A 57,671-nucleotide genomic window follows, 5' to 3' on the forward strand; every position below is an offset into this window, starting at 1 on the left:
GAAGCCTTCGCGCATGTAGTCCGAGATTTCCCACAGGCGCCGGACGCGCCACGGCTCGGCCTCCAGGATGTCGAGGCATTTGAGCACGGTGGCCACGTTGGCCGGCGGCATCGAAGCGCTGAAGATATGGGCCGAGCTGTTGTGACGGATGTATTCGATTACTTCGCGGTCTCCGGTGACGAAGCCGCCGAGGGAGGCGAAGCTCTTCGAGAAGGTGCCGGTGGTCAGGTGGACCTCCTGTTCGAGGCCGAAGTGGGCGGCGCTGCCGCGTCCGCCGGGGCCGACCACGCCGACGGCGTGGGCATCGTCGAGCATGAGGGCCGCACCGAACTCTTCGGCCAGCGCCAGCAACTCCGGCACCCGGGCCAGCGTGCCGCTCATCGAGAAGACGCCGTCGGTGACGATGAGTTTACCGGCCTCGGGCCGCTGGCGCTGCGCCTTTTCGAGGAGCATGCGCAGGTGCTTGAGGTCGTTGTGGCGGTAGCGCCAGGTCTCGGCCAGGCTCACCTGGGTGCCGGCGACGATGCAGGCATGGTTGTCCTTGTCCGAGAAGATGATGTCTCCCTTGCCGGCGATGGCCTGGATGACGCCCTGGTTCGTCATGTAGCCGGTGGAGAAGAGCACGGCGGCTTCGCGCCCCATGAACCGGGCCAGACGCGCTTCGAGCTCGAGGTGCAGGTCGAGCGTGCCGTTGAGAAAGCGGCTGCCGGTACACCCGGTCCCGTATTGCTCGATGGCCCGCTGGGCCGCCTCCTTCACGCGCGGGTCGGAGAGCAGGCCCAGGTAGTTGTTCGAGCCGGCCATGATGACTTCCCGCCCGTTGATGATGGCGCGCGTGCCGTCGTTCCGCTCGATGGCGCGGAAGTAGGGATACAGGTCCGCCGCCTTGACCTGGGCGTACAGCTCGGTCGGCTCGAAGAAGCGATAGCACTTGTCGAACAGGGACGGGGCGGGCTTGACGGGAGGCGAGACTTCCTCCGCAGCGGTGTCTGGCTTGCGATAGCCTTCAGGCGTCATCGGCTTGCCTCACGAAAATGGGACGAAACGGTAAACCAGGACAACGACCACAGGAGCCGGGGTAACGAAAAGGTTAACCCGCTGAATATACGGCTTCTCCGGATATTATATGTGCAGACCCGGCAAATCACGTCAAAAAAAACAGTTTGCGATGGACAGGTGTTAAAAAAAGAATCATGTTGGCGCTTATTGTGCTAAAATAATTAGTTTCTGTGTCGTCAATGCAATAATTTGGCAATGAAACCGCGCCTGTCCGGGGGAAGGGGCGGGCAGGCGCGGCGGCGTAAGGCAGCGTGAAATGCGGGCTGCAAAATGTTTGTTCCCCGGTGTTTGGGGGAGAAGCTTTTCGCGCAGAAGGTTCACGATAAAAGGGTTCAGAAGGTTACGCGCAGGGTGGCGGTCATGCCGGCGGGTTGCACGGCGGGGTGCAGGCGAAGCGTCAGGTCTTCGCCGACGTCGAAGTCGAAGAGGTGGGCGCTGACGTAGGCGTCGAGGATCTGCAGGCCGTAGGCCAGGCCGAGGGCCAGGATGGTCAGATCCCGGTTGCGGCGCAGGTTGTCCCGCCGTGCCCGCAGGGGGGCCGAAGAGATGGGCCCGAAGCGGGCGGCGAGCCGGTTGTAGGCGTCCTCGAACTCGGCCCGGGGGTTTTCGTCGAGCTGGCCGCTTTCGACCAGTTCCTGAAAGGCCTTGTACTGAAAGGCCTGCCGGTAGAGGATATATTCGTCGTGCAGGTTGAGGGCGGTCCAGGTGAGGAAGCCGAGGCCGCCGTAGACGATGGGGAGCTTGTAGTATTGCCGGTTATAGATCTGGCCCCAGCCCGGCAGGACGGCGGCGCGCCAGAGGGCCCCGCGCGGCGAGTGGGATTCCGGGGTGGCGCTCGTGTCTGCGAGGGCCTGGGCGCGGGCGGGCCGGGCGGTGAGCGCCGGCACCAGCAGCATCACGGCGGCGAGGATTGCCCACGCCGGAGACCGCCGGGGCGCACGCCGGTTCGTACGCCGGCTTTCCTCGGAGCAGCCCGCCGGCATCGAAGCACGGCACATCATGCGGGGGGTTGATGACCGGAAGGCCCGGACGCTGCGGGTTGGACAGGCCTCCGGGCGGCTAGGGGAGGAGCAGCTCGACCAGGCGTTCCAGGTCTTCGTCCGAGTAGAAGGCGATCTCGATGCGGCCGCCCTTGCTGCCCCGTTTGATTTGCACCTGGGTGCTGAGGTGTTTGCGCAGCCGGTCGGTGAGGGCCTGCAGCTGCAGGGCGTCGCGGTCCGGCGGTGCCGGTTCGGGCGGCCTGGGCGGGCTGCCGCCGGCCTCCCGTGCCTGCGACTGGTGCCAGGCCCGCACGCGCTCTTCGACCTCGCGCACCGACAGGCCCTGTTCGAGCACGGCGTTGAGCAGGCGCCGCTGCACCGCCTCGTCTTCGACATTGACGAGGGCGCGGGCATGGCCCACCGTGATCGAGTTGTCGCGCAGGGCGGCCTGCACCGGGGGGGGCAGCTTCAGCAGGCGCAGGAAGTTGGCCACCGTCGAGCGGTTCTTCGACACCTTCTGCGCCACCTGTTCCTGCGTCAGGTTGCACTCTTCGATCAGGCGCTGGTAGCCCAGGGCGACCTCGATGGGGTTGAGTTCCTCCCGCTGGACGTTTTCCACCAGGGCCATCTCCAGCATGGCTTCGGTGTCCGCCTCGCGGACGTAGGCCGGGATGCGCTTGAGCCCGGCGCGGCGGGCGGCCCGCAGGCGGCGTTCCCCGGAGATGACTTCGAACCGTCCGTTGCCCATCGCCCGCACGGTGATCGGCTGGATGATGCCCAGCTGTGCGATCGAATCGGCCAGCTCGTTGAGCGCGGTTTCGTCGAAATCCTTTCGCGGCTGGTAGGGGTTGGGGCGGATGTGGTCGATCTCGATGTCGGCCACCCGGCCCAGGTAGCGATACCGGTCCTCGAAATTGTAGAGACGGCTTTTGGGCAGTTCCCCCCCTTCCTGCACGTTGGGCGCCTCTTCGGCCTGTGTAGAAGGCAGCAGGGCGTTCAGGCCTCTACCGAGCGCAGCTTTTCTGGAACCCATAGACGATGTTTTGTCGAGACGATGAAAAAAATGGGGCGACGTCGGTCCTCACGGTGAGGCACTACAGCGCGAACCCGTTGGCCGGGGTGGACGATGCGTACGACCCGTCGCGGCCGTTGTGGCGCACGCCCTGCCCGGAGGCTTCTTCCTTGATTTCCTCGTAATGTTGAAGGTAGCGCTGGTTGTTCTTCAGAATCTCGCGGGCGAGCGCGATGTAGTTGCGCGCGCCGATGGAGGTGGCGTCGTAGAGCAACACGGGTTTGCCGAAGCTGGGAGCCTCCGAGAGCCGGACGTTGCGTTGTACGATGGTCTTGAACACCTTGTCGCCGAAGTAGCGACGCACCTCGCTGGCGACCTGGTTCGAAAGCCGCAGCCGCGTGTCGAACATGGTCAGCAGCACGCCTTCGAGTTCCAGTTCGGGGTTCAGGTGCTGCCGGACGATTTTGATGGTGTTGAGCAACTGTCCCAGTCCCTCCAGCGCGAAGTATTCGGCCTGCACCGGAATCAGGACCGAGTTGGCGGCTGTCAGTGCGTTGAGCGTCAACAGGCCGAGCGACGGCGGGCAGTCGATCACGACGAAGTCGTACTTCCGCCGGGTGCGGACCAGCGCGTTCTTGAGGATCCGCTCGCGTTCGAGCACGTCGATCATCTCGATCTCGGCACCGACCAGGTTGATGTGGCTGGGCACCACATCCAGGAACGGCATCTCGGTGGGGCGGATGGCGTCCTCGATGGTCGTGTCGCCGATGAGCACCTCGTAGGTGGAAGCCGTTACGGTGCGGGGATCGATGCCAATGCCCGAGGTACAGTTGGCCTGGGGGTCGAAGTCGAGCAGGAGGGTCGGATGCTCGGTGGCCGCCAGCGAGGAGGCCAGGTTTACCGACGTCGTGGTCTTTCCGACACCGCCTTTCTGATTCGCAACTGCTATGACCTTTCCCATTCGATCGTCCGGGGTTCGATGTGTGGGCTGGGCTTCGAAGGAAGCGCGGCGCTTGGAGGAGGGTTTCGCAGTGTAGCTCCGACGCAGGCTGCACAAATACCGCAATGTATAAAGAAACCGGCGGCCAAGCCAGTATGATCCGGTGAAAATCCGGAAAGCGACACGAGCCGCTCCGTCCGGAGCGGCTCGTGGGGAGACGGGCCTTCGGCGAGCGGCGCCGGCGAGACGTCCCTGTCTGATGTGCGTTATCGCGCGGGAAAGGGCTGGCCCGGGCAGGTCACCCGCTCTCGGCCGCGTGCAACGGATCCCTGACGCGGACGGCCCGGTCGCCGTGCGGCTGGTTTACATCGACGAGGGCGGCACGATCCCGTTGAGGCGCATATAGGTGACCAGGTTGCCGTAGTGCTCGTAGTTGTGCGCGGCGTTGAAGGCCAGGATGGCCGAGGCCGCCATCTTGCGCCCGAACAGGTCCCGCATCTGGCTGCCCTCGGCGTCGGTCAGCCTGGCGTAGACGCCCGTGCAGTAGTCGAAGCCATCCTTCAGCGCGGCGAGGATCGCGTCGCGGGTGGTGGCCGTCTCCTCGTAGTTCCGGGTGTTGGGGTTGGCTTCCCCGGCTGCCGTGGCGCAGAAAAAGAACTGGGCGTTGGCCACGTGGGCCAGGATCTGTCCGGCGGTCCGCACTTCGTCGGTGGGCCGGTAGGCGTACATCTTCTCGTCGAGCATCTCGGCCGTCTTCAGGAGGTTGGTGACGGTGATGTCGTGCAGGCCCTTGAGGGAGGTGATGACGGGGTTTTCCGGAGGGGTGGCTTCCTGGGCATGGAGGCGGGCTGGCGGCAGGAGCACCAGCAGCAGGGTCAGCAGCGCGAGCGGTTTCATGGGAGGCAGGGGATTGGTGTGAGGAACGGTGCCTTCGAGCGCACAAGGTAACCGATGGGCCGCCGGGATCAAAGCCGGCTGTCGTTATTGGCCCAACCTGGCTTTTTCCGGGCAGGGCATTTCAGATTCCACTTGTATGACATGTTACTTATTTTTATATTGCACGTGAAAGCCCTTTTCCCGGATTCCCATCGTCGCATCACCATCATGAAGTGGCCCGTCTTGCTGCTCTTGCTGCTCCTTGGAGCGGTTGCGCCTGTCCATGCCCAAACGGGTAAGATCGCCGGATACGTGCGTGACGCCGACACGGGAGATCCCCTGCCCGGTGTCAACGTCGTCCTGGAGGGTACCCTCAGGGGAAGTGCGACAGACATAGATGGCTACTATGTCATCTTGAACGTGCCACCGGGCGAGTATGCGGTCACGGCTTCTTTTCTGGGGTATCAACCGGTAACCAAGACCGGGGTGGAGGTCAACACGGGGCGGACGACGGAACTGGATTTCACCCTTGCCGTGGCGACCGTGGAGCTGGGCGAGGAGGTCATCGTGAGTGCAGAGCGGCCCGTCATCGACCCCGAGCGCATCGCCTCGAGCGAGATCATACAGCTCGACGAAGTGACCGTCTCGCCGGGGGTCTACGACCTTGCCGACGTCCTCGACCTTACCGTGGACGTCACCGACGGGCACTTCCGGGGTGGCCGGACGGGCGAGGAGATCTATCTGCTCAACGGGATCAACATCATCAATCCCATTAACAACAGCCGGGCTTTTCAGCCGTCGGCTATGGGGATCGAAGAGGTTGAAGTGATCACGGGCGGATTTCCGGCCGAGTACGGCAATGCGCAGAGCGGCGTCGTCAACATCGCGCTGCGCGAGGGGAACGCCCACCGGTGGGAAGGGGAAGCGTCGGTCCGCCTCCGCGCCCCGGGCCGGAAGCATTTCGGGCCGGGCGTCTTTGATGCCGATGCCCACGCCTACATACAGGCCTTTGACAGCGTTGAAGAATGGGCGGGCGACAGCGGCGAAGGCGAGTACTACAATTTCATCGGATACGGCTTCGGCAACATTTACGGGGCGGACTCCGTGCAGGCTGCCCGGATTGCCTACGAACTCTGGCGTCAGGCGCGGGAGGAACTCAACAGCACCTACGGTCAGGGGATCGACAGCGACGTGCAGGTGGCGCTCGGAGGTCCGCTCACCTCCTGGGCCAGGACGTTTCTCGCCACCCGGTTCGAAAGCACCTGGCCGGTGTTTCCGTACGACCGCCCGCTCGAGTCGCAACAACTGCTGGGCAACGTCACCTTCGGCCTGGGAGGGGGGACGAGCCTGCGCCTGGCCGGGGCCTACAGCTATGCCGAGGAGCTTCAGGCGAGCAGCAGCTTCTGGAACTGGCTCTGGGACCGGGCCATCGGCCTGGCTCCGGTACAGGAAAGGACCTTCGCTCTCGGCACCCGTTTCTCTTATGCCGTCTCCGACCGCACGTTTTACGAGGCGAATCTGACCGCCCTGCGAACCCACACCAGGCAGGGCGCGACCGTCCTCGACCCGAACCGCTATCGGGAAGACGCGGCCGATGCGGGGGTCTGGCGCTACTTCAACCCGCCCGACCAGTTCCGGGTGGGGTATATGGAGAATGACTTCCTCAACGAAAGGACGTGGACGTGGGCCCTGGACGCCGCCTATAACAGCCAGGTCACGAATAACCACCTGGTCAAAGCCGGCCTGCAGGCCCGCCTGTATGACATCAACGTCCGAAACCGCCGGAACCTCTCCAGCCCGTCGGACGCCCAGGACGAGCGCTTCCACGTCAATCCCGTGGATCTCTCGCTCTTCGTACAGGACAAGCTCGAGTACAGCGGGATCATCGCGAGCATCGGGTTGCGCCTCGATGCCTACAACCAGAACACCGAGTATTACACGAACCAGTTTGCCCCCTACCTCAACCCGAACTTCGACCCGAAGAAGCCCCCGGTCGGGGACAACGCCTACCTGAGTCCCGACCTGGCTGCCAGAGACCGGACACCGTGGGTCGTGCGGTTGCAGCCGCGTTTCGGTGCCTCCTTTCCGGTGTTCGTCGGCACCGTTTTCCATCTCAACTACGGGGCCTTCCTGCAACGTCCCTCGTTCGAGCGGACGCTGGCCTCCCGCATCCAGCGCTCCAATTCGAACGCCATCATTCGTTTCGGCAATCCCCGGCTCAAGCCCGAGGAAACGAAGATGTACGAAGTGGGCGTGGCACAGGCCCTGCCTGCGGGCTTCACGCTGGACGTCTCGGGCTATTACAAGGACGTGAAAAACCTCGTTCAGCTTGCTTTTTTCCGTCTGAGGGAAGGGCTCCCGTATGAGACGTTCGTCAACCGGGACTATGCCGATATCCGCGGGTTCCGGGTTTCCCTCGTGCGGCGCTCGGGTCCGGTGCGCGGTTTCGTCCGCTACCACTACAGCATTGCTACCGGCAAGACGTCCTCGGCCTTCGATGCCCCGCCGACGTTCACGCTCCTCGAAAGCGGTGAGGTTGACGTCTCCGGGGGGGCGCTCAACCTCAACGACGTGCTGCTCGATTTCGACCGGACCCACAACCTGCTCGTCCAGCTTACCCTGAGCACGCCCTCGAACTTCGGTTTCGAGATCGCAGGCTTCAACCCGCTCGGAGGGCTCAACCTCAGTGTGAAAAGCCGCATGCTGAGCGGGCGTCCCTACACGTATGCCGGCGAAGGTACGGGGCTGGAAGGGGTGCTTCTGGCCAACCGCCGCAGCCCGGCCGAATACCAGACAGACCTCAAGATCAACCGGCGGTTCGAGGGACTCGTCGGGGGGGCAGACCTCGTCCTCTTTGCAGAAGTGATCAACCTCTTCAACAACCGCCACTACGACTACAACTACGTCTTCGGCGATCCGCTCCTGATTCGTTCCTACGAAGGCGATGCCGACGAACCGATCGAGTTGATCATCCCGCCCAACGGCAGCTTCACCGCCAATCAGGAGTGGCGGATCTATGACAACCTGCCCCGTTCCTTCTACGTCGGTGTCAATCTCGACTTCTGAAGGTGCTAACCTGTTCAGCCCGGTACAACGATGCGGCTTGTTCTCTTCTTTTCTCTCGGCGTGATCCTGCTCGGGGCTGCCCCCGAGGCAACGGCCCAGCTCCGCCAGTACGAGGTGCACCGGCGGGGGATGCTTCACGAGACCATCTACAATACCGGCGAGATCGGCCGGGCCTATCACCAGGGACAGGCGGGCAACGATACGAACGTCCCGCTCATGGAATGGCCCGGCTATTCGGCCACCGTCGTCGATGACATCTCCTTCGACGGGAAACACTACATCATCGGCGGGGGGATGAACATCTCGGGCGAAGCCGCCGACACCACCCAGCGCATGTTCGCCTTCGCCGGGGGGGTGGGCTCCAGCACGCCGGAGCAGGTCGCCGGCCGGTGGGTCTTTCCCTACGGCGTCTTTCGCACCGAAAACTATCCCGTGCTGGACAACGGCGAACTGAATCCGGACTACAACCCCGACGAAGCCGAGGAAATCATCGTCTCGACCTGGGGCACCTCCCTGGGCGTCCTCGTCACCCGGACCACACGGGCCTGGAGCTACCCGGACTACGACGACTTCATCATCTACGAGTACGAGCTCGAGTACACCGGCGACCGCGACGGCGACCTCATCCCGGACACGGAGGCACCGCTCACCGATGTCCTCGTCAGCTTTGTGTATGGCTTTGCCGGCAACATGTTCGGTTACCAGCGGGAGTACAACCGCTGGCTGTATACGGACTACGAGCGAAACGACCAGCGCGCGCGTTTCGACCCCACGCGCTGGCTTGCTTACAACCTTCACATGAACGGCCTGCCCGATCCGGTCTACCGCGACGCGTGGGGTGCGAGCGGGGAGAACGGCGGCGGCCTCAACGCCCCCGGTGCGCCCGGCTTCATGATGCTCTACTACGACATGGAGCATCTCGCCACCCCGGACGAGACGCACGCCGACGTGGCCGTTGAGGACTCGGCCATCGTGTGGACGACGCAGTACGGCGGCGGGCCCAAAATCATCCAGCCGTGGATGGTCCGGCTGGAGACGAGCAACCTCCGGCAGTCGAAGATAGAACAGCAGCTCGTCGTCGATCCCCGGAAGAACCCGCCCTACCGTGGCGGTTCGGTCGAGCCTCCGGCCGGGGATACCACCTCCGCCATATACCGGTGGTACCAGGAGTACTGGGTCGGGCGAGGCCGGTTCAACCACCGCCAGACACGTAAAGCCGTGGGTCGCTTCTTCACGTTCGGTCCCTACACCCTCCGCATCGGTGACAGGCTCCGCTTCGCCTATGCCGAGGTCATCGGGTACGGCGCCGCCACCCGGGAGGAAACGGAGGCGGGACTGGTGGATTTCGGGGGCTCGTGCGGCGAGGATTGCGGCGAGGCGAGCGAGCGCGCCTTCTATCCCGTTCCGAACTACGCCGAGGTCATTCGCTACGGCGGCACGGCTTTTCCCCCGACGTATCCCTACGGCTTCCAGTATGAATACGGTAACACGTATCTCTCCGAATACGGCCTCCCGGATTACGTCAACTCCGACGTGGTGACGGTCCGTGACGTGGCCGACAAGGCAAAAGAGGCCTACACCGGCAGCGCCGAGGGACCACCCTATGCCATCGAATCCTTCCCTCCGACGGGGGTCTACCGGCTTCCGATCCCCGTGCCGGCGCCCGCCATCGAGGTGGCCAGCGACGAGCGCGCCCAGAACGTGATCTTCTGGGGGCCCCAGGTGGAGAGCTTCGAGCACGAGCGGCTGCAGGGCCGGCTCGATCACTATGCCGTCTATCGGGCCCGGCACCCCGTCGGTCCCTGGCAACTGCTGGCCAGGGTGACGCCGGGTGATCCGGACTTCATCAACAACGGGGACATCTCCTTCGTGCCCGAGGGGTACTACTTCGTTCGCGACCCGGAGCCGCGTGTGGGCGAGACGTACTACTACTCCGTGCTCAGCGTCGACGAGGCAGGGCGTACGAGCGGGCGGACCAACCTCACGCGGTACGAGACGCAACTCGGCCCGGCCGATGAATTGCGCGAGGTCTACGTCGTCCCCAACCCGTTCGTGGTTCGCTCGGGTTTCGGCGGGGCGGTGGAAAGCCAGCTCCGGCTCGGCTTCTACGGCCTGCCGGCACGGGCCACGATCAAGATCTATTCCTTCGCGGGGCAGCTCGTGGAGACCATCGAGCACGACGACCCCACGTACTCGACGGCTTATCTCCAGGTCACGCGCAACAACCAGCGCCTCGCCTCGGGGGTCTATTTCTACGTCGTCACGACCCCTTCGGGCGAGATGGCGCGTGGCAAATTCGCCATCATCCGTTAATCAGGGCAGGGTCAGGTTATGTTGCATCGCATGCGCACGGAAGCGTCCTGCCGGCTCCTCGGAGTCGTGGCAGCGCTCCTGATCGGATGGGTTGCCCCGTCGGCGGCAGCCCAGAAAGTGGGGACGACCTCCTTCCAGTTTTTGAAAGTGATGCCGGTTGCCCGGGCTACGGCCATGGGGGACGCGTATGCGGCCCTCGCCCGGGGGGCCGAGGCGCTCTTCTGGAACCCGGCCGGCCTGGCTCTCACCGACGGGATCGAGGTGACGGGCACGCACATTCCCTACCTCGTCGACACCCGCATCTCCTCGGCCGGCCTGGCCTTCGCACTGGGGGACTTCGGCCGCCTGGGGCTTCAGATCCAGTATGTCGACTACGGGGACCTCGTCGAGACGCGGACGGACCTGCTGGGGTTCAACGCGGACGGAACCTTCAACCCCGGCCTTACGGGCAACACCTTCAGCCCACAGGCCTGGGCGTTCGGGCTCTCCTACGGGCGCGCCCTCAACGATCAGTTCCGCATCGGGCTCACCGGCAAGTACGTCTATGAGTCGCTCTACAACGGGAATACTACCTTCACCGACCCTCAAAGCGGGGCGGTATACAACACCGGCGCCGGTGTCCTGCTTTTCGACTTCGGGCTTCAGTATGACACCGGGTTCCGCTCGCTTCAGCTGGGTGCCGCCGTGCAGAACTTCGGGGCGGAGGTGGCCTTTGTCGAGGAGAGTTTCGCAGCCCCGCTGACGTTCCGGCTCGGTGTTGCGGCCAACCTGATCGGGCCGGGGGCGCTGCTCCAGCCCCATGCGGGCCAGCGCCTCACCGTGGTCTACGACCTCCATCAACCCAACGACTACGACCAGCAGATGCATCTCGGGCTGGAGTATGCCTTTGCGGAGGTGCTCACCCTCCGGGCCGGCCGGAAACTCAACTACGACACCGAGAACTGGACGTTCGGAGGGGGTATCCGTCTTGCCCTCGGTTCCTCGGACTTCTCGTTTGACTACTCCTATTCCGGGATGAGTGTTGATCTCGGCGTGGCCCATCGCCTTACCCTGAGTGCCCGGTTGAAGTAACACACGTCCAGCATCTTTTCCTGCGATGACTTTCCCCTTCTTTGCTTGCAGACTCGTCGGTGCCGCGGCGATCGTAGCCCTTTTCGCCGTCTCGGCCGTTGCACAGGACGTAGCGAACCCCCTCTCGTTTCAGGGACTGGATCAGGCAGCCACGCCGGGAGCTCGTGCCCGCGCCATGGGCGGTTTTCTCGTCGGCGACGCCCGCGACGCCACGGCGCTCTTCGCTGACCCGGCCGCCCTCGGCCGGCTCGCCGGCCCCGAAATCCGGCTCGGCGGCGGCTTCACCGCGACGCACCGGGAGCAGCGGCAGCGGTGGATTCCCAACCGGGTCTATGCCGAACTCAGCCTCCTCTTCGAGAACGATCCGGAGGCCGTGCACCCCACCCGGGCCTTCGACACGATCCGGCCGGACTGGGCGTATGACCGGAGCGCGGTGCGGCCGGTGCTCGGGGCCGTCGCGTTGCCGCTTCCGGGCCGGGTGGCCGGCTTCACGTTTACGGCCGGGCTGGGCTTCGCGCAGGTCGCCTCGCTCGATCACTACTACCAGAACAACAATGCCCTCGACCCGAACATCGGGCAGCTCCGGCCGGCTCCGATCCCGCGCGTGCAGGATGGCGATTCCCTCCTCGTCGACTGGTTCCAGTTCAGCCGGGAACGGGAAGGGGCGCTCTACGGCATCACGCCGGCCCTGGCGGCGCGCCGGGGCCCGTTCTTGCTCGGCGTGGCCGTCACCATCCTGACGGGCACGTCCGACGACCGGGAGCACCGGCTCGGCCGCGGCCTGCTCACGCTCCGCTACAACAATGACTTCTCCCTGGTCCCTTCCCCCATCGGGGAAGAAATCACCACCGGCTCATCGGACTACAGCGGCGTGCGGGCGGTGCTCTCCGGCCGGCTCGACATGGATCAGTTCGCCGTCGGCATCGCCCTCCGGCCCGGCTTTACGCTGAAACGGACGTGGACGCAGGCGGGAGCCCGGAGCGGAAGCGGCACCGACGAGCTGCGCATGCCCACGCAGGTCACCTTCGGTTTTGCCCTCTATCCTTCCGCCCGCTGGCGACTCGTCGCCGGGTACGACCTTCGCCGCACCGGTGCCGCCGAGTACGTCCCGGAGGGCGGCAGCCCGTTCTCCCCGTGGGTCGACGGTTCGGCGCTCCACCTCGGCGCCGAGTTTCAGGCGCGGGAGGGGCTGGCCCTCCGGGGTGGCTACCACAGCGAACCGCGGGGCTTCGCTCCGGCCGGCGCCGCCTTCCTCGACGATCCGGCGAAGGCCTCCGTCTATGCCGCCGGGCTCGGGCTGTCGCTGGGCCGTATCGGGCTCGACCTCACCTACGAATTCTCGCGTCTCCGCTACGAGGATCTCTGGATCTCAAACGAGAACGACAACCGTCGGACGACTCACACCGTTCTCTTCGAAACCTCGTACCGCTTCTGATCAGGTTCCGTTGATGGCTTCTCCGCTTCGTTTCAGCCCGCTCGCCCTGCTCCTGATCCTGACGACTGGAACGGCATGGGCACAGACCGACCATTACGTCACGACGCCGGCCGCGCTGGAGGCGGCCATCCGGAGCGCCCGCCCGGGTGACTTCATCACCCTGGCCAACGGTACCTGGACCGACCTCGTGATCACCTTCGACACGGATGGCGCGCCGGGGGATACCATCACGCTGCGGGCCGAAACCCCCGGCGAGGTGCTCCTCACCGGCACTTCCCGCCTTCAGATTGCCGGCGACTACCTCAAGGTGGACGGCCTCCGCTTCGAGGGGGGCGCGCTCCCTGACGGCGTTCCGGTCATCGAGTTCCGCCGCTCGTCGGGCGACCTGGCCAACCACAGCCGGCTGACCAACTGCACCGTCGTCGATTACAACCCGCCGAGCACGCGCACCGAGTACAAATGGGTATCCGTGTACGGCCGCTTCAACCGGGTGGATCATTGCTACTTTGCCGGCAAGACCAACGAAGGCGCCCTCCTCGTGGTCTGGCTCCGCGACCCGCCCGACGACGCGCCGCCGGAGCACCGGATCGACCACAACCACTTCGGCCCCCGGCCCGAGTTCGGCGACAACGGGGCCGAGACGATCCGGATCGGCACGAGCGCCCGCTCGATGCAGAAGGCCAACGTCGTCGTCGAGCGCAATCTGTTCACCGAGACGAACGGCGAGATCGAGATCATATCGAACAAATCGGGCGGCAACGTCTACCGGGGCAATACCTTCCGCCGGGCGCGGGGCACGCTCACGCTGCGCCACGGGAACGGCTGCCTGGTCGAGGGCAACTTCTTCTTCGGTGAGGGCATCGCGGGCACGGGCGGGGTGCGCATCATCGGAGAGGACCACCGCGTCGTCAACAACTATTTCCAGGACCTGCGGGGCACGGGCTACTATGCTGCCCTCTCGATGGTGCAGGGCGTGCCCGATTCCCCGCTGAACCGCTACTTCCAGGTCAAGCGGGCCGTCGTGGCGCACAACACGTTCGTCAACACCGAGAAGACGTTCGTGATCGGCGTGGGCGCCAGCGCCGATCAGTCGTTGCCGCCCGAGGACATCACGGTCGTCAACAACGTAGTGCAGACCTACCCCACCGCGTCCGTCCTCGAGATTGAGCTGGCACCCGTCGGAGAGACGACGTGGGCGGGGAACATCGTCTACGGCCGCCCGGACGCGCTGCCGCAGGGGTTCACGTTCGCCGATCCCGGGCTGGAGCAGGGAGCCGACGGGCTGTATCGCCCCGGGCCTGCGAGTCCGGTGCTGGATGCCGCCGACCCGGCGTTCGCGCCGGAAGCCGACATGGACGGCCAGCCCCGCGACGCCCGGGCACCGGATGCCGGGGCCGACGAGCACGCGGACGCCCCGGTGCTCTACACGCCCCTGACCCCCGCCGACGTCGGGCCGGCGTGGCGGGTGGCCGTCGCCGTCGAGGCGCCGTGGGAGCCCCGCCCGTCCCGGCTGGCTCCCAGCTTCCCCAACCCGTTCGACAGCACGACGACGGTGTCCTTCACCCTGGAGCAGGCCGCGCACGCCCGCCTGCGCCTCTACGACATCGCCGGGCGCGAGGTGCTTCGCCTGCTCGACCAGGCGCTGGCGCCGGGCCTCCATGAAGTCGCGCTGGACGGCCGGCAGCTGCCGACGGGCACCTACGTGCTGGTGCTGGAAACCAACGGTCGGGCTGACTACCGCCTCATCACGATCCTGCGAACGTCCCGGTAATGAGATACGCTGTCTGGCTGATCGCCCTGTTCGTCACCCTGGCCGGGTGTCGGTATCCGGCCGCCCCTGCGAGGGTGCTGGTTTCCAGCGCCGGGGAGCTGAACCGGGCCATCGCGGAGGCCACACCGGGGACGGAGATCGTCATGGCGAATGGCGCGTGGCGCGACGTTCGGATCCGCTTCGTCGGATACGGCACGGAAGACCGGCCCATCATCCTGCGTGCCGAAACGCCCGGCCAGGTGGTCATCCAGGGACAGTCGGATCTGAAACTGGGGGGCGAATACCTGGTGGTGGACGGCCTGTATTTTACCAGCGGTGCCTCACCGTCCGGCGCCGTCATCCAGTTTTTCATCAACGAGGATACGCTGGCCAACCACAGCCGGGTGACCAACTGCGTCATCAAGGATTTCAACAAACCACAGCGCAACCTGCAGGATCTCTGGGTCCTGTTCAAGGGGCGGCACAATCAGCTCGATCATTGCTATCTGGCCGGCAAATCCAACCGTGGGCCGACGATCCGGGTGGACCTGGATGGAAACCCGAGCATCTACAATTATCACCGGATCAACAACAACCATTTCGGGCCAAGACCGCCCCGGGGAGGACCGAGTGCGGAAACCATCCAGATCGGGGATAGCGGTACCTCCATGACGCCGAGCCATACCCTGGTGGAGAACAACCTGTTCGAACGGTGCAATGGAGAAGTGGAGGTTATTTCGAGCAAATCCAACTTCAACGAATTCCGAAACAATGTTTTCTATTTGAGTGAAGGCTCGCTGGTCACCCGGCATGGAAACTATGCCGTCGTGGCGGGCAACTACTTCATCGGAGATGGCGCGTCGCCGCACATCGGGGGCATCCGGCTCATCGGAACGGGCCACTGGGTGTTCAACAACTACTTCTACGGCCTGCGCGGCAAAGAATTCAGAGCGCCCCTGGCCGTGATGAACGGGATCCCGCGCTCGGCCGTAAACCGGTATTTTCAGGTGACGGACGTCGTGGTGGCCCACAACACCTGGGTCAATACCATCTCGCCCTGGCAGTTCGGCGTCGGGTCGAACGTGGATCAGCGGGACGTGCTGCCGCCCTCCGAGATCCGATCGGAGACGCCCATCCGCACGCTGTTCGCCAACAACCTCATCTACAATGCGGAAGGGGACCCGATGCCCATCGTCCGCTACGATTCGATCGACGGCATCACGTTCCGGAACAACCTCATCAACAACCAGGGCGTGCCCTTCCGGGGGGTGGATGGACTTCCAGAACATGATTTCTCGATGGTCGAGCTGGAAAAAAACATCTGGGTGCCTGCTTCCGATCTGAGCGACGTCGAGGTGTACCACGGCTTCGAGTTCGAACGGATCGATCGGGATCTGTTTGGCAACCCCCGGGGCGAAAAAAACGCTGTGGGCGCCACCAACGGGACGATGCCCGAGCCGCCGAACATCCTGGACCCGGCCCGGTATGGTCCCGCGTGGTATGATCCTGCGCCGGCCGGTACGCAGGAGCCCGGGGTTCACCGGGTGAGCCAGCCCGCAGACCTGGTGCAGGCCGTGGTCCGTGCCGCCGACGGCGACGTGATCGAACTCGCGTCCGGGCGCTACGAGATCGACACGCCCATCCGGATCGACAGAACGATCGTCATCCAGTCCGCGGATTCTTCGGCCCGAGCACGCATCGTATATCGCGGGGCGGCCGGCACCCCGGCCTTTGAGCTGCATCCCGGCGGGCATCTCGTCCTGCGCGGGGTGGTGTTGCAGGGGCATGGCGAGAATTACGCCTTTGCCCCCCTTAAAGAAGGCATGTCCAGGCTGTATAACCTGAGGGTAGAGGATTCAGAGATATCCGGCTTCGATTATGTGCTCAAAGCCTACAAGCACTCCTTCGCCGAGTTCATAACGTTCGAATCCACGGTGATCCGGGATTGCACCAATGGGCTGGATCTTTCCGCCGAGGATGATGACCGAGGGGAGTACAACGCGGAGAACGTCTACCTCCTCGATAGCCGCTTCGAGCGGGTCGGCAGGAACGTGGTGAACTATTATCGCGGTGGCTACGACGAGTCTACCGTGGGAGGAAATCTGATCGTAAAGGGCAGCACGTTTACCCGTAGTGGCAGCCGGGATGAAAGCGGCATATTGATCAATACGTATGGCATTATAAACGTTCGCATCGAGGACAACGTGTTTCGGGACAATCCCGTCCGGATCGTGACGCGCCTGTGGGGGGCGAAGAACAACACGCACGCCGGCAATGTGCTCGAGAACTCGGGCGCCATCGTGGTAGAGCAGAATCTGCCCCTGAAATTGATGTACTAGGATGATGGTCAGGAGCGACCTTTTCGTGACGAGCTGGACCATGCGTGCTGTAAAGCAACCGGCCTCGTCTCCGGCCCTCGACGCCGCCTGCGCGGGTCCCGTCCGAACCCGACTGCAGGCCTAGCTGTGCGATCAGCCCGGCGCGGGAGCCGGTGAGTATGCGCCGGAGGCCCCCGGGTGTGGGAAGAAAATGAAGTGGGTGCCCGACTGTACTTGTATGACATGTTACAAATTTCCTATATTGTCGCCGTCAGCGCTTTTTCCAGGTCTATGCCGGTCTCCGTTGCCATGACCGTCCTTTTCTCCGCCCGGATGTGGGGTGTCGTGCTGTTGCTGGTGCTGGTGATGCCGGTACGCGCGCAGGAGCAACACCCGAAGGTGTTCATTACGGCCTCGGAGGCCGCCGCCATCCGGGAGGCACGCGGGCATTATACGCTCCTCGATGCGACGCTCGAGGCGGCGACGGAGATGGTGGAGGCGGCCCTGGCGGCGCCCATCGAGACGCCCCCGCCCGGTGAGGCCGGCGGCTACGCGCACGAGCGGCACAAGCAGAACTACCGCGAGATGTACCACGCCGGCCTGCTGTACCAGATCACCGGCGACCGGCGGTATGCCGCCTTCGTGCGGGACATGCTCCTCCAGTACGCCGAGATGTACCCGGCCCTCGAGCCGCACCCGCTGAGCGAGAACCAGGTGCCCGGCAAACTTTTCCATCAGCTCCTCAACGAGAACGTCTGGCTCGTTCACACTATCATCGGGTATGACTGCGTCTACGACGCGCTCACGCCCGACGAACGGGCCACGATCGAGGCCAACGTGTTCTACCCGATGGTGTCGTGGTTCATGAACGAAGGGGCGTACTCGATGAACCGGATCCACAACCACGGCACCTGGACGGTCGCCGCCGTCGGGATGGCCGGTTACGTCCTCGGGGAGCCGGAATGGGTCGAGCAGGCGCTCTACGGGACGGACAAGCGTGGCGAGGCCGGCTTCATGCGCCAGCTCGACCTGCTCTTCTCGCCCGACGGCTACTACATGGAGGGCCCCTACTACGCCCGCTATGCCATCTGGCCGTTCTTCTATTTCGCCGAGGCCATCCAGCGCTACGAGCCGGAACGCAACATCTACGGCTACCGCGACGGCATCCTTCGCAAGGCGCTCTATGCGACGGTTCAGACGGCCCTGCCCGATGGTACCTTCCCGGCCCTCAACGACGCCAGCCTGAGCATGAACGTCGCCGCGCCGGGTGTCGTGCTGGCCACCGACCTCGTCTTCGAACGCTACGGTCCCGACCCCGTTTTGCTCGGGGTGGCCGGGTTCCAGAACGCCGTCGTGCTCAACGGGGCCGGCCTGGCGGTGGCCCGGGCCTACGAGGCGGCCGACGAGGTCCCCGAGATGACGTGGCCGAGCGTCGAGTTTCGGGATGGGGCCGATGGCGAAGGCGGTGGCCTCGGGATCCTCCGCGTCGGGCGGGGAAAGGACCAGACCGTGGCGCTCATGAAATACGGCGTTCACGGCCTGGGGCACGGCCACTTCGACAAGCTCTCGATCCTCTTCTACGATCAGCGCCGCGACGTGCTCGACGACTATGGCTTTGCCCGGTTCGTCAACGTCGAACCCAAGTACGGCGGACGCTACCTTCCCGAGAATGACACCTGGGCCAAGCAGACGATCGCCCACAACACGGTCGTCGTGGATGGCCGCTCGCAGAACGACGGCGACCGCAAGGCGGCCGATGCGATGCACGCCGACCGCCACTTCTTCGACGGAGATCCTTCCGACGGCGTGCAGAGCATGAGTGCCTATGCGCGGGGGTACTACACTGGCGTGGACATGCAGCGGACGGTGCTGCTCGTCGAGGACGAAGCATTCGACTACCCGCTGCTGATCGACCTCTTCCGCCTCGAAAGCGACGCCGAGCACCAGTACGACTACCCGATCCACTACGACGGCATCCCGATGGCCACGTCGTTCGACCTGGCCGGCCATACGGACGTGCTCCGGCCCCTGGGCGAGGACGCGGGCTACCAGCACATCTGGGAAACCGCCCGGGCGCGCCCCGATGCGGTCGTCCAGTTCTCCTGGCTCGACGGCCAGCGTTACTACACCCTCACCACGGCCGCGGCCCCCGGAACCGAGGTGTTGATGGGCCGGACGGGGGCCCACGACCCCCATTTCAACCTGCGAAGCGAGCCGCTCCTGCTCCTGCGCCGCCGTGCCGCCGATCACCTCTTTGCCAGCGTCATCGAGCCGCACGGTTACTTCAGCGAGGCCAGCGAGCAGAGTAGCAACGCCCGGCCCTACATCGCGGCCGTGCGCGTGCTCGGCTTCGACGCGACGGCGAGCGTCGTCGAGATCGAGGCACAGGACGGGCGTCGCTGGCAGGTTTTCGTCAACAACGGGCCGGCGGGCGATGGCCCGCACACGGCCCACTTCGGTGGAAAAACCTACACCTGGACGGGCAACGCCGAGATGCGCCCCGTCCGCGACGGTACGGAATAACCCCGGTGTGTGAATCCAGCCCCCGGCGGGTGCCGTGACGGGCTGGACGCGCACGCCACGACCTTTCCGTTCAACCAGACCTTTCTTGTCCATGACCATCGACCTTACCGGAAAAATCGCTCTTGTAACCGGTGGCGGCCGGGATATCGGCAAAGCCATCTGCCAGTGTTTTGCCGAGGCGGGAGCCGCCGTGGCCGTCAACTACCGCGCCAGCCGCGAGGAGGCGGAGGCCACCGTGGCGGAAATCACCAGCCGGGGCGGCAAGGCCATCGCCGTGCAGGCCGACGTCACCCGGCCCGGGGACGTCGAACGCCTCATCGCCGAGACGTGTGAGCGCCTGGGCGGCTCCATCGACGTGCTCGTCAACAATGCCGGCGGCTTGCTCGAACGCAAACCCATCGCCGAGATGCCCGAGGAGCTGTGGGATCGGGTGATGGCCGTCAACCTCAAGAGTGTTTACCTCGTCACGAAAGCGGCCCTGCCCAGGATGAACGACGGCGGGGCGATCGTCAACCTGTCTTCGCTGGCCGCCCGGAACGGTGGGGGCGGCGGGGCCGTCGCGTATGCCGCCTCGAAGGGGGCGGTGCTCACCCTGACACGCGGCCTGGCCAAGGAACTCGCCGGGCGTAAGATCCGCGTCAACTGCGTCTCGCCGGGGTTGATCGACACCACCTTCCACGACACGTTCACCCCGGACGAGGCCCGGAAACGCACCGCCGCCATGACGGCCGCCGGGCGCGAGGGTACCCCCGGGGATGTGGCCCGGGCCGTCCTCTTTCTCGCCTCGGACGCCGCGTCGTACATCAACGGCGAGTCCCTGGAAATCAACGGGGGGCTGTACTTCGTGTAGCCGGCCCGGCCGGGATTCGCCGGTGATCTCCGAACCGCTTTTTTCCCCATCCACGATCTTCGAAGGTCCATGCCATACGATGAATCGACCCCGGCCCACAATGGGCTCAACGGATCCGGCGTCTTCGCCAGAAGTGGGGATATCGCCTGGGAACAACCCGAGGAAGGCATCCGCCGCCAGATTCTCGGCTATGACGATCAGTTGATGCTCGTCCGGGTGCTCTTCGAGGCCGGCGCCGTAGGCCGGCTCCACCGCCATCCTCACCGCCAGACGACCTACGTCGAGTCCGGTGTCTTCGAGGTCGAAATCGGCGGGGAGAAGGCCGTACTCCGCGCCGGCGACGGGTTCTTCGTGCCGCCCGACGTAATGCACGGGGCCGTGGCGCTCGAAGCCGGCAGCCTCATCGATGTCTTCACGCCCGCCCGGGGCTCTTTTCTGGGCATGGAGGATGATTTCGCTTTCGGCAAGGAAGGGCAACCTCATCAAGCCGAAAACCGTTCGACGGACGGCTCCCCGGCGGCGTCATCTACCCCCCCCGCGTCCTGACCGTTGTACCTGCCTACATGCGTGTTCTTTGTATTCTCGTCGGGTTTGCCTTTGCCGTCGTGCCTTCCATCCGGGCGCAGAGCGAGTACGAAACCTATACGGGCTTTTCGGTGCCGACCGAGGCCGTGCTTCCCGGTGCGGAGGTGCATCCGTCGCTGTGGTTCACGGCCGACGAGATCGCGGTCGTGAAGGCCCGGTGGAACCATCCGGCCTATGCCGACCTGGTCGCGGAGATCACGAGCGACATTAGCAGCTTCAAAAGCCGGAATCCCGCCAGCACCGATCCCAGCGACCGGCCCCGGATGGCCAAGACCCTCGCGTTTGCCTGGATCGTCAACGGCGACCTCATCGCCCTGGTCAAGGCGATGGAAACGCTCGGGCTGGCCTACGAGAACGTGCCCCAGGAAGTGGGTTCGGATACGTTCGACGGCGAATATGATGAGATCTACCGGGCCACGTGGCTGCAGAATTACTGCGCCGCCTATGACTGGCTCTACGACCGGCTCACGCCGGAGATGGAGGCGAAGGTCCGGGCACGGCTCGTCGCCGAGGCCGAGTTGCTCTACGCCCACATGAACAGTTACGCCCCGCGCCCGCACAACCACCGCTCGAAGCCGGCCTATGCCCTCGGCACCGCCGCGCTAACGCTTTCCGACCACCCGGACGCGGCGGCCTGGCTGTCGTTCGCGCTCGATCGCCAGAACACGGTCACGCGCTACATGTTCAGCGAAGACGGGGTCTACCGCGAGGGATCGCACTATTACGTGTTCACCCTCGTCAATGCGATCCCGTTCCTCTGGCACTACCGCAACGTGGCGGGCGTGGATCTTTTCCCCTATTACCAGCCGGCCTTCGAGTGGCCCCTGCGCATCCGGAACGGGCGCGGCTGGATGCCCAACCTGGAGGACGGTTTCATGAAGCCTGCGCCCACCCATACCGTGGCCGCTGCCTACCGGGACGCGCCCACCGCGCTGCACGGCACGGCACCGCTGGGCGAACTGCTCCAGTGGAACTGGGCGACGACGTCTTTCTTCACGCAGAACTACACCGGCGCCACGAACGACGTGACCTGGGAGATCGACGTCCTGCTGACCTGGGATGCCGACCTCCCGGCGACGGCGCCGGATGCTTCGCCCACCCAGATCGTCGGCAGCGGGCAGGTGGCCTTCCGCAGCGGCTGGGCGGGCGATGACGTCCGGTATCTCCTCTTTCACGGCGTCGCCTCGGCCGATAACCACGATCACCCGGACCACCTTTCCTACGTCCTCGATGCCGAAGGCACCCCGCTCGCCGTCGATGCCGGCTACGGCCCCGCCGGCTTCAGCGATGATCGGCGCTCCTGGTATACCTCGGCGCAGGCGCACAACACCGTTACGGTCAATGGTTTTCCGCTGATCGACTACGACAACACGCAGAACGAGGGGCCGCACCTCCTGCACGCGCTCGACACGCCCGGCTACGACTTTGCCGAGATGGAGGCGCCGAGCAACGGGGTGGCGGGAGGGGCCGAGGTCCGGCGCGGCATCGCCTTCCCGAACGAGCGCTTCTGGGTGGTCTACGACATCGGCACCTCGGCGAACACGGCCAGCTATCAGGTGCATCTGCACGGGCGGGGCGCGCTCACCCGCGACGGCACGCGCATGACGTGGACGGCCCCGGCCGACACCTACGGCCGGGGCGGCCGCCTCCATGCCGCCTTCGTAGGCAATGGTCCCCTCATTGTGGATGAGACGAGCCGGTGGACGAGCCTGTACTGGGGCCACGAGGAAGCACAGACCTACGTCTCCGTCCGGCAGTCCGGCACGGCGCCGGTGTTTCTGCACGTGCTCTACCCCACCCCGGTGGAGGCCCCGGCGCCGCAGGTCACCGACCTCAGCGCCGACGGGATCGTCAGCGCGGAGATCGTGGAAGACGACGGGGCCACCACGAACGTGGCCGTCCAGCGTGATCCCGCGTTCCGCACGGCCGGACCGCTCGGGACCGACGCCGCGTTTGCCTGGGTGGGGCACATGGACGGCGCGGTCCGCCGGTTTGCCGTCACCGAAGGGCACCGGGTGAACTGGGAAGGCCAGGATCTGCTGCAGGCAACGCTTGCGCTGACGGCGGCGGTGGACCGCTCGGATGCAGCACACCAGAGGCTGTATCTGGAGCCCTTTGAGGGGGAAGCCGGCATCACCCTGCAGGTAGGAGCAGACCCGATCGTCGGTGTGACCCTGAACGGCGAGCCGATTCCGTATGACGAACTGGGTGACGGGCGTGTGCACTTCAGCGTCAACGGTAGTGTCTTCCAGGAGACCGGTGTAGTCCTCATTGAAACCGGGACCGACACGGGCGTGGAGACTCCCGCCGGAGCAGGGCAGGCCCTCCGTATCGAGGGGCCTTTTCCCAACCCGTCGCGGGGGGCCACGCACCTGCGTCTGTTCCTGCCGGAGCCGGGGCACGTGCGCGTCACGGCGTACGATCTGCTGGGGCGGCGCCTGGCTGTACTGGCGGACGGATACCGACCCCGTGGTGTGTCGGTGATCTCGTGGGAGGCCGGGGTGTCGGGCGGTGGTTTGCCGGCGGGGCCGTATTTCATCGAAGTCTTGACGAAACGGGCGCGGGTCTACGTCCGGGGGGTGATGCTCTGATGCGGATGCTTCATCTGAGCGCGGTGCTGCTCGTCGTCATGCTGGCCGGCTGCACGGTGCGGGAGGAGGTCGTCGTCCTGCGCCTGGCGCACGTGCTGGCGACCGATCACCCCGTCCATCTCGGCATGGCTCGCTTCGGTGAACGCCTGGAAGCGCTCTCGGGCGGGACCATGCGGGTCGAGATCTATCCCAACGGCCAGCTCGGCTCCGAGCGCGAGACCATCGAGCTGCTGCAACTGGGCACGCTCGACCTCGCCAAAGTCTCCGCCGCCGTCGTCGAAAACTTCGTCCCCGAGATGGGGGTCTTCAGCCTGCCCTATCTGTTCGACGATGCCGATCATCTGTGGCGGGTGCTGAACGGCCCCATCGGCAAGGAAATCCTGCTGGCCGGGGAGCCCTACCGCATCCGGGGGCTGTGCTACTACGATGCCGGCTTTCGTTCCTTCTACGTGAGGGACCGTGCCGTGCAGGCGCCCGAAGACCTTCAGGGGCTGAAGATCCGGGTGATGCGCAGCAACCTGTCTATCCGGACGATCAACCTGCTCGGGGGCAATGCCACGCCGCTCGCCTACGGGGAGATTTACACGGCGCTTCAGCAGGGCGTCGTCGATGGGGCTGAGAACAACCCGCCCAACTTCTACGGCTCCAAGCACTACGAGGTCAGCCGGTATTACATCCTCGATGAGCACTCTGCACCACCCGACGTCCTGCTCATTTCGACCTGGCGGTGGAACCAGCTGTCGGCGCAGCAGCGCGCCTGGATCGAGGAGGCCATCGAAGAATCCGTCGCCTACCAGCGGGAGCTCTGGGAAGAGGCGACGGCGGCGGCGCTGGCTGCCGTCGAGGAGGCCGGCATCACGGTGATCCAACCGGACAAGACGCCGTTCCGGCAGGCCGTCGCCCCGCTGTACGAGGACCTGAAGGGCACCGAACTCGGCCGGTGGGCAGAACGGATCCGTGCGCTGGCGACCGCACCCGCCGGCAAAGCCGCCGCGCGCGATACCCTTTCCACCAACGGCTCTGATTCCTGATGAAGAAGCTCGCCGCAATCGTAGACCGGATCGTGGAGGTCCTGCTGGTCCTGCTCATGGCCGTGATGGTGGTCGTGGTGTCGTGGCAGGTGGCCACGCGCTACCTGCTCAACGATCCCAGTTCCATCACGGAAGAGCTGGCGACCTACCTGCTCATCTGGATTTCCCTGATCGGGGCGGCTTATGCCCTGCGCCGGCGGGCCCACCTCGGCATCGATATTCTGGTGCGGTCCATGTCGCCGAAGAAACGCCGGATAGCAGCCTATGCCGGGCTCGCGGCGGTGGCACTCTTTGCGCTGCTCGTCCTCGTGGGAGGCGGTATCCGGATCGTGTACGTGACGCTGGCGCTGAAACAGATCTCGGCGGCCCTTCGCGTGCCCATCGGATACGTGTACCTCGTGCTCCCGCTCAGCGGTCTGCTCATGACGTTCTATGCCCTCGTGGCGGCGACCGAGATCCGCCGCGGCGAAGTGCCGCCCTCCGGGGAGGAGGACCGTGTCCCGGTTCCTCCCATCGACTGATCCTTCCTCCTTCGCACTGTATTGCCGGTTTTGTATGGCTCTCGCTGTCGTCATTCTCCTCGTTACGTTCCTCGTCCTGCTCGCGCTCGACGTGCCGGTGGCGTTCTGCATCGGGCTGGCGACCCTCTTCTCGATGTTTGCCATGGTGGATTTCATCCCGGCCATCAGCACCGTGGCGCAGCGCGTGGCGACGGGACTCGACTCGTTCACGTTGCTGGCCATTCCCTTCTTCATTCTGGCCGGCAACATCATGGGGCGGGGCGGCATTGCACATCGTCTCATTGCCCTGGCCCGGGCCCTCGTGGGGAGCCTGCCCGGCGGGCTCGCTTTCGTCAACGTCATCGCGAACATGCTCTTCGGTGCCATCAGCGGAAGTGCCATCGCCTCGGCCGTGGCTATCGGGGGTGTGATGCATCCGCGGATGGTCAGGAGCGGGTACGGCGCCGGCTACAGCGCGGCCGTGAACGTCACGAGCGCCACGACGGGCCTGGTGATCCCGCCCAGCAACGTGCTGATCATCTATTCGCTGGCCTCGGGCGGCGTCTCCGTGGCCGCCCTGTTCGTGGCGGGGTACCTCCCTGGCCTGCTCATGGGGATGGCGCTCATGATCGTGGCCGGCGTCGTGGCCTACCGGCGCGGCTTCCGTACCGATGAGCGCGTCCCCCTCACCGAGGTGGCGCGCCGGCTGCTGGATGCGCTCCCGAGCCTCGGTCTCATCATCGTCGTCATCGGAGGGATCGTCGCGGGCATCTTTACCGCCACCGAGGCGGCTGCCATCGCGGTGCTGTACGCTCTTGTGCTTTCGGTGGGCATTTATCGAGAGATCCGTCTCCGCGAGCTGTTCGACGTGTTGTTGCACTCGGTCGTGACGACCGCCGTCGTCATGCTCCTCATTGCCACGAGCATGGCGCTTTCGTGGGCGCTCTCCTTCGAGCGGATTCCGCAGGAGGTGGGGGAAGCGCTGGTTTCCGTGAGTGAGAACCCGGTCGTGTTGCTCCTGCTCGTCAACGTGATGCTCCTGTTGGTCGGGACGTTCATGGACATGACGCCGGCCATTCTCATCTTCACGCCCATTTTCTTGCCGGTAGCTGTGCAGATGGGCGTGGATCCCGTGCATTTCGGCATTCTCATGGTGGTGAACCTGTGCATCGGGCTGTGCACGCCCCCGGTAGGGACGGTTCTCTTTGCCGGGTGCAGCGTGGCCGGTGTGCCCGTGAGCGGGATCGTCCGGCCCCTGCTACCTCTGTACATAGCGCTCCTGCTCGCCCTCCTGATTGTGACCTTCGTACCGGCGCTGACGCTCTGGCTCCCCGGCGTATTCGGGCTATGAGCGGGCCTGTTCGCCCGGCGTGTGATGGGATCAAATGATCCGAGTGTGTGTTAACTGACGTCATACACTTCACCAGCTTTTGAGGGCGATATGTTCAAGGCCGTTGGGAAACGCCAGTTGCTCAGCCATGCCGTCGAGGAAGAAATCGAGGCCGCCATCCGGGACGGTCGCCTCGCCGTAGGCGACCGGCTTCCCTCCGAGATGGAGCTCTGCGAGCAGTTCGGGGTCAGCCGGACGGTGATGCGCGAGGCGCTCCGCATGCTGTCGGCCCGCCGGCTCGTTCGCATCGAGAAAGGGCGGGGTATCTTTGTAGATACGCCTTCGGTCGCCTCCGTGTCCGCTCCGCTGGAGCTCTACCTGCACCTGAACCGGGGGACCGGTCAGGCGCTGGACGTGGTACGGGCGCGTCAGATCATCGAACCCCCTATCGCGGCCGAGGCGGCGCGGCGGCACACCGCGGAGGACGCGGAGCGGATCCTGGCCAATCTCGATATGCTCAAGGCCTGCGAGCGTCCCTTCGAGAAGCTCTCGAAGCTGGACATGGAGTTCCACGTGCTCATTGCCGAGGCCACGCACAATCCGTTGATGCCCCTCCTGATCCATCCCATCCAGCAACTCATGCCCAAGATCAAGACGGGCGTATACTATGCCGTGAGCGATGCCCACGAAGCCGCCGTGACGTGGCATTCCGCGATCGTCGAGGCAATTTTGAACCGCGACCCTGAAGCGGCCCACGAGCGGATGGCCAGGCACCTGGAGATCGCGGAACATCATGTCCGGCAACTGATGGCGGTGGAAGCGGAGAGCGAAGTGGGAGGATAACGGGCGATCGCCGGAAAGCCATCCCGCGTCTGAATAAAAATCACATCTCATCTTGTATGACATGTTACAAATCGCTATACTATAACACGGGATGATGGTCCACGGGTGGCCTTCGTCGCGAAGCGCTTTTTTTCCCTTCCAAAACGCACAATGCCATGGTCTACCGATACTGCCTCTGGAGCCTCGCGGTCGCATTTACTCTCCTGACGGCCGGTACCGCACAGGCTCAGATCACCGTCGCCAACGACGGCGGCAACTGGGACGATCCGAACACCTGGTCCACCGGGACGGTCCCGACGGCAAACGACGACGTCGTCATCGATAGCACGGTTTCGATCAACATCGCCAACGCCGAAGCACGCAACGTCACGGTTACGGGCGAAGCGGGGGAACTCCGCTACGAGCGCGATCCCTCCCTGGCCGGGTTCGGCCTGACCGTCTATGGTAATCTGGTCATCGAAGGGCCGGACGCCGAACTCCGGCCGCTTTCCCAGGAAGACCCGGATACCGGCGTGGGGTACGGTATCGTATACCATCGCCTGACCGTCTACGGAAACATTGACAACAGCACCGGCGGCACGTTCGACATGCGGCGCGGGGCCACGAGCACGGACCCGCCCACGGCCGCCTTCGTCGATCTCATTTTCGAAGGCTCCGATGATTCGGTGGTCACGCTGGGCGAATACGACAACAATACCAACCAGCTCTTCCAGGTGTTTATCCGGAAGACGGACGGGGGGCGCGTGGTGCTGGGCAGCGACGTCACACAGGACAACAACAGCCTGGCCAAGCTGCACCTCGAAAGCGGTAACATCGTTACGAACGAGTACCGCTGGCGGGTGTGGACCAACAGCTCCAGCGGCGTCGTGGGGGGATCGCCGAACTCCTATGTGATCGGGGCCCTCTCGCGCGGCATCCCCAGGAGCGGCGACGCCTACGAACGCGTCTATCCCGTCGGCGATGAGAGCGCCTACCGGCCGGTGACGATCTATTCCTCCGACCTGGTGCCGGACGATCAGGACTTCGAGGTGCGCGTCATCGCTGGCGATGCCGATCCCGGTTCGGCCACCCTCGAAAACGGCCTCATGGACATCTCGCCCGTCCGGTACTATGCCTTCACGATGTTCGAGCGGGATACCGGCGACCCGTATACGGTGGACCGCATTGCGATCAGTTACGGTCCGGACGACGGCGTGCCGGAGGGGAGTTCGGAGTTCGTCGTTGCGACCTCCGTGGCAGAAGACCGCTCCGTGTGGCGCAACAGCGGCGGCTTCGATCCCGACACCGGCAGCCCGCACGTCACGACGCTGGCCGCCCCGCCGACGCTGGTGCAGTCGGGTGACCTTGCGGATTTCACCTTCGAGATCACCCTGGAGGGCGATCCGCCGACGTTCGTTCAGGACACCTATTATGCTGCCATCGGGACCACCGAGGCGTTCGTGACGTCCACCGAAGAAACGACGCTGCCCGATGGGTTCATCCTCAGCGCCATCTATCCGAACCCCTTCCGCGGCACCGCTGCCCTTTCGCTCGAAGTGCCGCGGCCGGTGGAGGTGCGCGTGCGGGTCTTTGACCTGCTCGGGCGCGAGGTGGCCTCCCTGGCAGACGGCTATCTGACGCCCGGCAGCCACACCTTCCGGTGGGAAGGGGGGCAGGCCCCGGCCGGCCTGTACTTCATCCGGGTAGAGACCGACACCTTCACGGCGACCCGAAAGGTCACCCTGCTTCGCTAGTCGGGTGTACGAGGGCGCCAGGTCTTGTGAAAGGACCTGGCGCCCTTATCTTTTGGCCCAAGGTCGCCCCGGCAGGGGTTCGTTATTTCTATGCTCACACCCCCGTGTCGTATGAACGTCCGGAAGGAGATCCTGCAGCGCATCATCGAGAGCGGTGCCGTGGCGGTGGTGCGAATGGCGGATGCGCAGCGTCTGCTTCGTGTGGCCGAGGCTCTTCATGAAGGAGGCATCACGGCCATCGAAATCACGATGACCACCCCCGACGCGCTGGCGGTCATCGAAGAAGTCGCCGGGGCAATGGGTGACGAGGTGCAGGTCGGCGTGGGGTCGGTGCTCTCGGCCGAGGTGGCCCGCCAGGCCATCGACGCCGGCGCCCGCTACGTCGTCAGCCCCGTCTTCAAGCCCGAGGTCGTGGCCGAGGCGCACCGCCACGACGTGCCCGCCATGCCGGGCTGCTTCACCCCCACGGAGATTCTGGCCGCCACCGAGGCCGGCGCCGACCTCGTCAAGGTGTTCCCGGCCGACGTGGTGGGCATGCCGTTCTTCAAGGCGGTGCTGGCCCCGATGCCGCACCTGAAGCTGATGCCCACCGGCGGCGTCACGCTCGAGAACGCGGGCGACTGGATCCGCGCCGGCGCCGTGGCCGTCGGCGTTGGCAGCGCCCTGCTGGACAAGGCCGCCATTGCCGCGGGCGACTATGCCGTCCTCATCGAGAACGCCCGGAAGCTGCGCCGCAGTGTCGAGGCCGCACGGGCTGAATGATCCGTTTCACCTGTTCCCTCTGCCAGTATGAAAGTCATCACCCTCGGCGAGATCATGCTCAGGCTCTCGACGCCGGGCTTCCAGCGGTTCGTGCAGGCTTCGTCGTTCGACGTCACCTTCGGAGGCGGTGAGGCCAACGTGGCCGTGTCGCTGGCGAACTACGGCTTCGAGAGCTACTTCGTCACGAAGCTGCCCCGCCACGAGATCGGGCAGGCGGCCGTCAACCACCTGCGCCGCTTCGGCGTGTCGGATCGCTTCATCGTCCGCGGTGGCGAGCGGGTCGGCATCTATTTCCTGGAGACGGGTGCCAGCCAGCGGGCCTCCAAGGTCATCTACGACCGTGCTCACGCAGCCGTGACGACCCTCGCACCGGAGGAACTCGATCTGGACGCCGTCTTCGAAGGCGCCCGCTGGTTTCACTGGACGGGCATTACGGCCGCCCTCGGCGAGACCGTCCGCCGAACGCTCGTGGCGGCCTGCGAGGCGGCCAGGGCGGCCGGAGCCACGATCTCGTGTGACCTCAACTACCGCAAAAAGCTGTGGACGGTGGAGGAGGCCCGGGCCACCATGCGTCCCCTCATGGCATACGTCGACGTTTGCATCGCCAACGAAGAGGATGCCGATCGTAGCCTGGGAATGAAGGCGGAGCAGACCGACATCGAAGGGGCACGGCTGGATGAAGCCGGTTATTTCCGGCTGGCCCGCCGGCTCAAGGAAACCTTTGGTTTCGAGGTTGTTGCCATCACGTTGCGGGAGTCGTTCAGTGCCAGCCTCAACGGATGGAGTGCCGTCCTGCACGACGACCGGGACTGCAAGGAGCCGGTGCGATCGCAGCGCTACGAGATCCAGATCGTAGACCGCGTCGGTGGTGGCGATGCGTTTGCTTCCGGTCTCATCGCCGGGCTTCTGCAAAAGGCCAACTCGAAGGAAGCGCTGGAATTCGCCGTCGCCGCGTCCTGCCTGAAACAGACGATTCCCGGTGACTTCAACCTGGTCAGTCGCGAAGAGGTCGAGAAACTCGCCGGCGGTAGCGGGTCCGGCCGAGTCGAACGCTGACACCGGTGGGCCCGGGTTTGTGCCGGCAGTGTGCGCCTTCCGGCCTCCGGCTCAGGAGGCGCCGTCGCCTTCGGGGCGGGCGGGTTTGGCGGGTACCGCCGCCGGTTCGTCGTCGGCTGCGGCGCGGCCGAGCATGCCGGCGATGTCGATGCCGGTGGTGGCCTTGAGGCTTTCGAGCAGGGCGGGCGTGGCCCCGGCGATCTGGTTGAAGACGGCCGGTACCCCGGCCCGGCCGGTGCCGCTGTCGACGACCGTGATCCGGTCGATCTTGAGGTGGTCCACAGTCTTGATGACCTCACGGAGGATATCCGGCAGCATCTGGATGAGGAAGAGGCGTTCGGCGTCGGGGCCGGCCTGTTGCCACAGTTCGAGCTTGCGCCGGAGCACCTCCACTTCGGCATGGCCGTCTTCCAGGATGCGGGCGGCGTTTCCCTTGGCGATCTCCTCTTTGGCCTTGCGTTCCGCTTCCGCAGCGACCACCACCTCGGCCCGGCGGCGTTTCTCAGCCAGGAGGATTTCCTGTTCGGCCAGCTCCTGTTCGGCCCGGGCACGGGCCACCTGGGCCGCCACGGCCACCTTGGCCTCTTCGGCCTCGGCCTGGGCGGCGAGCCGGGCTTTCAGGAGGCGCACCTCGTTCTGTGCCTGCACGATGGCGCGCTCCGCCTCGGCTTCGGCCAGCTTGGCCTGTTCGCGCTTGCTGGCCTCGACCACCTCGGCCGCCGCGATGATGTTCGCCGTGCTCTGCCGCCCGATGGCGTCCAGGTAGCCGGCGTCGTCTTCGACGCTCTGGATCTTGAGCGTGTCCAGTTGCAGGCCCAGGGCGCTCAGGTCGTTATCGGCTTCTTCGAGGAGTTCCTTGGCGAACTTGAGGCGGTCTTCGTTGACCTCCTCGGGGGTCAGCGAAGCCAGCACGCCCCGCAGGTTGCCTTCCAGCGTTTCCTTGGCGATGACTTGGATCTCGTCCAGCGTCTTGCCCAGGAGGCGTTCGACGGCATTGTTGAGCTCGGGCTCGTTCGAGGCGATCTTGACGTTGGCGATGGCGCGGACCGTCAGCGGGATGCCGCCCTTCGAGTAGGCGTTCTTGACGGTCAGGTCGATGGGAATCGTGTTGAGCGGGAGGCGGTCCACCTTCTCGATGATGGGAATGCGGAAGCCGCGCCCGCCCCGGATGATCCGGTAGCCCACGACGGCGCCGTCGGGCAGCTTGCGCTTGCGCCCGCTGAAGATGAGCACCTCGTTCGGCTGGCAGATCTTCAGGTTGGCACGGACGATGCCCAGCACGGCCAGAAAGCCGAGGATCAGGATGGCGGGAATGACGAAGAGTTCCATGGTTAACCCTCAGTTCGGCTTGACGACCTCGGCCACGTTGTCGCGCAGGCGTACCACGACCACCTCGTCGCCGGGCCGGAATGTCTCGGCCGTCTCGTTATCGAGGGCCCGGGCCACCAGTTGCAACCGGTGTCCCCGGGCCACCAGTGCGATCTTGCCTTTCTCTGCGCCCTGAAAGGGCAGCAGCACCCGGGCCGTCTTGCCCTGCAGGTCTTGCAGCGTGATCTCACTGGAGACGTGCTCATAGGCGAGCCGCTTGATGACGTAGTTGCCCCCCAGCCCGACCGCCAGCCCGGTGAGCACAGACAGCAGGAGGGTCATCGGTTCGCCGGAATTCAGCCACGTCAGCACCGTTCCGGTGAGGCCGAAGAAGGCGGCAAAGAGGAACAGGGCCCGCAGGGAGAGGAGGTCGACGAGCCCCGGGCCGGTGTCGAAATCCGTGTCGGCGTCGAAATCCGTGTCCATGTCGGCTTCCACGTCGGTGTCCGACTCGCCGCCGCCGAAGATCGAGAGCAGCACGAAGAAGCCGCCGACGATCAGGCTGATGAGATAGACGGTGTCCATGGTTGCCGCATTGCGTCATGCCCGGAGGGTACGCCGGCCCACGGGCAGGGTTACACCTTTCAAACATGATACGTTCGAAAGTGCTGGCCGTCAAACGAGCGCGAGGAAAAAGATCGGGGTCGTCTCCCGGGAGAGACGACCCCGAAAAGCCGCGGCGGCCGGGCGCGCGAAGCGCCCCGGGAAACCGTCACGCCGGCACCACGGGCGTGACGGCCGCCGTGTCTTCCTCGCCGGTCCGGATGCGGTATATCTTTTCGACCGGCAGGACGAAGATTTTGCCGTCGCCGACCTCGCCGGTGCGGGCCGCCGACAGGATGGCCTCGATGGTCGGTTCGACGAAGGGGTCGGAGACGCCGATGTCGAGCATCACCTTGTCGGTCAGTTCCATCCGGACGGTCGTGCCCCGGTAGGTTTCTTCGGTTTCACGTTCGCCACCGTGACCGCGCACGCGGGTGACGGTGAGGCCGCGCACTTCGGCGCGGAAGAGCGCCTTGAGCACGTCGTTGAGGCGCTCGGGGCGGATGATGGCTTTGATGAGTTTCATGGCTTTCGCAGGCGGGTTGGGTTCAGGCCATCGACGGGCTGACGGCGGGTGCGGGCACGCGCACGGGCCGGGTTTCTTCGTCCAGGAGCAGGAGGGCACCCTCGCCGTCCGTGTAGGCTTCCTCGCCGTGGTGGACGATGTCGAGGCCGAGCCGCTCCGCCTGGTCGTCGGTCCGGACGGCCATGACCAGGCTCAGGCCCTTGAGGATGGCAAAGGTCAGCGCACCGCTGTAGGCGAAGACGGCCACGACCGAGAGGGCCTGGATGCCGAACTGGGCGACGTTGCCGAAGAGCAGGCCGTCGGTGGCCCCGTTCCAGGCGGCGCTGGCGAAGACGCCGGTGAGCAATGCGCCGGTGATACCGCCGAGGCCGTGGGCGGCAAAGACGTCGAGCGAGTCGTCGAAGCGGGTGCGGGCGCGCCACTGGATGGCGAAGTAGCTGGGGAGGGCGGCCAGAGCCCCGAGCGCCAGCGCCGAAAGCGGCGAGACGAACCCGGCGGCCGGGGTCACGGCCACGAGCCCCACCACGATGGCCGTCGCCACGCCGACCGCCGTGATCTTGCCCGTGCGGAGGTGGTCCAGGGCCGTCCACACCACCAGCGTTGCCGCCGGAGCCAGCAACGTGTTGACGAAGGCCAGGCCGGCGGTGCCGTTCGAGGCCAGGGCACTGCCGCCGTTGAAGCCGAACCAGCCGAACCAGAGCAACCCGGCGCCCAGCAGCACGAACGGAACGTGGTGCGGCAGGAGCGCCTGCCGGCCGTAGTCCTTGCGCGGGCCCAGGAAGAGCGCCGCCGCCACGGCCGCTGCGCCCGCGTTGATGTGCACGACGGCCCCGCCGGCGAAGTCCAGCGCACCGAGCTCGCCCAGCCAGCCGCCGCCCCACACCCAGTGACATACCGGTGCATAAACGAACAGCACCCAGAGCCCGACGAAGGCCACATAGGCCGGGAACCGCATCCGTTCCACGACGGCCCCCGAGATCAGTGCCACGGTGATGATGGCAAAGGTGCCCTGGAACGCCATGAACAGCAGGTGGGGGATCGACCCGCTGGCCTCCAGGCCCACCCCGCTCAGCAACGCCATCGACAGGTCGCCGAGCCAGGCCGTACCCGATCCGAAGGCCAGCGAGTAGCCGAGCAGGGCCCACAGGACCCCCGCCACGCCGAGGGCGATGAAGCTCATCATCATCGTGTTCAGGGCGTTCTTGGCCCGCACCAGCCCGCCGTAGAAAAAGGCCAGCGCCGGGGTCATCAGCAACACCAGCGCCGTCGAAACCAGCAGCCAGGCCGTGTCCGGGGCCGAAATTGCAGCAGCGGCTTCCTGGGCCCGGGCGACCGGAACGCCCAGGAAGAACAGGGCGGGAAGGCAGATGAACCGTCGTCTCATGTTACCTGGGGTTAAAAGATTGAGGACGATGTTGATTCGGGTTGATCATTTTAAGATAGATTCGCTTGTTTGTCAAATTAATTAATGGAAAACGATTATTTTTGATGTGAAGAAAAGCGCTTTCAGGTGTTTCGTTTAAAAAAATAAGGCAGGATTTGGCATCGTCCGGGGTGACACACAGGTGTCATCGCCGCGCGATAATTTCCCGCCACGTATCCCCTTCAACCATGGAGAAGCCCATGCCCGGTCCCATCGACCTGCATCGACTGCAAGCCTTTTTTGACCCGGAAGACATCGGGTGGAAACCCATCGCCGTCTCGAAGAAGACCGGCAAGGCCCTGGTGGCCGCCTATGTGACGAACCGCGCCATCATGGACCGGCTCGATAGCGTATGCGGCCCCGAAAACTGGCGCAACGAGTTCGTCTCGGGACCGGAGGGCGGGGTCCTGTGCGGCCTCTCGATCCGTATCGTGCGGGAAGACGGCACGGCGGAGTGGGTGACGAAATGGGACGGCGCCGAGAATACGGACGTGGAGCCGGTCAAGGGCGGCCTCTCGTCGAGTATGCGCCGGGCGGCCGTGCAGTGGGGCATCGGGCGGTATCTCTACGACCTGCCCTCGCAGTGGGTATCCGTGGACGAGCGGGGGCGCATCACGCAGACGCCGCCTATCCCCCCGGAATTCCGGCCCCGATCCTCCGGCGACGACCCGGCTCCCGGCGTGCGGTCGGAGGCTTCGCCTTCGGACGGGGACGCCTCCACTCCCCGGCGTGTCCGGCCCCGGGACCCCGAAGCGGCCCGCTATTTCATGCCCCGGCAGGTCAAATCCTGAGGCGGGCCGCGGCGTACCCGGCGTGCCAACGGGCGCCGGGCGTGATGCAGGCCCCGGCCGCCCGGGTTGCCCCGGAGGCCGTAATGTCGTACTTTGTACGCCGGTTCTCGAAGAAGCCGGTACAAGCGGACGTGTAGGGGCGTTCGGCCGGAGGGTCGCGTCACAGGCGGCGCGGCGTGGCCGTTGCGTCCGGCGTCCGACGTGTCCCCGCGCCGATGGCGAGGGATCTGTGGCCCATCGGATAGCACGTCTTCCTCCCCGATTTTCTTTCGGCAACCCGCCCTTTCTCCCTTCGCCCGGCATGCCGAAGAGAGGAAAGCACCCTGCTTTTGAAGCGTCGGGACGACTTGAAAACGGACGGCCGGGTGGAGACGATGGGCTTTTTCAGAAGACTCTTCGGAAGCATGCGGATGAACGGAGAGCCGTCCGGACCTGCCCTGCCGCTGCAGCACACGGCCGGACAAGCGACGACACACCCCCAACCACCCCGGGAGGAGCGACTGATGGCTGAGGATCTCATTACGTCGGACAACCTGTCCGTCGATACGTTGCGGGCCACCTTCGAAGCCGCCTACATGGACGTTTCCCTGTCCGAAAGCGGGCATCTGCGTATCCGGGATGCCTGCATTGTGCTGGTCATTCCGGACATGGAGCGGAGAAACCGGATTCGCCTTATGAGTGTTTTCGGCTTCAAGGACGGTACCAGCCCGATCGACCGGCTGCAATGTGTCAACCGCATCAACGACGAATACATCATGGTCTGTGCCAGCACCACGAACGACGGGCTTCTGCTCTTTCGCTACGACCTGATGCTGGACGGGGGGCTGCCCAGGAAGGCCCTGGTGCTGGCCGTCAAACGGTTTGCCTCCATCCCGCATGGCGCCATCCAGGAACACGGCGCCGGCATCGTCGAGTAGGCCGTCCCGGGACGGGGCCCGTGAAATCTTCTTCCCGGGGAAGAACTTTTGGAAAGACCGGTCGTAGATTATGCCCGGTTTGCCCGATTCCCCTTACCTGAACAGTTCTATTTTCCATACGCGATGCCTTTCCTCCGGACCATCCTGGCCTGCTGTTGTGCGATGTGTTGTTGTGCCCCCGGCCGGAGGGGAGGCGCGGTGACGCCGTCGCGATACGGATAGGCCCGGAAAGCTGACGATCGCGCTCACATTGCTGCCAGTGCCCCTCCCGGATTGCCGTGAGGGGCTTTTTTTGTTCCATGACCCAGTCTCTGATGGAAGGCACACACGTTGATGTTCTGGCTTCCCCGGCCGGACGCGCCGGGGCGTTGCGTAACGGCGTGCTGCGCCGCATCGGGCGGACGCCGCTCGTCCGGCTGCGGCGGGTGACGGCGCACCTGCCCGAGACGGTGGCCGTCTATGCGAAGGCCGAGCACCTCAACCCGGGCGGTTCGGTCAAGGACCGGGCGGCGCTGGGCATGATCCGGGACGGGCTGCGCCGCGGGGCCCTCACGCCGGGCAAAACGCTCATCGACGCCACGAGCGGCAACACCGGCATCGCCTACGCCATGATCGGGGCGGCCCTGGGGATCCCGGTGACGCTGGCGCTGCCCGCCAACGCCTCCGCGGAACGGAAGCGGATCCTGGCCGCCTATGGCGTGGACCTGATCCTGACCGACCCGCTGGAGGGCACCGACGGGGCGCAGCGTTACGTGCGCGAGCGCGTCGCCGCCGAGCCCGACCGCTATTTCTACCCCGACCAGTACAACAACGACGCCAACTGGCGGGCGCACGCGCGCACCACCGGGGTCGAGATCCTCGAACAGACGCGCCACCGCGTCACGCACTTCGTCGCCGGGCTGGGCACGACGGGCACCTTCACCGGCGTCACGCGGCGCCTCAAGGCGTTCGACCCCGCCATCCGCTGCTTCTCCGTCCAGCCGGACAGCCCGCTGCACGGTATGGAAGGGCTCAAGCACATGGAGACGGCCCTCGTGCCGGGCATCTACGACCCGGCGCTGGCCGACGACGACCTGCGGGTGCAGACGGAGGAGGCCTATGCCATGACGCGTCGCCTGGCCCGGGAGGAAGGGCTCCTCGTGGGCATCTCCTCCGGGGCCAACGTGGCGGCGGCCCTCCGCGTGGCCGAGACGCTCCGCGAGGGCGTCGTCGTGACGATCCTGTGCGACACCGGTACCCGGTATCTGAGCGATCCATTCTGGAACGAAACGCTGTGAGGCCATCCATGCTGACCCATACCGCCGTCCTCGACGCGATCCGGGAGCACGGGCGCGACACGTACCCGGAGGAATGCTGCGGCTTCCTGCTGGGCACCTTCGCGCCGGAGGGCAACCGGGTGGTGGCCGTGCAACGCGTGCCCAACCGGCGGGCCGAGCACCGCGAGCGCCGTTATACCATCGCGCCGGAGGACTACCGCCACGCCGAGCGGGCCGCCCGGGGCCTGGGCCTCGACGTCGTCGGCTTCTACCATTCCCACCCGGACCACCCCGCCCGGCCCTCGGCCACCGACCTGGCCGAAGCCACCTTCCCCGGCTATACGTACGTGATCGTCGCCGTCCGCGACGGCGTCCCCGCCGACCTGACGGCCTGGTCCCTCGCCCCGGACCGCTCCCGGTTCCTCCCCGAGGCGATCACCGTCGACGACGAAGCCCTGCGTGCGGCACAGGCCGAAGGATGAAGTCCGGCGAACCCTGCAAACCATCATTCACTCACCATCCCAGACGAACCGACCGACATGAGCACGACGCAGACCCTGACCGCGATCCACATCCCGACGCCGCTGCGGGCGTTCACCGGCAACCAGGCGACCGTGGAGGTGGCCGGCGAGACCGTGCGTGAGGCGCTGGCCGACCTCGTCGCCCGGCACCCGGCGCTGAAGAACCACCTGTTCGACGAGGCGGGCCGGCTCCGCTCGTTCGTCAACGTGTACGTCGGCGACGAGGACATCCGCTACCTCGACGGCCCGGCGACCGCCCTCAAGCCCGGCGACACGCTCTCCATCGTCCCGTCCATCGCCGGGGGGCGCGGGTGAGCACCCCGGCGATCCGTCTCGAACCACCGTATCTTTCCGCACGAAACCATGGAAACCATCTCCGCTCCGAACGTGACGCTCTCGCCCGAGGAGGTGCGGCGCTACAGCCGCCACCTGATCCTGCCCGAGGTGGGGCTGGAGGGGCAGAAGAAACTCAAGGCCGCCTCGGTGCTGCTCATCGGTGCGGGCGGCCTCGGCTCGCCGCTGGCGCTCTACCTGGCCGCCGCCGGCGTGGGTCGCCTCGGCCTGGTCGACTTCGACGTGGTCGACGAGTCGAACCTGCAACGGCAGGTGCTCCACGGCACGAAGGACGTCGGTCGCTCGAAGCTCGCCTCCGCCCGCGAGCGCATCCTCGACATCAACCCGCACGTGGAGGTGGAGACGTACGAGACGCGCCTCACCAGCGAGAACGCGCTCGACCTCATCGGGGCCTACGACCTGGTAGCCGACGGCACGGACAATTTCCCCACGCGCTACCTGGTCAACGACGCCTCGGTGCTCACCGGCACGCCGAACATGTACGCCTCCATCTTCCGCTTCGAGGGGCAGGTGTCGGTCTTCGGCGCGCCGGACGGGCCGTGCTACCGCTGCCTCTACCCCGAGCCGCCGCCGCCGGGGCTGGTGCCCTCGTGCGCCGAGGGCGGGGTGCTGGGCGTGCTGCCGGGTATCGTCGGGGCGCTGCAGGCCACCGAGGTCATCAAGTGGATCGTGGGCGCCGGGGAGCCGCTCGTGGGGCGGTTGCTCCTCTTCGACGCCCTCACGATGACGTTCCGCACGCTCAAGGTGCGCAAGAACCCGGACTGCCCGGTCTGCGGCACGCACCCGACCGTCACGGCGTTGATCGACTACGAGGCGTTCTGCGGCATCCCGCAGGCCCGTGCTGCCGCGTCGGCCGAAGCGGACGCGGTGCCCGAGATCACCGTTACCGAGCTGAAGGCCCGCCTCGACCGCGGCGAGCGTCCCTTCATCCTCGACGTCCGGAAGCCGCACGAGTACGAGATCGCCAACCTGGGCGCGCCGCTCATCCCCGTCGATGAACTGGCCGACCGCCTGGACGAACTCGCCCCGTACCGGGATCAGGAGATCATCGTGCACTGTCGCTCCGGCGCCCGCTCGGCCCGGGCCGTGAAGCTGTTGCGCGAGCACGGCTTCCACGGGGCCGTCAACCTCAAGGGCGGCATCCTGGCCTGGAGCGACGAGGTCGACCCGGGCGTGCCGAAGTACTGACGGCGGGGGGCATCGCGGGTCGCCACGCCCCACGTGGTTCCGGAGCCGACCGGCATGACGACGGCCGCGGAGAACCTGGATGCGGGAGGAACGGGAGCATGGGGCTCTTCACGGGTGCTTCGGTGATCGTTTCATGGCGGAGGCCTAACTTACCGGTTCGGCCGATACGCGTCGGGTCAGGTGCTCGATCTCGACGCCAGGTGGGTCTCGACCGGCTTCGACTCTTGAACATCATCGTTACCGTACTGTGCGTGCGCCCGGTTGTCTTTTTCTGTTTCTGGTGGGGATGGTGCCCGCGTGGGCCCAGGATGTCCCCCTCGAAGGTACGCTGCCGGACTCCATCGTGGTAACGGCCTCGCGGGTGCCGGAAGACCTTCGCCACACCGGCCGCGTCGTGTCCGTCTGGACGGCCCGCGACCTGGCGGCCCTGCCCGTCTCGTCGTTCGACGAGCTGCTCCGCACCGTCGGCGGGGTGGAGGCGGCCGCGCGCGGCGGCTTCGGCGTGCAGAGCGACCTGACGATGCGGGGCTCGACGTTCAACGGGGTGCTGGTGCTGCTCGACGGCGCCCGTTTCAACGACCCGATGACCGGCCACTTCCTCTCGGACTTCCCCGTGCCGCTCTCCGAGATCGCCCGCATCGAGGTGCTGCGCGGGCCGGCGGCGGCGGTCTACGGCCCCGACGCGCTGGGCGGGGTGATCCAGGTGTTCACGTACGCCGGGCTCTGGCGCGAAGGGCACGGCGCGGGCCTGGCCGGGGGCGGGACGGCCCGCCTGGGACGCCACGCCCTCTACGAGGTGGACGCCGCCCTCCGGCGCGACGGCGCCCGGACGCTCCTCAGCGCCGCCACGGCCTGGCAGGGCAGCGACGGCCAGCCCCTGACGGCGGCCGACGGCACGCCCGTCCGCCGCGGCGCGGAAAGACTCCGCACCGACTTCAGCCGGCAGGCCCACACGCTGGCGCTGGCCCACCGCCTCGGCGGAGCCACCCTCTACGGGCGGGCCGGGGTGGACGACCGCGCCTTCAACGCCTTCCACTTCTACACCCCCTTCGCCAGCGACACGGCCCGCGAGGCCACCACCACCTACTGGGCCCAGCTCCGCGTGCAGGGCCCCGGGGCGGACCTGCCGTGGGAGGTGCAGCTCTCGGCCCGGCAGCACGAGGACACGTACGTGTTCAACCCGCAGACACCCGCCAACCGCCACACCAGCCGCCAGGCCAACCTGCTGGCCCGCCTGAGCCGCCCGGTGGCGCCGGGCCTTCGCCTGGGCGCCGGTCTCTCGGCCTCGGTGCGCGGCATCGACTCGAACAACATGGGCACCCACGCCGATGCCGCCGCCGGCGCCTTCGCGACGGCCCGCTGGCAGGCCACGCCCGCCCTCACCCTCCACGCCGGCGCTCGCCTCGACCACGACCCCGGCTTCGGGACCGAGTGGACGCCGCAGGTGAGCGCCGCCTACGCCGCCGGGCCGGTCATCCTCCGCGCCGCCGTGGCCCGCGCCGTGCGGGCGCCGACCTACGTGGAGCGCTACTTCAACACCACGCTCGCCCGGCCGCGCGGCCGCAATCTGGGCAACTCCGACCTGCGGGCCGAGCGAGCCTGGTCCTACGAGGCCGGCCTCGACCTGTACCCGGCCGGGGGGCTCGTCGCCCGCGCCACCCTCTTCCGCCGCGACACGGACGACCTGATCGACTACGTGATGCTCACGCCGGCGGACACCGTCTTCCTGGCCCGCAACGTGCTGCGGGTGGAGACGACCGGGCTGGAGCTGGACCTGGAGGCGCGGCGGCAGGTGGGGCCGGTGCGCCTGCGGGCCACCGCCGCCTACACCTACCTCGACGCCACGCTGGCTGACACCGACCGGGTGGCGCGGTACAAGTACGCGCTGACGAACGCCCGCCATCTGGGGCAGGCCACCCTGGCCGTTGACGCCGGGGCGGCCACGCTGAGCGTGCAGGCCCTGGCGAAGGAGCGTCTCGCCGGGGATGCCTACGAGGTGGTCCACCTTCGCGCGGCCTACCGCCTCCCCGCCGGCCGCGCCCGCCTCACCCTCTCGGCCGAGGTCCGCAACGTGTTCGACGTGCGCTACGCCGAGGTCTTCGACGCGCCGATGCCGGGCCGGTGGTGGCTCCTGGGCCTGCGCCTCGCCCGGTGAGGCGGGGGCGTTGCGCGTGGGGACGTTGGGGCGTTGCACGTTTGCACGTGGCACGCGGGGGTCGTATCTTCCTAACCCCATCCCCCCGACCCTCATGAACCGGATAGACAGAGCCCTTCAGCCCGGCAGCGGGTACATGGTCTTGCTGGGTCTGGCGCTGACGGTCTTTTTTGCCGTCATGTCTGTCACCGACGCCGGGCATCGCCATCCGGCCCTGTTGTTCACGTTGCTGGGCCTCATAGGGACATGGCGTCACTACGTGGTCTGGCGGCGAAAGCGGGCACAGCGCGGAATCGACCTGCTCGGCACAGAGGCGAGTTCCGGCGGGCGGCAGGGGCCGAAGTGGGCGAGGTGAGCGGCGCCGGATGACTGCGCCGCGGACCGGTGCGTGTTCCGGTGGGACGGCATCGGGCCGGGGCGGCGGGTGCAGGCGGTGCCGGTCGTCCCGGTGCGGTAGCGGCCCGCCTCAAAGCACCAGGATACTGCGGACGCGGGCGCCGCGGATGTCCTCGTCGCTGTCGATCACTTCGCGGAACGCCTTCTCGCCGCGTGCGGGGATGTCGTCCACCACGATGATCATGCTCCCGATGCGGCGGTTGTCGGCGTCGAAGAGGGACACCTGGAGCTGTGCGTGGGCGATGGGTTCGTCCGTGGGGTTGACCACCCGCCCGGTGAGTACACGGACCTCCCCCGGCAGCAACAGGTATTCGAAGTCCTCGACATGGACGGTGGGTTCCGCACCGGCATCGCCGCGACCGCCGCAGGCGGCCGGCAGCAACGCCGCCAGGAGCAGCCAGGTCCCGAGAAAGGCGCGTCGGATCGGTTGCATAACGGGGTTCGAAAGGACGTGGTGGGTCAGGGAGCCGCCCGGTAGTCGACGGCACGGAGCCGGCCGGTCTCGTCGATGACGTTCGTCTCCATGCCTGGAACGACGTCGGTGTTGTGGGCGGCGGCGCAGCGCCACGCTTCGCCCACCCGGTGCACGACGAACGTGAAGAGGTTCGTGCGCGGCTGCGGGCGGGCGATGCCGGCGACGGGCGTCTGCCCGGTCAGGTGCATCCGGGCGTGGACGACGGCGACGTCCTCGGACAGGGGTTTCACCTTCACCCGGAGCAGGCGGAGTGTGGACCGGTCGAAGAGGTGCGCCAGGCCGTAGGCGTGCGCCCGTTCGATGGCCGCACGGTCGTGCCACCACAGCCCGACGACGTTGATGAAGTCCGCATCCTCGTCGAAGATTGCGGCCAGCGTGCGGGCGTCCCGCCGGTTCCATGCTTCGACGAACACGCGGGGAACGTGCTCGGGCCGGTCGAGCGGGGTGTAGGTCATGGGCGTCTCGGATCGGAGCCGGGCGGGTCAGCGCCCGCAGCACTTCTTGTACTTTTTGCCGCTGCCGCAGGGGCAGGGCTCGTTGCGGCCCACCTTCGGCTGCTCCCGCACGAAGGTGCCGGAAACGCCCGGGAGCGCGTCCTCGAACGAAAGGGGCTCGTCGTTTTTGACCGGCTGATTCCAGAAGTTTTCCCGTCGTTGCAACGCCGCATAGAAGGCGATGGGGTCGCCGTCCACCGGCTCGTAACGGTCTTCCTCGGAGGGGGCGGCGAGGATCCGGCGGTACGCGTCCAGGTCGCCAAAGAAGGTCGGGTCGATGAAGCCGTGCTCGAACAGCGCCGTGATGACGGGCTCGCTCTCCCGGTCCTGGTGCCGCGCCAGCGTGTAGGCGATTTCGGTCCACAGGAGGCTCAGGTCGTTCTCCAGGCTATCCAGGTCGAGGTCTTCCGGGACGTCCGGGGTGCCGTCGTCGCGGAGCGGGGGGAACTGGGCGCGCAGGGCCGCCAGGATGCGGTCGCGTTCTCCGGGGTGGAAGTATGCGATGTGGCCCAGGACGGTCGCCGCGGTGAGGCGCCCGAACACCCAGGCCGTCTCGTCCTCCAGCAGGGCCAGCATCGCGGGCACGGCGGCCGGGCCGTAGTGGGCCAGCCGTTCCCCCTCGAACCATTCCAGGTAGTATTCAAAGGCGGGATCCCGGAAATAGGCTACAAAGACGGGCAGGGCCGCCGGCTCGCGGAAGGCAAGGAGCAGGTTCCCGGCATGGATGCTGGCGTACCAGCGGGGGTCATCGTCGGCCCATGTCTCCTGCTGGGCGCGCCGGGTTTCGTCGAGGTCGGCCCGGAACAGGTCGAGCAGGCCGGGGGTGAGGTCGCCGGGCCGGTCGAGGCAGGCCTGCAGCAGGTCGGGGTCGGGATGGCGCCCGGCCACCTCGATGGCCGTCAGCAGGTCCTCGGCGTCCCAGTCGCGGTAGTTCGTGTCCATGGTCGGGGCAAAGGGGGAAAGGGTTACGCGTTGCACGCCGGGGCGCGGACGGGGATCCTGCGTGCGGGCCGGGGAGCGCCATGCGGTCAGGTCAGGTCGGCCAGGTTGGCGCGCAGGCGCTGGAGCTCGGCCTTGGCGTCGGCGGCCTTCTGGCGCTCGCGCTCGACGACCTCCGCCGGCGCCTTCTGCACGAACTGCTCGTTCTGCAGCTTGCGCTCGACGCCCGCCAGGAACCGCTCTTTCTGCGCGATCTCCTTCTCCAGCCGCTCCCGTTCCACGTCCAGGTCGATCATGCCGGCCAGGGGCACGTAGACCTCGTGCTTGCCGACGACCACCGAGGCGCTGGCCTTCGGCTTGTCGAGCCCGTGGCCCACGGTCAGGTCGCTCACGCGGGCGAGGCGCTCGAAGTAGTGGGGGTGGGCCTGCAGCGCCGCGGCCAGCGCCGGGGCGTCGGCCGCCACGTTGATGCGCGCGGCGATGGCCTTGCCCGGCGAGACGCCGTACTGGCTCTTCACGTTGCGGATGCCCGAGACCATCTCCTGGAGCGTGGCAAAGATCTCCGCAGCGTCGTCGTCCGTCTCGGCCGCGTCGGGCCGGGGCCAGGGCGAGACGATGCACGCCTCGCCCTCCCGGCGGGGCCGCAGCTTCCACCACAGCTCCTCGGTGATGAACGGCATGAACGGGTGCAGGAGCTGCAGGAGCTTCTCGTAGAGCTCGACGGCCAGGGCGATCTTGTCCTCGTCCATCGCCTCGCCGTAGGGGGGCTTGATGAGCTCCAGGTACCAGTCGCAGTAATCGCCCCAGAAGAGGGTGTAGATCTTCGTCAGCGCCTCGTTGAGGCGGTAGCGGCGGATGTCCTCGTCGACGGCCTCGATGGTGCGGTGCAGGCGCGTGAGCATCCAGCGCTCGACCAGCTCCAGCTCGTCGAACGACCGGCGCCGGCGGTAGTCCTTCACCGGCCGGCCGTCGGTGTCGGTCTCCATGAACTGGCCGAAGACGTTGAAGGCGTTCCAGATCTTGTTGGCGAAGTTGCGCCCCATCTCGAACTTGGTGGGGTCGAGCTTGATGTCCTGCCCCTGGGCGCAGAGGATCGTCAGCGAGAAGCGCACGGCGTCGGCCCCGTACTGCTCGATCATCTCCAGCGGGTCGATGCCGTTGCCCAGGCTCTTGGACATCCACCGGCCGTACTTGTCCTTGATCATGCCGGTGATGAAGACGTCCCGGAAGGGGATCTCGCCGGTGAAGTGGAGCCCGGCCATGATCATGCGGGCGATCCAGAAGAAGAGGATGTCGTAGCCCGAGACGAGCACGTCGCCGGGGTAGAAGTAGGCCAGGTCGCGGCGCACCGCCTCGCTGTCCTCGGGCCAGCCGAGCGTGGCGAAGGGCCACAGCCACGACGAGAACCAGGTGTCGAGCACGTCCTCGTCCTGCACCATGCCGGGCTCGGGCTGCTCCACCGAGACGACGAAGCCGCGCTCCTCGTCGATCTCGCCGTGCTCGTCGGTGTAGTACCAGACGGGGATGCGGTGGCCCCACCAGAGCTGCCGGCTGATGGTCCAGTCGCGGATGTTTTCGAGCCAGCGGAAGTACTCGTTCTCCCACCGCTTCGGGTAGAAGGTGATCTTCCCGCTGCGGACGGCCTCGATGGCGGGCTCGGCCAGCGGCTTCATCTTGACGAACCACTGCCGCGAGAGCAGCGGCTCGATGACGGCCTTCGAGCGGTGCGAGATGGGGACGGACACCTTGTAGGGCTCCACCTTTTCGAGCAGCCCCTGCGCCTCCAGGTCGGCCACGATCCGCTGGCGGGCCTCGAAGCGGTCGAGCCCGGCATAGGGGCCGCCGTTTTCGTTGATGGTGGCGTCCGGGTTCATGATGTTAACGACCTCGAGGCCGTGGCGCTGGCCGATCTCGAAGTCGTTCTTGTCGTGCGCCGGGGTCACCTTGAGGGCGCCCGCGCCGAAGTCCTTCTTGACGTACTCGTCGGCGATGACGGGGATCTCGCGGCCGAGCAGGGGCAGGCGCACCTTTTTGCCGACGAGGTGGGCGTAGCGCTCGTCCTCGGGGTGGACGGCCACGGCGGTGTCGCCCAGCATCGTCTCGGGGCGGGTGGTGGCGATGGTGAGGTGGCCGCTGCCGTCGGCCAGGGGGTAGCGGATGTACCACAGGTGGCCGTCCCGCTCCACGTTCTCCACCTCCTCGTCGGAGAGGGCGGTCATGTCCACGGGGCACCAGTTGACCAGGTAGTGGCCCCGGTAGATGAGCCCCTCCTGGTAGAGCTGCACGAAGACGCGCTGGACAGCCTCGGCGTAGCGCTCGTCCATGGTGAAGCGCTCGCGGCGCCAGTCGCACGAGTCGCCCAGGCGGCGTTTCTGCTGGAGGATGATGTCGCCGTACTCACGGACCCAGTCCCAGACGCGCTCGAGGAAGCGCTCGCGGCCCAGGTCGTGGCGCGTCTTGTCCTCCTGCTCCTTCAGCGTGCGCTCGACGACGTTCTGCGTGGCGATGCCGGCGTGGTCCTTGCCGGGCATCCAGAGGGCCTCGAAGCCCTGCATGCGGCGCAGGCGGGTGAGGGCGTCCTGGATGGTGTCCTGCAGGGCATGGCCCATGTGCAGCCGCCCGGTCACGTTCGGGGGCGGCATCATGATCACGTGCGGCTTCTTGTCCGGGCGCACGTCGGCGTTGAAGAAGCCGTGGCGTTCCCAGTAGTCGTACCACTTCGCCTCGATGGCGTGCGGGTCGTAGAGGGCGCGCTTGCCGGTCTCGGCCGGCGGCGTGGTCGTTTCGGCAGCCATAAGTGCGGGACGAAATCCGTGTTTTTTCGGCGGAAACAATGGCGTACGGGAGGATCCCGAACGTTGAATCATGGCAAACCCGGGGGCTCGGAGACGGGTTCCGTTCGGAGGCGCAGATTGATCGATTGTTCGTGGGGGGGCGAGCGCGCCGGTGCCGTCGGGCGACGGATACGGCTTCGACCCGCGGGGAAACGTTGCGTTCCGGCCGGCGGGAGGGGATACTGGAACCCCTTTCAAACATGGGCATGAATGAGTAACTTGGCGCGCACCCGTTCGTAAGGAGGCCCATGAAACACGTTTTGCTCCCGTTGCTGCTGGTGCTGGCGCTGGCCGGATGCCGCAGCACCGAACCGATGACGCCTGCCCCGGCGGCGGACACAGCGACCCCGGCGACCGCCGGGCTGGAAGCCCTCTACTGGGCCCGGCAGGACAGCGCCCGCACCCGCTTCACCGAGGCCGACGTGCACTTCGTCACCGGCATGATCGTGCACCACGCGCAGGCGCTCGTCATGTCCGCGCTGGCGCCCACGCACGACGCCGGCCCGGCGGTGCGCCGCCTCACGGCCCGCATCCTCAACGCCCAGCGAGACGAGATCGCCACCATGCAGCAATGGCTCCGCGACCGGGGCCTGACCGTGCCCGACATCGAGATCGACGGCATACGGCTCACCGTCCACGGCGTCGACCACCACATGATGCACATGCCGGGGATGCTCTCGCAGGCGCAACTCGAAGCCCTCGATGCCGCCCGTGGTCCTGAGTTCGACCGGCTCTTCCTCGAATACATGATCCAGCATCACCAGGGCGCCGTCGACATGGTCGAAGAGCTGTTCGCCACCGACGGCGCCGCCCTCGACGAGCAGGTCTTCAAACTGGCCTCCGATATCCAGGTGGACCAGCGGACCGAGATCGAGCGGATGCGCCTGATGCTCCAGCAGATGAACGGCGCGGGCCGGTAAGCCGCGCCCCCGTTTACCCCATCGCCCACACAATCCGGAAACTTCTCATGAAAGGTCTGTTACGCCCTTGTTCTCACCGTGCGGGTTTTGCCGCCTCCCTGGCCGTCGCCGCCCTGCTGGGGCTGTCGGCCTGTGCGCCCCGGCCCGTTTCGCAGCCGGCGGAGGCCCCGCCCGCACCCGCCGCCTCGGCGATGCCCTCCACGTCGGCGACGCCGGCCGCCGCCCTCTCGCCCGACCCGCGCGTGGGCCTCGGCGCCGGCCTGTTCGACGCCGAAGAGGCCATCTGGAACCTGCGCAAGCTCTCCTCGACGCCCCCGCCCGAGGCGTTCGTGGGGGTGACCAACTCCGACCTGGCCTTCAAGGACCACTACGTCATCCAGGGCAACTACAACGGCATCCAGATCTGGGACATCTCGAACCCCGAGGCGCCCGTGCTGGTGAACGGGTACGTGTGCCCCGCCTCGCAGAGCGACGTCTCCGTCTATGAGAACCTGCTCTTCGTCTCGGGCGAGGGGCTCGGCGGGCGGATCGACTGCGGCACGCAGGGCGTCCCGGAAGCGGTGAGCAAGGACCGCCTCCGCGGCATCCGTATCTTCGACATCTCGGACATCCGCAACCCCCGCTACATCGCCAACGTGCAGACGTGCCGGGGCTCGCACACGCATTCGGTCCTCAAAGACCCGAACGACGACGAGAACGTCTACATCTACGTCTCGGGCTCGGCGCCGGTGCGCCCGGCCGAGGAGCTGCCCGGCTGCTCGGCGGCCCCGCCGGACGAGGACCCCAACTCGGCCCTGTTCCGGATCGAGGTCATCAAGGTGCCGCTGGCGCACCCCGAGCAGGCCGCCATCGTGAACTCGCCGCGCATCTTCGACAACCTGGCGGCGCCGCCCCGGCACGGCCTGGCGCCGGATGACCGCGCCGAGATCGAGGCGGCCCGGGCCCGCGGGGCCTTCGTCGTCGAGATCTTCGGGCAGGAGCGCATCCTCCCGGATCGCTTCGTGGCGCCGATGCTGGCGGAGTTCGTCAAGCAGCGGGGCCGCACCGAGGCGACGGCCGAGGACAGCGCCGCCTTCCGGGCAGCCCTGCCGGAGATCGTCCGCCAGCGCTTCGGGGTGCAGGAAGAGACCGGCCCCGACCAGTGCCACGACATCACGCTCTACCCCGAGATCGGGCTGGCCGGCGGCGCCTGCGAGGGCTACGGCCTCCTGCTCGACATCACCGACCCCGTCCGGCCCCGCCGCCTCGACGCCGTGGCCGACTCCAACTTCTCGTACTGGCACTCGGCCACGTTCAACAACGACGGCACGAAGGTGCTCTTCTCGGACGAGTGGGGCGGCGGCGGCCAGCCCAAGTGCCGCGCGACCGACCCGAAAGAGTGGGGGGCCAACGCCATCTTCACGATCGAAGAGGGCAAGATGCGCTTCCACAGCTACTACAAGCTGCCGGCCCCGCAGACCCCGCTCGAAAACTGCGTCGCCCACAACGGCTCGCTCATCCCCATCCCGGGCCGTGACGTGATGGTGCAGGCCTGGTACCAGGGAGGCATCTCGGTCTTCGACTGGACCGACCCCGACCATCCCTTCGAGATCGCCTTCCACGACCGGGGGCCTGTCTCGCCCGAGCGTATGCTCATGGGCGGGAGCTGGTCCGTCTACTGGTACAACGGACTCATTGTCAGCTCCGAGATCGCCCGGGGGCTCGACATCTTCGAGCTGACCCCGAGCCCGTACCTGAGTGCGAACGAGATCGCCGCGGCGAAAACGGTGCGGCTGAGCTACCTGAACGCGCAGGGCCAGCCGAAATTCGAATGGCCGGCCACGTTCGTGCTGGCGCGGGCCTACGTGGACCAGCTCGAGCGCTCGGGCGGGCTGAGCGCGGAACGCATCGCCGCCGTGCGGCAGGCGCTCGACCGTGCCGAGGCGGCGTCGGGTGCGGCCCGGCGGCAGGCGCTCGACCGGCTGGCCGCCGACCTGGATAGCCAGGCCGCCACTTCCTCCGACGCGGCGAAGGTCCGGATGCTCATCGACGTGGTGCGTCAGCTGTAGGCGGTATGCTTTCCGTCCGGCTCCGGGCGTGGTTCCGGAGCCGGACGGGCCTCAACGGGGCGCCCGCGCGGCCAGCGCCCGGATGGCGCGGCTTTCGAGGACGGGTGTGGGGGCGCCGGCCAGGCCCGCTTCCACCAGGGCACGGCCGACCTCGCCGGCGGTGGTTACGTGGTCCGGGAAGAGCCTGCGGAGCACCGGATAGAGGGGAGCGGTGACGGCATAGGCCAGCCGGTAGAGCGGGATCCGGGGCCGGGCGTCGCCCTCGGGGCGGATGAATCCCGGCCGGAAATGGTAGACCGCCCGGAACGGCAGCCGCGAAAGCGCCGCCTCCGTCTCACCTTTCACCCGGGCCCACATCATCCGGCTTCCGGCGTCGGTGCCGCTGCCCGAGACGTAACAGAACGTCATCGCCGGATTGCGCCGGGCGAGCGTTTCGGCGGCAGCCAGCGTCAGATCGTACGTGAGGCGCCGGTACGTGGCCTCGTCTTTTCCGGCCGCCGTCACGCCCAGGCAGAACAGGCACGCGTCGAACCCCGTCAGGTTCGCTTCGACGGCCGTGTAGTCGAAGAAGTCCTCCAGCACCAGCACGTCGAGGCGGGGATGGGTGTAGTCCGGGGGGCGGCGCACGACGGCGCGGACGTGGGTAACACGGGGGTCGGTCAGGGCCGCGGCCAGCGCCGCCCGACCCACCATGCCGGTGGCGCCGAAGATCAGAACCTTCATATCAGGGACGGGGGATGAGGTTGAGGACACTGTCGGGCAGGCCGGTCGAGATGATGGGCGTCTCGGCGGCGGTCTGCCAGGGCACCGGCGGCCACCACGGGTCGGCGGGGTAGGTTTCGGGCGTGAGGCTTTCGCCGGGGCGCGGGAAGGCCACGGGGATGCCGGCGGCCCGGGCGGCGGCGCGTACGCGCTCGGCGGGCTCGGTCCAGCCGTGCAGGGCCAGGTCGAACAGGCCCCAGTGCACCGGCACCAGCAGGCCGCCCCGCACCATCCGGTGGGCGGCCACGGCCTGCTCCGGCCCCATGTGCACGTCGGTCCAGGCCGCGTTGTAGGCACCCGTCTCGATGAGGGTCATGTCGAAGGGGCCGAGGCGCTCGCCGATGGCGAAGAAGTCGGGCGTCAGGGCCGAGTCGCCGCTGTACCAGAGGCGCCGGTCGCGGCCGAGGAAGGCCCAGCCGGACCACAGCGTGGCGTTGCGGTCGGTGAGGGCGCGGCCCGAGAAGTGGCGGGCGGGCGTGCTCACCAGGCGGACGCCCCGTACGCCGACCTCCTCCCACCAGTCCAGCTCCACAATCCGCTCGGCGGGCACGCCCCAGGCTTCGAGGTGGGCCCCCACCCCCAGCGGCGCCACGAACCGGGGCACGCGCCCGGCCAGCGCCCGGATGGTGGGCATGTCGAGGTGGTCGTAGTGGTCGTGGGAGAGGACCACCGCGTCGAGGGGCGGCAGTGCGTCGAGGGGCAGCGGCGGGGCGTAGAACCGCTCGACCCCCAGCAGGGGTGACGGGGCGGCGTGGTCGCCCCAGACGGGGTCGACGAGCAGCCGCACGCCGTCGAGCTCGACGAGGAGGGTCGAGTGACCCAGCCACGTCACGCGGAGGCCGGGGACGGAGGCGGCGAAGTCGGCCGCCGTGCGCCGGACCACGGGCAGCGGTGCGCCGGGCCGCCGGTAGTCGCTGCCGCCCACCAGAAAGTCGCGCAGGACGGAGAAGGACATGCCCTGCGAGCGGGCCGGCAGGGTGTTGACGAACTGGCCGTCCCGGTAGTGCGGGGAGCGCTCCAGGCGGGCCAGCCGCTCGCCCGAGGGCCGTGCCCCGAAGGCATCCCACATGCCGGCGACGAGCGTGGCCGCCGCCGAGGCGGTGAGCGCCAGGACGCCGCCGAACACGGCCCACCACCGGCGACGCCGGGACGGGAGGCTGCGGGCGAAGGCGAGAGGGGAACGAGGATCGGGCATGGTGCGGGAAGGAAAGCGCAAAAGGTGTGTGGTGGTCGGAACCGGCGCCTGAGAGGCCGGCGGGGGCCGCGCCGGATATTCCGGCCGCGTTTACTGCTTCGATCGTTGCTTGTTTCGATTTTTGGAACATTTATTTTTGGAACCTTTGTGGCGACGCATGGTTGGCCGGGAAAACGCGGTTTCACATCCGGCTTTCTCCGATCATGTCCACGACCGATCACGTCGAATCCTTTATCCGCGCCTTTCGTCATCTCGGGGCCCTGTACACGCGGCTGGCGGCCCGGCAGTCGGCGGTGCGGGGGGAGGCCACCAAGCAGGAGTTGCTGGCGCTGGGGGTGCTCGGGCAGAGTGGCCCGCTCCGGATGAGCGACCTGGCCGAGCGGCTGGGCATCGGGCAGAGTGCCGTCACGCCGGTGGTGGACCGCCTGGAGGCGCGGGGGCTGGCCCGTCGCACGCGCAGCCGGGCCGACCGGCGCGTCTGGCTCGTGGAACTGACGTCCGAGGGCGAGCAGGTCTTTGCCGAGGAAGACGCCGTCTACCGGGAGGTGGTCGCCGCCATGCTGGCGCCGCTCGATCCCTCCGAACGGGCGACCCTTGCGGCGCTGATGGAAAAGATCACCGCGGCCGGGATGGCGGAGGTGCCCGGTGAATGAGTACGACCGGATCGCCGGCTGGTATGCCGGGGCGCGCGGCCCCGAGGCGGGCGTGCCCGAGGTGACGGCGCTGGCCGCGAAGCTGGAGCCGGGAGCCCGGGTGCTCGATGCCGGTTGCGGCACCGGCCTGCCCCTTGCCCGTCTCCTCGTCGACCGGGGGTGCGCCGTGGTGGGGCTGGATGCCTCGACCGAGATGCTCGCCCGGTTTCGGGCCAATGTGCCGGAGGCCGAGGCCCGTCTGGGGCGGGTGGAGGCGGTGCGGTTTGCGCCGGGGACGTTCGACGCGGTGGTGGCCTGGGGGGTGCTGTTTCACCTGCCGCCGGAGAAGCAGGCCGCGGCCCTCCGGCGCGTGGCGCAGTGGCTGCGGCCGGGGGGATGGCTCCTCTTCACCTCGGGCGACGTGGCGGGAGAACGCCGGGGGGAGATGCACGGCCGGGTGTTCCGGTACTGGTCGCTGGATGAGGCGGGGTACCGCCGCCTGCTCGCACGGAACGGGCTATGCCTGGCGGAGGTGGCGACCGACGCCCGGGACAACGTCGTCTACCTGGCACGGCGCGTGGGGAAAGGGGGGGCGGGGTGAGCCGGCCGGGTCAATCCCCGCCCTCGTCGAGCCGGCGGGCGTCGACGCCGCCGAGGTGCTCGAGCAGCCACCGGCGGTAGACGTCGGCCTCGGCGGTCTTGCCGGTCCAGCGGGCGCGGTTGTACATGGTCAGCGCCATCACCAGGGCGTGGTGCTGTCCGGCGCGGTCGGCCACCTGCTCGAAGCGCTCGTAGAGCCGGTCGATGAGGGCCACGCTGCGACGGGCCGTCTCCACGTCCTTGAACCCGAGCCGCCCGGCGAAGAACTTCGAGTAGACGTTCATCGGGCGGGAGGTGGACGTGTAGAGGTCGAAGTAGTCGGTGCGCAGGTCGGCTTCCTGGAGCACCGAGGCCACGTAGCTGGGCCGCACACCGGTGAGCATGGCGATGTCCTCCACCTCGCGGATGCCGGCGGCGAAGAGGGAGAGGATCTGTTCCTTCTTGGTGGTGGCGGTCTCGTCCCGGTCCGGTCCGGCGGCGGAGCCGGTCTCTTCCGGAGGGGATGGATCCCGTGTCGCGTCGTCGGGCATGGCACAGGGACGGAATCTTCGCAGGGGGTAGGGTCGTTCTCGGACCTTTCGACGAACCAGCACCGCGCCGGTTCTCCCCGGGACGGACCCGGCAGGTGCTTTTTCCTGGCCGAAAGGATGCGGTTTACCCTGCTGCACACCGACACGGAGACGAACGCCCGCGCCGGCTTGCTCGAGACGGATCACGGTCCGGTCGAGACGCCCATCTTCATGCCGGTGGGGACCGTCGGGAGCGTCAAGGCCGTCCAGCCGCGCGAGCTGATCGACGACGTGCAGGCGCAGATCATCCTGGGCAACACGTACCACCTCTACCTGCGGCCCGGCACCGAGGTGCTCGAACGGGCCGGCGGCCTGCACCGGTTCATGCGGTGGCCCGGCCCCATCCTCACCGACTCGGGCGGCTACCAGGTCTTCTCGCTGGCGGCGCGGCGCAAGCTCTCCGAGGAAGGCGTCCGCTTCAAGAGCCATCTCGACGGTTCCTACCACACCTTCACGCCCGAGTCCGTCATCGACATCCAGCGCCGCATCGGGGCGGACATCATGATGGTGCTCGACGAGTGCCCGCCCGGCGACGCGGCGTACGACTATGCCCGCACCTCACACGAGCTGACGCTCCGCTGGGCAGCCCGGTGCAAGCAGCGCTTCGACGAAACGGCCTGCCCCTACGGCCACGGGCAGGCCCTGTTCGCCATCGTGCAGGGGGTCGTCTACCCCGACCTCCGCCGCGAATCGGCCCGGTGCCTCGTCGAGATGGACTTCCCCGGCTATGCCATCGGGGGGCTGTCGGTGGGCGAGCCGGCCGAACAGATGTATGCCATGGTGGAGGTGGTCTGTGCGGAGCTGCCGGCGCACAAACCCCGCTACCTGATGGGGGTGGGAACGCCGGAGAACCTGATCGAGAACATCGCACGGGGGGTGGATATGTTCGACTGTGTGATGCCCACTCGCAACGGGCGCAACGGCATGATCTTCACCACCGAGGGCATCCTGAACATCAAGAACCGCAAGTGGCGCACCGACTTCTCCCCGCTCGATCCGGGGCTCGACCGGTACGTTTCACAGACGTTTACGAAGGCGTACGTGCGCCACCTCTTCATCGCCGGGGAGATCCTGGGGCTGCAGATCGCCTCGCTGCAGAACCTGTCGTTCTACCTGTGGCTGATGCGCGAGGCGCGGCGCGCCATCATGGAAGGGCGCTTTGCCGCCTGGCGGGCCGAGGTGCTTCCCCGCATCCGCCGGAGATTATAGCCGTCGGGCCCGGGCTGAAGCTCGCGGCTACGTGGCCCGTGCCGCTATCCTTCGCACCACCGGCAATGACGCTGCTTTTGACGGGGCGCCTTTGCACGGTAGATTTCCGGCTCCATACCCCGCCTCTATCCGGCAGCCGGAACCGTCGCCAGCGCCACGTGCCGGTCTTTCCGCACGGGGGGTTGGAAGATTGAGGATTTTGGGTTTTGTTTGAAGGTCGGGATGGTTCTATGGCGGGGGTGATAATCGTTGGGAGCTCCGGCGCTCTGATGATCGCGCGGTGAAAGCGCCTGCTCCGGACGAGGCCGGGGGCGGCCCCAACGTTTCTCGCGCCCGCCGCTGCAATATCGTCAGGGTTATGCACGGTATCGTGTTCAGGTGTCTTCTCCGGCCCGGGTACGCCCGGCGCCGCCCGCGGGTGTGGTGCACCGTGCTGGTGCTGGGGGGGGTGCTGGCCGGATGCGGGGGGACAGGGGCAAGCGGCCCCGGTCCGGTCGATTTCGAGGACGTCCGGCAGGCGGCGTGGGCGTTCACGGCGTTCGGCATGGCGTTGCTGGCGGCGTTGTTGTTCGGCCTTCAATGGCTCTGGTGGCGGAAGGAGGTACGGGCGCTGTCGGTGTGTTTGCTTGCGCTGGCGGCGGCGGCGTGCCTGCCCGCCACGTCCGGGATGCCGGCGGTCCTGCCGTACGGGGTGGTCTCTCCGTGGGCGACGGCGGGCAGCCTGGCGCTCAATGGCCTGGTGGCGTTCGCCTTCATGGCGTTCTTTCCGGAGGCGTTTGCCCGCTTGCCGGTGGGCCGGCGTCGTCCGGATCCGGAGGCGGCCGGGGGGGAAGGGGCGGCCCGGGAGGGCCGATGGCCCCGGGTGCTCACGTTGCTGGCGCTGCTGGCCGTGGGAGGGAGCGGAGCCCTCGTCGTGGCGGCGTTCCTGGTCTCGCCGGCGTTCGTGGCGTTGCTCGTGACGCTCGGCCGGTGGCTCGGGGTGGTGCTGGCCGTGCCGGCCGTCGTGCTGGTGGGGCACGCGTTGCTGCGTCGTCGTCCGGGGGCGCCGGTGTTTGCGGCCGGCTTCGGGCTGCTGCTGGCCGGCGGGGTGTATGACTTTCTGCGGTCGGCGGGGGTGCTCACCCCGTACGCCCTGCTTGTCTTCGTGCTGCTGCTGGGGGGCAGGCTGGTGCACGAGCACGTGGCGGCCCGGCGGCGGGCCGAGCGGCTCGAGAAGGCCGTCGCCCAGCGTGCACGGCGGCTGCGTGCGACCGGCATCGCCATGAAGGCGTCCCGCCTGGCCGGCGGGCAGTTCCTGGCGATCGTCGGCCACGAACTGCGCACGCCGCTGGCGGCCATCCTGGGCTACACCCAGCGGCTCGAAGACGAAGGGGGCCACCGTCTCGAACCGGAACACCGCGCGCACCTGCAAACCATCCGCGTGAGCACGGAGCGCCTGCTCGCCTTCCTCAACGACCTGCTGGACCTTGCGCGGATCGAAACCGGCCGGGCGCCCCGCAACCCCGCGTGCTTTGCGCTGCGACCCCTCGTCGAAGAGACGGTCCGGCAGCTTTCCCCGCTGGCGGCCCGGCACCAGCGGGCGCTGGCCGTCGATTTCAGGGACGAAGCCGTCCGGGTCTACGCCGATCCGATGCGCCTGCGCCAGGTGCTCGTGGGCCTCGTCTCGAGCGCGCTCAAGATCACGGAACGGGAGCGGGTGACGGTGGAGGTTGCGGCCGCGACCTGGCAGGCCCGCCCGGCCGCCGTGATCGTCGTGCGGGACACGGAGGCGGGCCTCCCGCCCGGCGCTCGCCCGCAGGTCGCGGCGGATACAGGCCGGTTCGAGCGTTTTCTCCACGAGGAACGGTTCTTCGGCAAGCACCGCGATAGCGAGCTCGGGCTGGCGATAACCCGCGAGCTCGTCGAATGGATGGGGGGGCGGATCAGCGTCACGGGCGAGCCCGGGGCGGGGGTGGTCTTCACCGTGGTGCTGCCCTCCGGGCCGCCGGAGCAGGCCGATCCCGATCCCGGCCGCACGCCGGTCCGCACCGCCCGGTAACGCCGGCCGCCGGTGTGCCAAAATTCGGTGGCGTCCACGCAATCTTGCCGCCGGCGCCTTATCTTTGCGCTGACGCTATCGCTCCTTCTGATTCCCGGAACACAACACGGTTGTTATGGCAACGCTTCTCTCGCTTCACACCCCGCGCCCGGCGGCCGTCGACGCGCTGCGCGGCGAACGTGCTTCCGTGATGGTGCAGGTGCTGGGCATCGCCGGGTTCGCCCTGTTGACGGCGCTCGGCGCGCAGGTGCGGCTCTACCTCTGGGAGGTGCCCTTCACGCTGCAGACGGTGGCCGTCTACGGCAGCGGCCTCTTTCTCGGCTGGCGCAACGGCCTGCTGGCGCAGCTGCTCTACCTGACGCTCGGCCTGTTCCTGCCCGTCTATGCCGGCGATACGTTCGGGCCGGCCTATCTCTTCGGCGCCGTCACGGCGGGCTACCTGCTGGCCTATCCGCTCGCGGCGGCCGTCACCGGCCTGCTCTCGAAACGGTGGAACACGCTCGCCGGCAGTACCCTGGCCATGCTGGCGGGCTCGCTCGTGCTTTTCAGCCTGGGCGTCGCCTGGCTGCACGCGGCGGCCGGGCACGCCACCTGGCTCGAATCGCTCGAGCGCGGCTGGCTCCCCTTCATCCCCGTCGACCTGGCCAAGATCCTCTTCGTCGGGCTCGTCTATGCCGGCGTGCGACGGCTGCGGTAGGGGGCCGGTCCACACGGGCTTGCGGAAAGGCGCCGCTTCCTCCGAAGCGGTGCCTTTTTTGCTTGAGGAGAGGCCGGAAGCTCCGGCTCCGGTGGAACAGCCGTTTCCGGTGGCCGGTACGAAACCCCGTGCCCGGGAGGAGACGATGGTGACCGTTTTTCGATACGGCTTGATGCGGCTGGTGCCGGCGGTGCTGG

General features: G+C 67.0%; 49 protein-coding genes (2 of these 49 cut by a window edge). 33 read left to right on the plus strand and 16 right to left on the minus strand.

Annotation, left to right across the window (positions count from 1 at the left end):
- The 5 genes from GQ464_RS11550 to GQ464_RS11570 form a co-directional block, all read right to left on the minus strand.
- Positions 1 to 1,017, minus strand: partial view of an aminotransferase class I/II-fold pyridoxal phosphate-dependent enzyme gene (locus tag GQ464_RS11550; protein WP_166976773.1) — the 5' portion only. The gene continues 273 nt to the left of window position 1, outside the view; only the first 1,017 of its 1,290 coding nucleotides appear in the window; it begins with the start codon at positions 1,015 to 1,017; its stop codon lies off the left edge, out of view.
- Positions 1,018 to 1,391: 374 nt separating this feature from the next.
- The gene (locus GQ464_RS11555; RefSeq protein ID WP_228350231.1) at positions 1,392 to 1,955 is read right to left on the minus strand and encodes a DUF5683 domain-containing protein; all 564 of its coding nucleotides are present in this window, start codon (positions 1,953 to 1,955) and stop codon (positions 1,392 to 1,394) included.
- Between the two features lie 163 nt (positions 1,956 to 2,118).
- Entirely contained in the window at positions 2,119 to 3,072 is a 954-nt protein-coding gene (locus tag GQ464_RS11560) for a ParB/RepB/Spo0J family partition protein (RefSeq protein WP_166976771.1), read from the minus strand.
- Between the two features lie 61 nt (positions 3,073 to 3,133).
- Entirely contained in the window at positions 3,134 to 4,012 is an 879-nt protein-coding gene (locus tag GQ464_RS11565) for a ParA family protein (RefSeq protein WP_166976770.1), read from the minus strand.
- Between the two features lie 342 nt (positions 4,013 to 4,354).
- Positions 4,355 to 4,888 carry a DinB family protein gene (locus GQ464_RS11570; RefSeq protein ID WP_166976769.1) on the minus strand — a complete coding sequence of 178 codons (534 nt, stop codon included), beginning with the start codon at positions 4,886 to 4,888 and terminating at the stop codon, positions 4,355 to 4,357.
- A gap of 207 nt (positions 4,889 to 5,095) precedes the next feature.
- Between GQ464_RS11570 and GQ464_RS11575 the strand changes: the two genes are divergently transcribed.
- The 17 genes from GQ464_RS11575 (at position 5,096) to GQ464_RS11655 (ending at position 30,624) form a co-directional block, all read left to right on the plus strand.
- Positions 5,096 to 7,933, plus strand: coding sequence for a TonB-dependent receptor (locus tag GQ464_RS11575; protein ID WP_166976768.1), 2,838 nt, complete (start codon positions 5,096 to 5,098; stop codon positions 7,931 to 7,933).
- 30 nt (positions 7,934 to 7,963) lie between these two features.
- Entirely contained in the window at positions 7,964 to 10,246 is a 2,283-nt protein-coding gene (locus GQ464_RS11580) for a T9SS type A sorting domain-containing protein (RefSeq protein WP_166976767.1), read from the plus strand.
- Between the two features lie 30 nt (positions 10,247 to 10,276).
- Positions 10,277 to 11,317, plus strand: coding sequence for a PorV/PorQ family protein (locus GQ464_RS11585; protein WP_166976766.1), 1,041 nt, complete (start codon positions 10,277 to 10,279; stop codon positions 11,315 to 11,317).
- A gap of 175 nt (positions 11,318 to 11,492) precedes the next feature.
- The gene (locus tag GQ464_RS11590) at positions 11,493 to 12,752 is read left to right on the plus strand and encodes a hypothetical protein (RefSeq protein ID WP_166976765.1); all 1,260 of its coding nucleotides are present in this window, start codon (positions 11,493 to 11,495) and stop codon (positions 12,750 to 12,752) included.
- Between the two features lie 13 nt (positions 12,753 to 12,765).
- On the plus strand, positions 12,766 to 14,523 hold the full coding sequence (locus GQ464_RS11595) for a chondroitinase-B domain-containing protein (protein WP_166976764.1): 1,758 nt from the start codon (positions 12,766 to 12,768) through the stop codon (positions 14,521 to 14,523).
- The gene (locus GQ464_RS11600; protein ID WP_166976763.1) at positions 14,523 to 16,841 is read left to right on the plus strand and encodes a chondroitinase-B domain-containing protein; all 2,319 of its coding nucleotides are present in this window, start codon (positions 14,523 to 14,525) and stop codon (positions 16,839 to 16,841) included. Before GQ464_RS11595 ends, GQ464_RS11600 begins: the two co-directional genes overlap by 1 nt.
- A 270-nt stretch (positions 16,842 to 17,111) precedes the next feature.
- Positions 17,112 to 19,343, plus strand: coding sequence for a heparinase II/III domain-containing protein (locus tag GQ464_RS11605; RefSeq protein ID WP_166976762.1), 2,232 nt, complete (start codon positions 17,112 to 17,114; stop codon positions 19,341 to 19,343).
- Between the two features lie 91 nt (positions 19,344 to 19,434).
- Positions 19,435 to 20,193, plus strand: coding sequence for an SDR family NAD(P)-dependent oxidoreductase (locus tag GQ464_RS11610; protein WP_166976761.1), 759 nt, complete (start codon positions 19,435 to 19,437; stop codon positions 20,191 to 20,193).
- A 69-nt stretch (positions 20,194 to 20,262) separates the two neighbouring features.
- Complete coding sequence (locus GQ464_RS11615; RefSeq protein WP_166976760.1) at positions 20,263 to 20,739, plus strand: cupin domain-containing protein; 477 nt, start codon at positions 20,263 to 20,265, stop codon at positions 20,737 to 20,739.
- Positions 20,740 to 20,756: 17 nt separating this feature from the next.
- Positions 20,757 to 23,369, plus strand: a complete 2,613-nt coding sequence (locus tag GQ464_RS11620) for a heparinase II/III domain-containing protein (RefSeq protein WP_166976759.1) — start codon at positions 20,757 to 20,759, stop codon at positions 23,367 to 23,369.
- Positions 23,369 to 24,400 (plus strand): TRAP transporter substrate-binding protein, encoded by a 1,032-nt coding sequence (locus tag GQ464_RS11625; protein WP_228350232.1) that lies wholly within the window; start codon positions 23,369 to 23,371, stop codon positions 24,398 to 24,400. The genes GQ464_RS11620 and GQ464_RS11625 overlap by 1 nt, the downstream gene beginning before the upstream one ends.
- Positions 24,400 to 24,921 (plus strand): TRAP transporter small permease, encoded by a 522-nt coding sequence (locus GQ464_RS11630; protein WP_166976757.1) that lies wholly within the window; start codon positions 24,400 to 24,402, stop codon positions 24,919 to 24,921. The genes GQ464_RS11625 and GQ464_RS11630 overlap by 1 nt, the downstream gene beginning before the upstream one ends.
- 34 nt (positions 24,922 to 24,955) lie before the next feature.
- Positions 24,956 to 26,251: a TRAP transporter large permease gene (locus GQ464_RS11635; RefSeq protein ID WP_166976756.1), complete on the plus strand. Its 1,296-nt coding sequence runs from the start codon at positions 24,956 to 24,958 to the stop codon at positions 26,249 to 26,251.
- 90 nt (positions 26,252 to 26,341) lie between these two features.
- Positions 26,342 to 27,073: a FadR/GntR family transcriptional regulator gene (locus GQ464_RS11640; protein WP_166976755.1), complete on the plus strand. Its 732-nt coding sequence runs from the start codon at positions 26,342 to 26,344 to the stop codon at positions 27,071 to 27,073.
- Between the two features lie 155 nt (positions 27,074 to 27,228).
- Positions 27,229 to 28,806, plus strand: coding sequence for a T9SS type A sorting domain-containing protein (locus GQ464_RS11645; protein ID WP_166976754.1), 1,578 nt, complete (start codon positions 27,229 to 27,231; stop codon positions 28,804 to 28,806).
- A 111-nt stretch (positions 28,807 to 28,917) separates the two neighbouring features.
- Positions 28,918 to 29,568, plus strand: coding sequence for a bifunctional 4-hydroxy-2-oxoglutarate aldolase/2-dehydro-3-deoxy-phosphogluconate aldolase (locus GQ464_RS11650; RefSeq protein ID WP_166976753.1), 651 nt, complete (start codon positions 28,918 to 28,920; stop codon positions 29,566 to 29,568).
- A 27-nt stretch (positions 29,569 to 29,595) separates the two neighbouring features.
- A complete protein-coding gene (locus GQ464_RS11655; RefSeq protein WP_166976752.1) occupies positions 29,596 to 30,624 on the plus strand; it encodes a sugar kinase in 1,029 nt (342 codons plus the stop codon).
- A gap of 51 nt (positions 30,625 to 30,675) precedes the next feature.
- Here GQ464_RS11655 and GQ464_RS11660 read toward each other — a convergent pair whose 3' ends face one another.
- From GQ464_RS11660 to GQ464_RS11675, 4 genes are all read right to left on the minus strand, one after another.
- Entirely contained in the window at positions 30,676 to 31,953 is a 1,278-nt protein-coding gene (locus GQ464_RS11660; RefSeq protein WP_166976751.1) for a flotillin family protein, read from the minus strand.
- Between the two features lie 9 nt (positions 31,954 to 31,962).
- A complete protein-coding gene (locus GQ464_RS11665) occupies positions 31,963 to 32,517 on the minus strand; it encodes a hypothetical protein (protein ID WP_166976750.1) in 555 nt (184 codons plus the stop codon).
- A 187-nt stretch (positions 32,518 to 32,704) separates the two neighbouring features.
- On the minus strand, positions 32,705 to 33,061 hold the full coding sequence (locus tag GQ464_RS11670; RefSeq protein ID WP_166976749.1) for a P-II family nitrogen regulator: 357 nt from the start codon (positions 33,059 to 33,061) through the stop codon (positions 32,705 to 32,707).
- Positions 33,062 to 33,083: 22 nt separating this feature from the next.
- The gene (locus tag GQ464_RS11675) at positions 33,084 to 34,445 is read right to left on the minus strand and encodes an ammonium transporter (RefSeq protein ID WP_166976748.1); all 1,362 of its coding nucleotides are present in this window, start codon (positions 34,443 to 34,445) and stop codon (positions 33,084 to 33,086) included.
- Between the two features lie 239 nt (positions 34,446 to 34,684).
- Here GQ464_RS11675 and GQ464_RS11680 point away from each other — a divergent pair, with 239 nt between their 5' ends.
- From GQ464_RS11680 to GQ464_RS11715, 8 genes are all read left to right on the plus strand, one after another.
- Entirely contained in the window at positions 34,685 to 35,275 is a 591-nt protein-coding gene (locus GQ464_RS11680) for a Rad52/Rad22 family DNA repair protein (protein ID WP_166976747.1), read from the plus strand.
- Between the two features lie 503 nt (positions 35,276 to 35,778).
- The gene (locus GQ464_RS11685) at positions 35,779 to 36,192 is read left to right on the plus strand and encodes a YbjN domain-containing protein (protein ID WP_166976746.1); all 414 of its coding nucleotides are present in this window, start codon (positions 35,779 to 35,781) and stop codon (positions 36,190 to 36,192) included.
- Positions 36,193 to 36,506: 314 nt separating this feature from the next.
- Positions 36,507 to 37,469 carry a PLP-dependent cysteine synthase family protein gene (locus GQ464_RS11690; RefSeq protein WP_166976807.1) on the plus strand — a complete coding sequence of 321 codons (963 nt, stop codon included), beginning with the start codon at positions 36,507 to 36,509 and terminating at the stop codon, positions 37,467 to 37,469.
- An 8-nt stretch (positions 37,470 to 37,477) separates the two neighbouring features.
- Positions 37,478 to 37,930 carry a M67 family metallopeptidase gene (locus GQ464_RS11695; RefSeq protein ID WP_166976745.1) on the plus strand — a complete coding sequence of 151 codons (453 nt, stop codon included), beginning with the start codon at positions 37,478 to 37,480 and terminating at the stop codon, positions 37,928 to 37,930.
- A 57-nt stretch (positions 37,931 to 37,987) separates the two neighbouring features.
- Entirely contained in the window at positions 37,988 to 38,284 is a 297-nt protein-coding gene (locus tag GQ464_RS11700; RefSeq protein WP_228350233.1) for a ubiquitin-like small modifier protein 1, read from the plus strand.
- A 48-nt stretch (positions 38,285 to 38,332) separates the two neighbouring features.
- On the plus strand, positions 38,333 to 39,511 hold the full coding sequence (moeB, locus tag GQ464_RS11705) for a molybdopterin-synthase adenylyltransferase MoeB (protein WP_228350234.1): 1,179 nt from the start codon (positions 38,333 to 38,335) through the stop codon (positions 39,509 to 39,511).
- A 247-nt stretch (positions 39,512 to 39,758) separates the two neighbouring features.
- Complete coding sequence (locus GQ464_RS11710; RefSeq protein WP_228350235.1) at positions 39,759 to 41,666, plus strand: TonB-dependent receptor plug domain-containing protein; 1,908 nt, start codon at positions 39,759 to 39,761, stop codon at positions 41,664 to 41,666.
- A 94-nt stretch (positions 41,667 to 41,760) separates the two neighbouring features.
- Entirely contained in the window at positions 41,761 to 42,021 is a 261-nt protein-coding gene (locus GQ464_RS11715) for a hypothetical protein (RefSeq protein ID WP_166980145.1), read from the plus strand.
- A gap of 111 nt (positions 42,022 to 42,132) precedes the next feature.
- On the opposite strand, the gene GQ464_RS11720 is transcribed toward GQ464_RS11715, so the two are convergent.
- From GQ464_RS11720 to GQ464_RS11735, 4 genes are all read right to left on the minus strand, one after another.
- Positions 42,133 to 42,495 (minus strand): FxLYD domain-containing protein, encoded by a 363-nt coding sequence (locus GQ464_RS11720; RefSeq protein ID WP_166980147.1) that lies wholly within the window; start codon positions 42,493 to 42,495, stop codon positions 42,133 to 42,135.
- A gap of 26 nt (positions 42,496 to 42,521) precedes the next feature.
- Positions 42,522 to 42,992 (minus strand): YybH family protein, encoded by a 471-nt coding sequence (locus tag GQ464_RS11725; RefSeq protein ID WP_166980149.1) that lies wholly within the window; start codon positions 42,990 to 42,992, stop codon positions 42,522 to 42,524.
- 27 nt (positions 42,993 to 43,019) lie between these two features.
- The gene (locus GQ464_RS11730; protein WP_228350236.1) at positions 43,020 to 43,973 is read right to left on the minus strand and encodes an SEC-C metal-binding domain-containing protein; all 954 of its coding nucleotides are present in this window, start codon (positions 43,971 to 43,973) and stop codon (positions 43,020 to 43,022) included.
- 86 nt (positions 43,974 to 44,059) lie between these two features.
- Complete coding sequence (locus tag GQ464_RS11735; protein ID WP_166980151.1) at positions 44,060 to 46,765, minus strand: valine--tRNA ligase; 2,706 nt, start codon at positions 46,763 to 46,765, stop codon at positions 44,060 to 44,062.
- Between the two features lie 287 nt (positions 46,766 to 47,052).
- Here GQ464_RS11735 and GQ464_RS11740 point away from each other — a divergent pair, with 287 nt between their 5' ends.
- Complete coding sequence (locus GQ464_RS11740; protein ID WP_166980153.1) at positions 47,053 to 47,724, plus strand: DUF305 domain-containing protein; 672 nt, start codon at positions 47,053 to 47,055, stop codon at positions 47,722 to 47,724.
- 47 nt (positions 47,725 to 47,771) lie between these two features.
- A complete protein-coding gene (locus tag GQ464_RS11745; RefSeq protein ID WP_228350237.1) occupies positions 47,772 to 49,772 on the plus strand; it encodes an LVIVD repeat-containing protein in 2,001 nt (666 codons plus the stop codon).
- 51 nt (positions 49,773 to 49,823) lie between these two features.
- Here the strand turns inward: GQ464_RS11745 and GQ464_RS11750 are convergent, their stop codons facing one another.
- Entirely contained in the window at positions 49,824 to 50,495 is a 672-nt protein-coding gene (locus GQ464_RS11750; RefSeq protein ID WP_166980155.1) for an NAD(P)H-binding protein, read from the minus strand.
- A gap of 1 nt (position 50,496) precedes the next feature.
- Positions 50,497 to 51,729 (minus strand): MBL fold metallo-hydrolase, encoded by a 1,233-nt coding sequence (locus tag GQ464_RS11755; protein ID WP_228350238.1) that lies wholly within the window; start codon positions 51,727 to 51,729, stop codon positions 50,497 to 50,499.
- Positions 51,730 to 51,932: 203 nt separating this feature from the next.
- Between GQ464_RS11755 and GQ464_RS11760 the strand changes: the two genes are divergently transcribed.
- Positions 51,933 to 52,382 (plus strand): MarR family winged helix-turn-helix transcriptional regulator, encoded by a 450-nt coding sequence (locus tag GQ464_RS11760; RefSeq protein ID WP_166980157.1) that lies wholly within the window; start codon positions 51,933 to 51,935, stop codon positions 52,380 to 52,382.
- A complete protein-coding gene (locus tag GQ464_RS11765) occupies positions 52,375 to 52,962 on the plus strand; it encodes a class I SAM-dependent methyltransferase (RefSeq protein WP_166980159.1) in 588 nt (195 codons plus the stop codon). Before GQ464_RS11760 ends, GQ464_RS11765 begins: the two co-directional genes overlap by 8 nt.
- Positions 52,963 to 52,972: 10 nt before the next feature.
- Here the strand turns inward: GQ464_RS11765 and GQ464_RS11770 are convergent, their stop codons facing one another.
- Positions 52,973 to 53,491 (minus strand): hypothetical protein, encoded by a 519-nt coding sequence (locus GQ464_RS11770; RefSeq protein WP_228350239.1) that lies wholly within the window; start codon positions 53,489 to 53,491, stop codon positions 52,973 to 52,975.
- A 117-nt stretch (positions 53,492 to 53,608) separates the two neighbouring features.
- Between GQ464_RS11770 and tgt the strand changes: the two genes are divergently transcribed.
- From tgt to GQ464_RS11790, 4 genes are all read left to right on the plus strand, one after another.
- A complete protein-coding gene (gene tgt, locus GQ464_RS11775) occupies positions 53,609 to 54,739 on the plus strand; it encodes a tRNA guanosine(34) transglycosylase Tgt (protein ID WP_166980161.1) in 1,131 nt (376 codons plus the stop codon).
- 358 nt (positions 54,740 to 55,097) lie between these two features.
- Positions 55,098 to 56,777: a sensor histidine kinase gene (locus GQ464_RS11780; protein WP_228350240.1), complete on the plus strand. Its 1,680-nt coding sequence runs from the start codon at positions 55,098 to 55,100 to the stop codon at positions 56,775 to 56,777.
- 115 nt (positions 56,778 to 56,892) lie between these two features.
- Positions 56,893 to 57,474 carry a biotin transporter BioY gene (locus tag GQ464_RS11785; protein ID WP_166980165.1) on the plus strand — a complete coding sequence of 194 codons (582 nt, stop codon included), beginning with the start codon at positions 56,893 to 56,895 and terminating at the stop codon, positions 57,472 to 57,474.
- A gap of 145 nt (positions 57,475 to 57,619) precedes the next feature.
- Positions 57,620 to 57,671 carry the start of a tetratricopeptide repeat protein gene (locus tag GQ464_RS11790; RefSeq protein WP_166980191.1) on the plus strand. 1,157 nt of this gene lie beyond the right edge of the window, so 52 of the gene's 1,209 nt are visible here — the first part of the coding sequence; it begins with the start codon at positions 57,620 to 57,622; the stop codon falls past the right edge of the window.

Origin of the sequence: Rhodocaloribacter litoris, assembly GCF_011682235.2 — a bacterium.
Classification (GTDB): domain Bacteria; phylum Bacteroidota; class Rhodothermia; order Rhodothermales; family ISCAR-4553; genus Rhodocaloribacter; species Rhodocaloribacter litoris.

Bases quoted from the DNA above. Each gene is read 5' to 3' on its own strand.
- GQ464_RS11590 (WP_166976765.1), top strand. From the start codon at position 11,493: ATGGGCGGTTTTCTCGTCGGCGACGCCCGCGACGCCACGGCGCTCTTC.
- GQ464_RS11695 (WP_166976745.1), top strand. From the start codon at position 37,478: ATGCTGACCCATACCGCCGTCCTCGACGCGATCCGGGAGCACGGGCGC.
- GQ464_RS11655 (WP_166976752.1), top strand. From the start codon at position 29,596: ATGAAAGTCATCACCCTCGGCGAGATCATGCTCAGGCTCTCGACGCCG.
- GQ464_RS11565 (WP_166976770.1), bottom strand. From the start codon at position 4,012: ATGGGAAAGGTCATAGCAGTTGCGAATCAGAAAGGCGGTGTCGGAAAG.
- GQ464_RS11625 (WP_228350232.1), top strand. From the start codon at position 23,369: ATGCGGATGCTTCATCTGAGCGCGGTGCTGCTCGTCGTCATGCTGGCC.
- GQ464_RS11645 (WP_166976754.1), top strand. From the start codon at position 27,229: ATGGTCTACCGATACTGCCTCTGGAGCCTCGCGGTCGCATTTACTCTC.
- GQ464_RS11615 (WP_166976760.1), top strand. From the start codon at position 20,263: ATGCCATACGATGAATCGACCCCGGCCCACAATGGGCTCAACGGATCC.
- GQ464_RS11610 (WP_166976761.1), top strand. From the start codon at position 19,435: ATGACCATCGACCTTACCGGAAAAATCGCTCTTGTAACCGGTGGCGGC.
- GQ464_RS11605 (WP_166976762.1), top strand. From the start codon at position 17,112: ATGCCGGTCTCCGTTGCCATGACCGTCCTTTTCTCCGCCCGGATGTGG.
- GQ464_RS11630 (WP_166976757.1), top strand. From the start codon at position 24,400: ATGAAGAAGCTCGCCGCAATCGTAGACCGGATCGTGGAGGTCCTGCTG.
- GQ464_RS11745 (WP_228350237.1), top strand. From the start codon at position 47,772: ATGAAAGGTCTGTTACGCCCTTGTTCTCACCGTGCGGGTTTTGCCGCC.
- GQ464_RS11735 (WP_166980151.1), bottom strand. From the start codon at position 46,765: ATGGCTGCCGAAACGACCACGCCGCCGGCCGAGACCGGCAAGCGCGCC.
- GQ464_RS11665 (WP_166976750.1), bottom strand. From the start codon at position 32,517: ATGGACACCGTCTATCTCATCAGCCTGATCGTCGGCGGCTTCTTCGTG.
- GQ464_RS11560 (WP_166976771.1), bottom strand. From the start codon at position 3,072: ATGGGTTCCAGAAAAGCTGCGCTCGGTAGAGGCCTGAACGCCCTGCTG.
- GQ464_RS11675 (WP_166976748.1), bottom strand. From the start codon at position 34,445: ATGAGACGACGGTTCATCTGCCTTCCCGCCCTGTTCTTCCTGGGCGTT.
- GQ464_RS11640 (WP_166976755.1), top strand. From the start codon at position 26,342: ATGTTCAAGGCCGTTGGGAAACGCCAGTTGCTCAGCCATGCCGTCGAG.
- GQ464_RS11730 (WP_228350236.1), bottom strand. From the start codon at position 43,973: ATGGACACGAACTACCGCGACTGGGACGCCGAGGACCTGCTGACGGCC.
- GQ464_RS11780 (WP_228350240.1), top strand. From the start codon at position 55,098: ATGCACGGTATCGTGTTCAGGTGTCTTCTCCGGCCCGGGTACGCCCGG.
- GQ464_RS11740 (WP_166980153.1), top strand. From the start codon at position 47,053: ATGAAACACGTTTTGCTCCCGTTGCTGCTGGTGCTGGCGCTGGCCGGA.
- GQ464_RS11760 (WP_166980157.1), top strand. From the start codon at position 51,933: ATGTCCACGACCGATCACGTCGAATCCTTTATCCGCGCCTTTCGTCAT.
- GQ464_RS11755 (WP_228350238.1), bottom strand. From the start codon at position 51,729: ATGCCCGATCCTCGTTCCCCTCTCGCCTTCGCCCGCAGCCTCCCGTCC.
- GQ464_RS11670 (WP_166976749.1), bottom strand. From the start codon at position 33,061: ATGAAACTCATCAAAGCCATCATCCGCCCCGAGCGCCTCAACGACGTG.
- GQ464_RS11685 (WP_166976746.1), top strand. From the start codon at position 35,779: ATGGCTGAGGATCTCATTACGTCGGACAACCTGTCCGTCGATACGTTG.
- GQ464_RS11680 (WP_166976747.1), top strand. From the start codon at position 34,685: ATGCCCGGTCCCATCGACCTGCATCGACTGCAAGCCTTTTTTGACCCG.
- GQ464_RS11750 (WP_166980155.1), bottom strand. From the start codon at position 50,495: ATGAAGGTTCTGATCTTCGGCGCCACCGGCATGGTGGGTCGGGCGGCG.
- moeB (WP_228350234.1), top strand. From the start codon at position 38,333: ATGGAAACCATCTCCGCTCCGAACGTGACGCTCTCGCCCGAGGAGGTG.
- GQ464_RS11600 (WP_166976763.1), top strand. From the start codon at position 14,523: ATGAGATACGCTGTCTGGCTGATCGCCCTGTTCGTCACCCTGGCCGGG.
- GQ464_RS11715 (WP_166980145.1), top strand. From the start codon at position 41,761: ATGAACCGGATAGACAGAGCCCTTCAGCCCGGCAGCGGGTACATGGTC.
- tgt (WP_166980161.1), top strand. From the start codon at position 53,609: ATGCGGTTTACCCTGCTGCACACCGACACGGAGACGAACGCCCGCGCC.
- GQ464_RS11595 (WP_166976764.1), top strand. From the start codon at position 12,766: ATGGCTTCTCCGCTTCGTTTCAGCCCGCTCGCCCTGCTCCTGATCCTG.
- GQ464_RS11570 (WP_166976769.1), bottom strand. From the start codon at position 4,888: ATGAAACCGCTCGCGCTGCTGACCCTGCTGCTGGTGCTCCTGCCGCCA.
- GQ464_RS11620 (WP_166976759.1), top strand. From the start codon at position 20,757: ATGCGTGTTCTTTGTATTCTCGTCGGGTTTGCCTTTGCCGTCGTGCCT.
- GQ464_RS11555 (WP_228350231.1), bottom strand. From the start codon at position 1,955: ATGCTGCTGGTGCCGGCGCTCACCGCCCGGCCCGCCCGCGCCCAGGCC.
- GQ464_RS11575 (WP_166976768.1), top strand. From the start codon at position 5,096: ATGAAGTGGCCCGTCTTGCTGCTCTTGCTGCTCCTTGGAGCGGTTGCG.
- GQ464_RS11770 (WP_228350239.1), bottom strand. From the start codon at position 53,491: ATGCCCGACGACGCGACACGGGATCCATCCCCTCCGGAAGAGACCGGC.
- GQ464_RS11785 (WP_166980165.1), top strand. From the start codon at position 56,893: ATGGCAACGCTTCTCTCGCTTCACACCCCGCGCCCGGCGGCCGTCGAC.
- GQ464_RS11720 (WP_166980147.1), bottom strand. From the start codon at position 42,495: ATGCAACCGATCCGACGCGCCTTTCTCGGGACCTGGCTGCTCCTGGCG.
- GQ464_RS11635 (WP_166976756.1), top strand. From the start codon at position 24,956: ATGGCTCTCGCTGTCGTCATTCTCCTCGTTACGTTCCTCGTCCTGCTC.
- GQ464_RS11660 (WP_166976751.1), bottom strand. From the start codon at position 31,953: ATGGAACTCTTCGTCATTCCCGCCATCCTGATCCTCGGCTTTCTGGCC.
- GQ464_RS11585 (WP_166976766.1), top strand. From the start codon at position 10,277: ATGCGCACGGAAGCGTCCTGCCGGCTCCTCGGAGTCGTGGCAGCGCTC.
- GQ464_RS11580 (WP_166976767.1), top strand. From the start codon at position 7,964: ATGCGGCTTGTTCTCTTCTTTTCTCTCGGCGTGATCCTGCTCGGGGCT.
- GQ464_RS11690 (WP_166976807.1), top strand. From the start codon at position 36,507: ATGGAAGGCACACACGTTGATGTTCTGGCTTCCCCGGCCGGACGCGCC.
- GQ464_RS11650 (WP_166976753.1), top strand. From the start codon at position 28,918: ATGAACGTCCGGAAGGAGATCCTGCAGCGCATCATCGAGAGCGGTGCC.
- GQ464_RS11700 (WP_228350233.1), top strand. From the start codon at position 37,988: ATGAGCACGACGCAGACCCTGACCGCGATCCACATCCCGACGCCGCTG.
- GQ464_RS11725 (WP_166980149.1), bottom strand. From the start codon at position 42,992: ATGACCTACACCCCGCTCGACCGGCCCGAGCACGTTCCCCGCGTGTTC.